At 61.4% G+C, this 55,454-nt stretch carries 47 protein-coding genes and 3 pseudogenes (1 of these 50 running past the window's edge); 15 read left to right on the forward strand and 35 right to left on the reverse strand.

Annotated elements, in window-relative coordinates:
- On the forward strand, nucleotides 1–716 hold the 3' portion of the coding sequence (locus tag ACQKPZ_RS16240) for an MFS transporter (RefSeq protein ID WP_427539893.1). It extends 610 nt beyond the left edge of the window; the window shows 716 of its 1,326 coding nt (coding positions 611–1,326); its start codon lies beyond the left edge, outside the window; it ends in the stop codon at nucleotides 714–716.
- 68 nt (nucleotides 717–784) lie between these two features.
- On the forward strand, nucleotides 785–2,257 hold the full coding sequence (betB, locus tag ACQKPZ_RS16245; RefSeq protein ID WP_427539896.1) for a betaine-aldehyde dehydrogenase: 1,473 nt from the start codon (nucleotides 785–787) through the stop codon (nucleotides 2,255–2,257).
- Nucleotides 2,258–2,346: 89 nt separating this feature from the next.
- Here the strand turns inward: betB and ACQKPZ_RS16250 are convergent, their stop codons facing one another.
- Nucleotides 2,347–3,288, reverse strand: coding sequence for a LysR substrate-binding domain-containing protein (locus tag ACQKPZ_RS16250; protein WP_427539899.1), 942 nt, complete (start codon nucleotides 3,286–3,288; stop codon nucleotides 2,347–2,349).
- Nucleotides 3,289–3,633: 345 nt separating this feature from the next.
- A pseudogene (locus ACQKPZ_RS16255) lies at nucleotides 3,634–3,717 on the reverse strand (hypothetical protein); the annotation flags it as partial.
- On the opposite strand from ACQKPZ_RS16255, the gene ACQKPZ_RS16260 reads away from it, so the two are divergent.
- From ACQKPZ_RS16260 to ACQKPZ_RS16270, 3 genes are all read left to right on the forward strand, one after another.
- The gene (locus ACQKPZ_RS16260) at nucleotides 3,703–4,500 is read left to right on the forward strand and encodes a glycine betaine ABC transporter substrate-binding protein (protein WP_427539902.1); all 798 of its coding nucleotides are present in this window, start codon (nucleotides 3,703–3,705) and stop codon (nucleotides 4,498–4,500) included. The pseudogene ACQKPZ_RS16255 and the gene ACQKPZ_RS16260 sit on opposite strands and share 15 nt — an antisense overlap.
- 136 nt (nucleotides 4,501–4,636) lie before the next feature.
- Nucleotides 4,637–5,965, forward strand: a complete 1,329-nt coding sequence (locus tag ACQKPZ_RS16265; RefSeq protein ID WP_427540020.1) for an MFS transporter — start codon at nucleotides 4,637–4,639, stop codon at nucleotides 5,963–5,965.
- A gap of 220 nt (nucleotides 5,966–6,185) precedes the next feature.
- A complete protein-coding gene (locus ACQKPZ_RS16270; RefSeq protein WP_427539905.1) occupies nucleotides 6,186–7,295 on the forward strand; it encodes a Gfo/Idh/MocA family protein in 1,110 nt (369 codons plus the stop codon).
- Between the two features lie 40 nt (nucleotides 7,296–7,335).
- On the opposite strand, the gene ACQKPZ_RS16275 is transcribed toward ACQKPZ_RS16270, so the two are convergent.
- From ACQKPZ_RS16275 to ACQKPZ_RS16290, 4 genes and pseudogenes are all read right to left on the reverse strand, one after another.
- Nucleotides 7,336–7,800: a hemerythrin domain-containing protein gene (locus ACQKPZ_RS16275; RefSeq protein WP_427539908.1), complete on the reverse strand. Its 465-nt coding sequence runs from the start codon at nucleotides 7,798–7,800 to the stop codon at nucleotides 7,336–7,338.
- 164 nt (nucleotides 7,801–7,964) lie between these two features.
- Nucleotides 7,965–8,210, reverse strand: a pseudogene (locus tag ACQKPZ_RS16280) (SDR family NAD(P)-dependent oxidoreductase); the annotation flags it as partial.
- A gap of 31 nt (nucleotides 8,211–8,241) precedes the next feature.
- Entirely contained in the window at nucleotides 8,242–8,781 is a 540-nt protein-coding gene (locus ACQKPZ_RS16285) for a type 1 glutamine amidotransferase domain-containing protein (RefSeq protein ID WP_427539911.1), read from the reverse strand.
- A 237-nt stretch (nucleotides 8,782–9,018) separates the two neighbouring features.
- Nucleotides 9,019–9,315, reverse strand: a pseudogene (locus tag ACQKPZ_RS16290) (SDR family oxidoreductase); the annotation flags it as partial.
- Between the two features lie 251 nt (nucleotides 9,316–9,566).
- Between ACQKPZ_RS16290 and ACQKPZ_RS16295 the strand changes: the two are divergent.
- Nucleotides 9,567–9,947: an NUDIX domain-containing protein gene (locus ACQKPZ_RS16295; RefSeq protein ID WP_427539914.1), complete on the forward strand. Its 381-nt coding sequence runs from the start codon at nucleotides 9,567–9,569 to the stop codon at nucleotides 9,945–9,947.
- A gap of 284 nt (nucleotides 9,948–10,231) precedes the next feature.
- Here ACQKPZ_RS16295 and ACQKPZ_RS16300 read toward each other — a convergent pair whose 3' ends face one another.
- The 16 genes from ACQKPZ_RS16300 to ACQKPZ_RS16375 all read right to left on the reverse strand — a co-directional run bounded on the left by ACQKPZ_RS16300 (nucleotide 10,232) and on the right by ACQKPZ_RS16375 (nucleotide 28,713).
- Nucleotides 10,232–11,434: a zinc-dependent alcohol dehydrogenase gene (locus ACQKPZ_RS16300; protein ID WP_427539917.1), complete on the reverse strand. Its 1,203-nt coding sequence runs from the start codon at nucleotides 11,432–11,434 to the stop codon at nucleotides 10,232–10,234.
- 77 nt (nucleotides 11,435–11,511) lie between these two features.
- Nucleotides 11,512–12,876, reverse strand: coding sequence for a purine-cytosine permease family protein (locus ACQKPZ_RS16305; RefSeq protein WP_427539920.1), 1,365 nt, complete (start codon nucleotides 12,874–12,876; stop codon nucleotides 11,512–11,514).
- A gap of 50 nt (nucleotides 12,877–12,926) precedes the next feature.
- Nucleotides 12,927–13,874, reverse strand: coding sequence for a choline ABC transporter substrate-binding protein (choX, locus tag ACQKPZ_RS16310; RefSeq protein ID WP_427539923.1), 948 nt, complete (start codon nucleotides 13,872–13,874; stop codon nucleotides 12,927–12,929).
- Nucleotides 13,875–13,972: 98 nt separating this feature from the next.
- Nucleotides 13,973–14,446, reverse strand: a complete 474-nt coding sequence (locus ACQKPZ_RS16315; RefSeq protein ID WP_427539926.1) for a thioesterase family protein — start codon at nucleotides 14,444–14,446, stop codon at nucleotides 13,973–13,975.
- A 32-nt stretch (nucleotides 14,447–14,478) separates the two neighbouring features.
- Nucleotides 14,479–15,432: a PDR/VanB family oxidoreductase gene (locus ACQKPZ_RS16320; RefSeq protein WP_427539928.1), complete on the reverse strand. Its 954-nt coding sequence runs from the start codon at nucleotides 15,430–15,432 to the stop codon at nucleotides 14,479–14,481.
- Nucleotides 15,433–15,490: 58 nt separating this feature from the next.
- Nucleotides 15,491–16,423 (reverse strand): 3-hydroxyacyl-CoA dehydrogenase NAD-binding domain-containing protein, encoded by a 933-nt coding sequence (locus tag ACQKPZ_RS16325; RefSeq protein ID WP_427539931.1) that lies wholly within the window; start codon nucleotides 16,421–16,423, stop codon nucleotides 15,491–15,493.
- Nucleotides 16,424–16,512: 89 nt separating this feature from the next.
- Entirely contained in the window at nucleotides 16,513–17,934 is a 1,422-nt protein-coding gene (locus tag ACQKPZ_RS16330) for an aminobutyraldehyde dehydrogenase (RefSeq protein WP_427539934.1), read from the reverse strand.
- Nucleotides 17,935–17,954: 20 nt separating this feature from the next.
- On the reverse strand, nucleotides 17,955–18,884 hold the full coding sequence (locus tag ACQKPZ_RS16335) for a 3-keto-5-aminohexanoate cleavage protein (RefSeq protein WP_391134196.1): 930 nt from the start codon (nucleotides 18,882–18,884) through the stop codon (nucleotides 17,955–17,957).
- Nucleotides 18,885–18,947: 63 nt separating this feature from the next.
- Nucleotides 18,948–20,090: an aromatic ring-hydroxylating oxygenase subunit alpha gene (locus ACQKPZ_RS16340; protein WP_427539936.1), complete on the reverse strand. Its 1,143-nt coding sequence runs from the start codon at nucleotides 20,088–20,090 to the stop codon at nucleotides 18,948–18,950.
- 159 nt (nucleotides 20,091–20,249) lie between these two features.
- Nucleotides 20,250–21,254 carry a GlxA family transcriptional regulator gene (locus ACQKPZ_RS16345; RefSeq protein WP_427539939.1) on the reverse strand — a complete coding sequence of 335 codons (1,005 nt, stop codon included), beginning with the start codon at nucleotides 21,252–21,254 and terminating at the stop codon, nucleotides 20,250–20,252.
- 104 nt (nucleotides 21,255–21,358) lie between these two features.
- The gene (locus ACQKPZ_RS16350) at nucleotides 21,359–22,084 is read right to left on the reverse strand and encodes a transporter substrate-binding domain-containing protein (protein ID WP_427539942.1); all 726 of its coding nucleotides are present in this window, start codon (nucleotides 22,082–22,084) and stop codon (nucleotides 21,359–21,361) included.
- Between the two features lie 13 nt (nucleotides 22,085–22,097).
- Nucleotides 22,098–23,333, reverse strand: coding sequence for an OprD family porin (locus tag ACQKPZ_RS16355; RefSeq protein WP_427540023.1), 1,236 nt, complete (start codon nucleotides 23,331–23,333; stop codon nucleotides 22,098–22,100).
- A gap of 90 nt (nucleotides 23,334–23,423) precedes the next feature.
- Complete coding sequence (locus tag ACQKPZ_RS16360) at nucleotides 23,424–24,644, reverse strand: lactonase family protein (RefSeq protein WP_427539945.1); 1,221 nt, start codon at nucleotides 24,642–24,644, stop codon at nucleotides 23,424–23,426.
- Nucleotides 24,645–24,715: 71 nt separating this feature from the next.
- Entirely contained in the window at nucleotides 24,716–25,864 is a 1,149-nt protein-coding gene (gene prpF, locus ACQKPZ_RS16365) for a 2-methylaconitate cis-trans isomerase PrpF (RefSeq protein WP_427539948.1), read from the reverse strand.
- On the reverse strand, nucleotides 25,864–28,491 hold the full coding sequence (locus ACQKPZ_RS16370) for an aconitate hydratase (RefSeq protein WP_427539951.1): 2,628 nt from the start codon (nucleotides 28,489–28,491) through the stop codon (nucleotides 25,864–25,866). Before ACQKPZ_RS16370 ends, prpF begins: the two co-directional genes overlap by 1 nt.
- 60 nt (nucleotides 28,492–28,551) lie before the next feature.
- Complete coding sequence (locus ACQKPZ_RS16375) at nucleotides 28,552–28,713, reverse strand: hypothetical protein (RefSeq protein WP_427539954.1); 162 nt, start codon at nucleotides 28,711–28,713, stop codon at nucleotides 28,552–28,554.
- A 73-nt stretch (nucleotides 28,714–28,786) separates the two neighbouring features.
- On the opposite strand from ACQKPZ_RS16375, the gene ACQKPZ_RS16380 reads away from it, so the two are divergent.
- The 3 genes from ACQKPZ_RS16380 (at nucleotide 28,787) to ACQKPZ_RS16390 (ending at nucleotide 32,480) form a co-directional block, all read left to right on the forward strand.
- Nucleotides 28,787–30,106 (forward strand): CitMHS family transporter, encoded by a 1,320-nt coding sequence (locus tag ACQKPZ_RS16380; protein WP_427540026.1) that lies wholly within the window; start codon nucleotides 28,787–28,789, stop codon nucleotides 30,104–30,106.
- Nucleotides 30,107–30,194: 88 nt separating this feature from the next.
- Entirely contained in the window at nucleotides 30,195–31,502 is a 1,308-nt protein-coding gene (locus tag ACQKPZ_RS16385) for an MFS transporter (RefSeq protein ID WP_427539957.1), read from the forward strand.
- 66 nt (nucleotides 31,503–31,568) lie between these two features.
- A complete protein-coding gene (locus tag ACQKPZ_RS16390) occupies nucleotides 31,569–32,480 on the forward strand; it encodes a GntR family transcriptional regulator (RefSeq protein ID WP_391134172.1) in 912 nt (303 codons plus the stop codon).
- Here ACQKPZ_RS16390 and ACQKPZ_RS16395 read toward each other — a convergent pair whose 3' ends face one another.
- The gene (locus ACQKPZ_RS16395; RefSeq protein WP_391134169.1) at nucleotides 32,481–33,338 is read right to left on the reverse strand and encodes a LysR substrate-binding domain-containing protein; all 858 of its coding nucleotides are present in this window, start codon (nucleotides 33,336–33,338) and stop codon (nucleotides 32,481–32,483) included.
- A 360-nt stretch (nucleotides 33,339–33,698) separates the two neighbouring features.
- Between ACQKPZ_RS16395 and ACQKPZ_RS16400 the strand changes: the two genes are divergently transcribed.
- The 6 genes from ACQKPZ_RS16400 to metC all read left to right on the forward strand — a co-directional run bounded on the left by ACQKPZ_RS16400 (nucleotide 33,699) and on the right by metC (nucleotide 40,160).
- The gene (locus ACQKPZ_RS16400; RefSeq protein WP_427539960.1) at nucleotides 33,699–34,538 is read left to right on the forward strand and encodes a transporter substrate-binding domain-containing protein; all 840 of its coding nucleotides are present in this window, start codon (nucleotides 33,699–33,701) and stop codon (nucleotides 34,536–34,538) included.
- Nucleotides 34,538–35,269 (forward strand): amino acid ABC transporter permease, encoded by a 732-nt coding sequence (locus tag ACQKPZ_RS16405; protein ID WP_427539963.1) that lies wholly within the window; start codon nucleotides 34,538–34,540, stop codon nucleotides 35,267–35,269. Before ACQKPZ_RS16400 ends, ACQKPZ_RS16405 begins: the two co-directional genes overlap by 1 nt.
- Nucleotides 35,259–35,939, forward strand: a complete 681-nt coding sequence (locus ACQKPZ_RS16410; RefSeq protein WP_427539966.1) for an amino acid ABC transporter permease — start codon at nucleotides 35,259–35,261, stop codon at nucleotides 35,937–35,939. Before ACQKPZ_RS16405 ends, ACQKPZ_RS16410 begins: the two co-directional genes overlap by 11 nt.
- Nucleotides 35,929–36,747: an amino acid ABC transporter ATP-binding protein gene (locus tag ACQKPZ_RS16415; protein WP_427539969.1), complete on the forward strand. Its 819-nt coding sequence runs from the start codon at nucleotides 35,929–35,931 to the stop codon at nucleotides 36,745–36,747. The genes ACQKPZ_RS16410 and ACQKPZ_RS16415 overlap by 11 nt, the downstream gene beginning before the upstream one ends.
- A gap of 29 nt (nucleotides 36,748–36,776) precedes the next feature.
- Complete coding sequence (locus tag ACQKPZ_RS16420) at nucleotides 36,777–37,367, forward strand: cysteine dioxygenase (RefSeq protein ID WP_427539972.1); 591 nt, start codon at nucleotides 36,777–36,779, stop codon at nucleotides 37,365–37,367.
- A gap of 90 nt (nucleotides 37,368–37,457) precedes the next feature.
- Entirely contained in the window at nucleotides 37,458–40,160 is a 2,703-nt protein-coding gene (gene metC, locus ACQKPZ_RS16425; protein WP_427539975.1) for a cystathionine beta-lyase, read from the forward strand.
- 17 nt (nucleotides 40,161–40,177) lie between these two features.
- On the opposite strand, the gene ACQKPZ_RS16430 is transcribed toward metC, so the two are convergent.
- From ACQKPZ_RS16430 to ACQKPZ_RS16485, 12 genes are all read right to left on the reverse strand, one after another.
- Nucleotides 40,178–41,260, reverse strand: a complete 1,083-nt coding sequence (locus tag ACQKPZ_RS16430) for a methionine ABC transporter ATP-binding protein (RefSeq protein ID WP_427539978.1) — start codon at nucleotides 41,258–41,260, stop codon at nucleotides 40,178–40,180.
- A 46-nt stretch (nucleotides 41,261–41,306) separates the two neighbouring features.
- Nucleotides 41,307–42,119, reverse strand: coding sequence for a MetQ/NlpA family ABC transporter substrate-binding protein (locus ACQKPZ_RS16435; protein WP_427539981.1), 813 nt, complete (start codon nucleotides 42,117–42,119; stop codon nucleotides 41,307–41,309).
- A gap of 18 nt (nucleotides 42,120–42,137) precedes the next feature.
- A complete protein-coding gene (locus tag ACQKPZ_RS16440; RefSeq protein WP_427539984.1) occupies nucleotides 42,138–42,797 on the reverse strand; it encodes a methionine ABC transporter permease in 660 nt (219 codons plus the stop codon).
- Nucleotides 42,798–42,810: 13 nt separating this feature from the next.
- Nucleotides 42,811–44,046, reverse strand: a complete 1,236-nt coding sequence (locus ACQKPZ_RS16445) for an SfnB family sulfur acquisition oxidoreductase (RefSeq protein ID WP_427539987.1) — start codon at nucleotides 44,044–44,046, stop codon at nucleotides 42,811–42,813.
- Between the two features lie 170 nt (nucleotides 44,047–44,216).
- Nucleotides 44,217–45,830, reverse strand: coding sequence for a dipeptide ABC transporter ATP-binding protein (locus ACQKPZ_RS16450; protein WP_427539990.1), 1,614 nt, complete (start codon nucleotides 45,828–45,830; stop codon nucleotides 44,217–44,219).
- Nucleotides 45,827–46,672: an ABC transporter permease gene (locus ACQKPZ_RS16455; protein ID WP_427539993.1), complete on the reverse strand. Its 846-nt coding sequence runs from the start codon at nucleotides 46,670–46,672 to the stop codon at nucleotides 45,827–45,829. Before ACQKPZ_RS16455 ends, ACQKPZ_RS16450 begins: the two co-directional genes overlap by 4 nt.
- Nucleotides 46,669–47,613, reverse strand: coding sequence for an ABC transporter permease (locus ACQKPZ_RS16460; protein ID WP_427539996.1), 945 nt, complete (start codon nucleotides 47,611–47,613; stop codon nucleotides 46,669–46,671). The genes ACQKPZ_RS16455 and ACQKPZ_RS16460 overlap by 4 nt, the downstream gene beginning before the upstream one ends.
- A gap of 2 nt (nucleotides 47,614–47,615) precedes the next feature.
- Complete coding sequence (locus tag ACQKPZ_RS16465) at nucleotides 47,616–49,211, reverse strand: ABC transporter substrate-binding protein (RefSeq protein WP_427539999.1); 1,596 nt, start codon at nucleotides 49,209–49,211, stop codon at nucleotides 47,616–47,618.
- A gap of 9 nt (nucleotides 49,212–49,220) precedes the next feature.
- Nucleotides 49,221–50,540 (reverse strand): LLM class flavin-dependent oxidoreductase, encoded by a 1,320-nt coding sequence (locus tag ACQKPZ_RS16470; protein ID WP_427540002.1) that lies wholly within the window; start codon nucleotides 50,538–50,540, stop codon nucleotides 49,221–49,223.
- A 50-nt stretch (nucleotides 50,541–50,590) separates the two neighbouring features.
- A complete protein-coding gene (locus tag ACQKPZ_RS16475; protein WP_427540005.1) occupies nucleotides 50,591–53,029 on the reverse strand; it encodes a TonB-dependent receptor plug domain-containing protein in 2,439 nt (812 codons plus the stop codon).
- A 161-nt stretch (nucleotides 53,030–53,190) separates the two neighbouring features.
- Nucleotides 53,191–54,177, reverse strand: a complete 987-nt coding sequence (locus tag ACQKPZ_RS16480; RefSeq protein ID WP_427540008.1) for an ABC transporter substrate-binding protein — start codon at nucleotides 54,175–54,177, stop codon at nucleotides 53,191–53,193.
- Between the two features lie 3 nt (nucleotides 54,178–54,180).
- Nucleotides 54,181–54,972, reverse strand: a complete 792-nt coding sequence (locus tag ACQKPZ_RS16485) for a class II aldolase/adducin family protein (protein ID WP_427540011.1) — start codon at nucleotides 54,970–54,972, stop codon at nucleotides 54,181–54,183.
- Nucleotides 54,973–55,454: the final 482 nt, after the last annotated feature.

Below are 55,454 nucleotides of genomic sequence, written 5' to 3' on the forward strand. Positions count from 1 at the left end.
TGAGCAAAGGCCGCACCGCGCAAGCCGATGCGCTCATCAAGCATATCTACGGGCCAGATTTTTCCACTGCCAACCTGCCAAGACAGGGCGAGGGCAAGAGGCTGCCCCTGAGCAGCCTGCTGCGTTCGGGCTATGGCAAGCGGATGTTTTTTGTCGTCATGTTCTGGACCTGCGGGATCATCCCGGTGTTCGCCGTCTACGCATTCGCCCCCAAGGTACTGGCTGCGCTCAATCTTACCGGGGACTACAGCGCCATCGGTTCGATCGCCATCACTCTGTTCTTCGTGGCCGGGTGTTACCTGGCGATGCGTTTAATCAACGTGCTGGGGCGCAGAAGCCTGTTGCTGTTCAGTTTCACGTTATCGGGGCTGTCATTGCTCGGCCTGGGCGCGTTCAGCGCCAGCAGCGGCAACCTGATCCTGATTTTCTTCTCGCTTTATGCCTTGTTCATTGGTGGAGCCCAGGTGCTGACCCTGGTTTACCCCAACGAAATCTTCCCCATTGAAATGCGCTCGGTCGCTGTCGGTATTGGTACTTCGTTCTCCCGGATAGGGGCTGCCGCCGGGACCTACCTGGTACCGATGTCGCTGAACAGCATCGGCGTCGCCAACACCATGTATGCAGCCGCGTTCATCACCTTGATCGGTCTGGTGGTGACGTGGATGTATGCCCCTGAAACCAAGTCGCTGAGCCTGGAACAGGCTGCGGCGCTGTGATCGATTGGCCCTCATGCATCTTCAGGGGCCACGTTGCAGATCGAAATTGAAAACGCCAGGAGAAACTCATGCAAGCACTAGGTGTACATAAACTCTACATTGACGGCGGCTACGTGGACGCCAGCACTGGCGCCACCTTCGAAGCCATCAACCCGGCAACGGGGGAGGTGATTGCCCTGGTTCAACGCGCCGGCGCAGCGGACGTTGAGCGTGCGGTCGAAAGCGCTCAACGTGGGCAGAAAGTCTGGGCCGCGATGACCGCCATGGAGCGTTCCCGGGTGCTGCGCCGCGCTGTTGAAATCCTGCGCGAGCGCAACGACGAGCTGGCCATGCTGGAAACACAGGACACCGGCAAGGCCTATTCCGAGACACGTCATGTCGATATTGTCACCGGTGCTGATGTGCTCGAGTACTACGCGGGCCTGGCCGTGGCCATCGAGGGTGAGCAGATCCCGCTGCGCGACACTTCGTTCGTTTACACCCGCCGCGAGCCGTTGGGCGTCACGGCCGGCATCGGAGCCTGGAACTACCCGATTCAGATCGCCCTGTGGAAGTCCGCCCCGGCGCTGGCAGCTGGCAACGCCATGATCTTCAAGCCAAGCGAGGTGACATCGCTGACCACGCTGAAGCTCGCCGAGATATTCACCGAGGCCGGGTTGCCTGCCGGTGTGTTCAACGTGCTCACCGGCAGTGGGCGGGAAATCGGCACTGCACTCACCGAACACCCGGGCATCGAGAAAATTTCATTCACCGGCGGTACCAGCACCGGCAAGAAAGTCATGGCCAGTGCATCGGCGTCCACCCTCAAGGAAGTGACCATGGAGCTGGGCGGCAAGTCGCCGCTGATCATCTTCAGCGATGCAGACCTCGACAAGGCGGCTGACGTGGCGATGATGGCCAACTTCTACAGTTCGGGTCAGGTCTGCACCAACGGCACGCGGGTCTTTGTGCCCGTGTCGTTGAAGGCCGCATTCGAGGCCAGGATAGCCGAGCGTGTCGCGCGTATCCGTGTCGGCGATCCGGCTGATGAAAACACCAACTTTGGCCCACTGGTGAGCTTCCAGCACATGGAAAGCGTGCTGGGGCATATCGAGCAAGGCAAGGCCGAGGGTGCCCGCTTGCTGTGCGGCGGTAGCCGCCTGGAGGAGGGCGCATTGGCTAAAGGCGCATACGTGGCGCCTACCGTGTTCACCGATTGCCACGACGACATGGCCATTGTGCGCGAGGAAATCTTCGGCCCTGTGATGAGCATTCTGGGTTACGAGACCGAAGAGGAAGTGATCCGTCGTGCCAACGATACCGAGTACGGCCTTGCCGCCGGTGTCGTCACCGAAAACCTGGCAAGGGCGCACCGCGTGATTCACCAGCTCGAAGCCGGTATCTGCTGGATCAATGCATGGGGCGAGTCGCCTGCGCAGATGCCAGTAGGGGGCTATAAACAGTCGGGGGTCGGCCGTGAAAACGGCATCGCTTCGCTAGCCCAGTACACGCGCATCAAGTCCGTACAGGTCGAACTGGGTGACTATAGTTCGGTGTTCTAGCATTTCGGGGGCAGGGTCTGCATACCCTCGTCAGGTTCCGCAGGCCCTTGTCGCCCGGTGAAGTGCACGGCTATCAAGCGCGCTTCATACTACGCCGGTACATGTTTTCTGAGTTCGTCGGCAAAGAACGCTGCTGCGGGATTGCATTCGCCAGGATGCTGGCGCAGTTCGATAGTGACATTCCCCAGTGCTGGCAGCCCATTACTGGGGCCATGCAGAATCTGCCAGGTCGGTTTGGTCAGCGGGGCCGAAGTCGCCGCAATCGCCAAGCCACTGTCCACCGCCAGCTGCACGCCGGCCACCCCTGTGCATTCGAAAGCGATGTCGTAATCCAGCTGGCAGCCACTGAGCGCTGACAGGATTTGCCTTCGATAGCCGCAGCCATGGGGATAGAGTGCCAAGGGAATCGGAGCGTTTCTGTCGACCTTGAAACCCGCTGCGCTGACCCATTGCAGCTGATCGCAGCGCAATATCTCACCATGGCCATCGGCAACACGTTGCGTCACCAGTGCCAGGTCGAGCTCGCCATCTTCAAGGGCAGTGAACAGGTTATGGCTGATGTCATTGCGAATCTTGAGGTTGACCTTTGGATACCGTTGAGTGAACTCCTTGAGTACCGCAGGCAGGAAGGCCCCCGCGTAATCGTCGGGAATGCCAAACCTGATACTGCCGCAGACATCGCCTTTGACGAAGAAATCCAGCGCCTCTTCACTGAGGGCGAGCATTTTACGCGCGTACTGCAACATGCTTTCGCCGTGGCTCGTGAGCACGGCGACCTGATGCCCGCGCTCGATGAGCCGGTGGCCGACCAGGTCCTCAAGCTTTTTCAGCTGGATGCTGACCGCCCCTTGGGTCTTGTTCAGGCGTTGTGAAGCAACCGAAATGTTCTTGCATTCCGCGATGACTTTAAAGCTGTACAGCAACGCAAGGTCTAAATGGCGCACGACATTTTCCTCTTGGCAGGGAGGGTCGAAAATTGACGTCCCGATTGCCCTTGGCCGCATTAGGCGAGCTTGGTTTGATGTTGTCAAATGCCATGCCGTCCTTGGCATGGCGATTCGCGACGTTCGCGGCGGGTTTTAATTTTTTTAATGACGGACTTATTCTTTATTCGATATCCGGCATGACCAGCGTCCGATAAATTGATTTGCCACCCGGCTTGAACGACCACCGCGTCAAGCGGCGACGCCCCCTTTTCTGGAAGCCTTTACCACGTTCAGGAGCGTCAGTGCTTCACCCTGTGCAACGGCTGGGTTGAACTTTACAAAACCAATAAACCAGCCACTGCTTGATCATCAAATCTGCCAGAAACAAGACTATAAGAATGGAGATGTCCGATGAGTACAATAAAACATGGTTTCAGCAAAGCCCGTTTGCTACTGGCCGGCCTCGCGTTGGCCGCAACCACTACCCTCAGCCATGCAGATGAAACAAAACCTGTCGTGGTGGGTTGGGTGAACTGGGCGGACGCCGAAATCACCACGAAACTTGCCAAACTCGCCTTGGAAGACCAGCTGAAACAACCTGTGAAACTGGTTATGGCGGATATTGGTATTCAGTTCCAGGCGCTCTCGGTCGGTAAAGTCGACATGATCCCCATGGCCTGGCTGACCTATAGCCACAAGCCGTTCTGGGAGAAGTACAAAGACCGCCTCGAAGACCTTGGCGTGCTGTACGAAGGACGGCTGGGCCTGGCGGTGCCTACCAGTATTCCCGAGCGTGAGGTCGCCAGTATCGAAGACCTCAAGAAACCGGAGGTCAAGGCCAGGCTGGAGGGTAAAATTCTCACCTCCGAAGTAGGTAATGGCCAATACAAAACCGCCACCCGGGCGATTGAGGCCTACAAACTGGACGGCTACAAACTCGTTGCGTCTTCCGAGACCGGCATGCTTAACGAGTTCGACCGCAACCTCAAGCGTGACAAATGGTCGTTATTGAATGCCTGGAGCCCGCACTGGATGTTTTCCACCTGGTCACTGCGCTATCTGGATGACCCCAAGGAAGTGTTCGGCAAAGCCGAACAGATCCATGCGGTTGGCCGCAAGGGCTTTACCCAGGACTTCCCCAAAGTTGCCAGCTTCTTTGCGCACTACAGCATTCCGGTGAAAGACCTGGAAACCATGATGAAACAGGCGCGGGACACTTCGGCCGATGAAGTGGTCGCGCAGTACTATGCCGCGCACAAAGACACCATCGCTGCCATGTTCAAGGAAGACGCTGCGCGCACTGCCAAGCAACCCTGAACTTAAGCTAGATCCTGCAAGGGCCGTGATTTGCTGAGTGGCCCCTTTCAATTGTCCAACCGGCGGTGCCCAGTGGGCGGACGGTGGTTGTTCGGGCTTGTTTACTGTCGGCCCGATATCGTTTCAGGGAATTCAGATGAAGAGTAATGACACTTCGATTGAAGATGTGGCACTCAGTCGTTTCCATCAGTTATTGACCGTACGTTCTGTCGGAGGATCATTTGTCGATGGCTATGTGCTGAGTATTGTCGGCGTGGTCATGCTGCAAATGTCCTCTACCTTGCAACTCGACAGTTTCTGGGAAGGGATGATCGCCGCATCGGCATTGATCGGTATTTTCTTTGGCGGCTTTATCGGAGGTTGGCTGACCAACATCATTGGCAGAAAGCGGATTTTCTTCGTTGGGCCGGTCATTTTCATTGCCGCGTCTCTCTGCCATTTATGGACCGACTCGATCGTGGCGGTGTTTGTGCTGCGGCTGCTGATCGGTGTGGCCGTGGGGATCGAATACCCGGTTGCCACTTCGCTGCTGGTGGAGTTTCTGCCCAGGAGATACCGGGGGCCCAGGCTCGCGGCACTGGCGTTGCTGTGGTTCGTAGGTGCCGCGTTCGCCTATGTAGTAGGTGAGGTGGTGCTGCGCAGTGGCCGGCCTGATGCCTGGCAGCTGGCGCTGGCCAGTGGTGCCGTACTAGGCATGTTATTGCTGGTTGTCAGGCTCGGCACCCCCGAGTCACCGCGTTGGTTGCTGGGCAAGGGGCGGGGTGGTGAGGCGGACGCGGTGATCAAGCGCATCTACGGTCAACACTTTTCCATCGCCAACCTGCCAGAACAGCCGAGTGATCAGAAGCTGCCGCTAAGCAGCCTGCTGCGCTCGGGCTACGGCAGGCGCATGTTCTTCGTCGTGGTGTTCTGGACTTGTTCGATCATCCCGGTCTTTGCGGTGTATGCCTTCGCCCCGAAAGTGCTGGCGGCGCTGCACCTCACGGGTGACTACGGCTCGATAGGCTCGATTGTCATCACGCTGTTCTTCGTGCTGGGCTGCCTGTTGGCAACCCGCCTGATCAATGTAATCGGTCGGCGCAAGATGCTGATCTACAGCTTCCTGTTGTCAGGCTTGGCGTTGCTGGGGCTGGGTTCCTCTGACGCCGGTCACGGCAATATGATTCTGCTGTTCTTCTCGCTGTATGCCTTGTTTATCGGTGGTGCCCAGGTGCTGACCCTGGTGTACCCGAACGAGATATTCCCGACGCAAATGCGTTCTGTCGCGGTGGGCATCGGCACGTCGTTCTCACGCATCGGAGCTGCTGCGGGCACCTATCTGGTGCCGGTTTCGCTCAGCAGTATCGGAGTGGCCAACACAATGTATGCCGCTGCGATGATTACACTGATCGGCCTTGTGGTGTCCTGGATGTACGCCCCTGAAACCAATTCCATGAGCCTGAATGAGGCTTCGGCGCTCGGCTGAGTGCCCCTCGGACATCGGGGACAGGGCCCGGCGCTGGATGCCGAGCGATGTGGCCGGGCAGTCAGCCCGGCTCCATCGCAGTGTTTTTCCTCCAGCCTGGCAAGCTCACAACGCTTTGCCGACACTTACGGTGGCCAGATTTATGGAACCTCCCGGCAGTAAAACCTGCCCACACTGGTAACTGACATGATCAATCATCGTCACCACAAGGAGGGGTTTCATGCCCAATTCAGCAGGCAAGATCCGCTATGGCGTAGTAGCCGGCGGCTCGATTTCCCAGGGCGCGTTCATGCCTGGTATCGGCCAGACCGACAATTCGGTGATGACCGCGCTGGTCACGGGCGACCCGCAGAAGGCGACGGCACTGGCCGATCGGTACGGGCTCAAGGCCTATGCTTACGAAGATTACGCGAAGCTGCTCGGCTCGGGCGAAGTGGATGCGGTGTACGTTGCCACGCCGAACTTTCGCCACCGCGAGTTCGTGATCCCGGCGCTGGAGGCAGGCATCCATGTGCTAGTGGAAAAACCCATGGCCACCAACGAAACCGACTGCCAAGCGATGATCGAGGCTTCCCGGCGAACAGGCGCCAGGCTGATGATCGCCTACCGCCTGCACTCCGAACCCGGCACTCTGGACATGATCGAGCGGGTGCATGCCGGCAATTTTGGCGAGCCGCGGCTATTCACCTCGACCTTCACCCAGCGGGTCAAGCCCGGCAACCACCGGGCGCAGAATGGCTTCGGCGCAGGGCCGGTGGCAGACATGGGGCCGTACCCGCTGAACATGGTTCGCCAGCTGTTCAATGCCGAGCCTGTCGAGGTAGCGGCAGTGGGCGTGCACTCGCCGGGCAGCAGCATCGACACCTGGGACACGGTCACCGTGAGCCTGCGCTTCCCCGATGAGCGTCTGGCCCAGTTCACCGTCAGCTATACCCTGCCAGATACCGAGCGCTTCCAGCTGCTCGGGAGCAAGGGCGAGATCGAAGCCTCTCCCTGCTTCGGTTACGGGGAAGGTGTGGCGATCAGTTACCGGGCGACCATTGACGGCGAAACCCGCGTGCACGTGAACCCGGTGGTCGATCAGTTCGCCGGAGAAACGGCTTACTTTTCCGATTGCATACTGCGCAACGAGGCACCGGAGCCTGATGGCGAGGAGGGCTGGCGCGATGTACGGGTCATAGTGGCGATCCAGCGCGCGTTGGAAACCGGCCAACCGCAGCGCCTTGAGCCACTGGCGGCAAGGCCTTTCGCCCGGCGCCGCGAGCAGCGCAGGGCATTCCCGCTGGCGGCAGTGCCGCCGATGGTCAACACCGAGTCGCCCACCCGGTAACGCCTGGTCCAGCGCGCCCGAATGGGCGCGCTGGCTCGTATCAGGCGGCGCGCTGCTCGCCCTTGAGCAGTTTCTTCTGGGCTTCCATAGCCCTGCCCATGTCTTCAAGTTCCTGCTTGCCCAGCAGCTTGCGAGCAGTGGGGAACAGCTCGCTTTCTTCTTCCTCGATATGGTGCTCCAGCAACTCCTTCATCACCTTGACCCTACCGGCGAACTCCACGGTGCCGGTCTCGGTATGCAGCAGGTCGGGAATGACCAGCGAGTCCACCGTGCGGTGCTCTTCCTTGGCCTCGTAGTACATCTTCGCTTCTTCCTTGCCGCCAGCCTGCTTGATCGCGGGGTACAGGATTTGTTCTTCCAGCGCCGTATGGATGCTCACCTCCTGCTTGATGCGTTCGAGCAGTTCGGCGCGTTTCTTCACGGCGCGCTCGGTGGTCGACGACAGTTCTTCGAGCAGTTTCTTCACCAGTTGATGGTCCTGGAGCAGCAGTTCGATTGCGTTCATGGGACACCTCTTCAGGGCTGGGAAAATCACGGTTGCTCTGGGTGGAGTAGGCGACAAGCGCAAGGGTTCAATGCAGCTGATGTGTGTTCTGCCGCGATGATGTGGGCGTTGAGAGTAAAGGTGTCCTACCGCTAACCTGAGGCTTGACTGACTGGCATTAGGCTTTTCTGGGCCAGGTCGCCGGGCAGCAGGAGGCATTGTCGGCCTGCAGCTTCGACCCAGCGCGCAGTCTCCTGCGCGTCTTCATGTTCATTGAGGTGGGCGATGGCAACGTCAGCCCCCTCGCGGGCTTAGGCAATGGCGACCGCGCGCCCGATACCACTGTCAGCACCGGTGATCAACGCAATCTTGCCTTCCAGCCGGTTGTGGCCGGTATACGACTGTTCACCACAGTCTGGATAGGGCTCCATCTTGCGTTGTGAACCGGGGCTGAAAAAGGGCTCAACCGGCCAGCGCCTTGATCAATTGCTCGTTGAAGGCCGGAATATCGTCCGGTTTGCGGCTGGTTATCAGGTTGCCATCCACCACCACCTCTTCATCAACCCAGTTACCGCCCGCGTTACGAATATCGTCCTGCAACGTCTTGTAGCTGGTCATCCGCTTGCCCTGGGCCAGACCGGTGGACACCAGCAGCCAGGCACCGTGGCAGATAACCGCCAATGGTTTGCTTGCCGAGTTGTGGCTTTTCACCAGCTTCTGAGCGCCGGGTATCAGCCGGATGGTGTCGGAATTCTGCACGCCGCCTGGCAGCACAATGGCGTCATAAAGATCCAGGTGGGCACTGTCGAACGTCGCATCCACGGCAAATTCGTCGGCGGGCTTGTCGTGGTTCCAGCCGCGTACCGCCCCTTCCTTGTCACTCAGGATGTCGACCACGGCGCCATTTTTCTCCAAAGCTTCACGCGGGCCGGTCAGCTCGATCTGTTCAAAACCATCGGTGACCAGGAAGGCCACACGCTTGCCGCTCAATTGTGCACTCATCGTTGAATCTCCGTTTTCGATAGACATGAAAGGGGAGGCCAGTGTCAGGCGCAAAGTTCAAAAGATGACGCTTCAGTGGCGCCTGCGTTGCGCATGGGTGATTACAAACCCGGCGAGGAACCCGATCACAGCCGCGCTCAGCAAAAGCGGTATCCTGTCTTTACGGGTTAACACGAGGCCGCCCAAGGTCTCGGGATTACGGTTGAATCCTGTAGCCGGTTGATCCTCTGCATTGATGTTGTCGGCCACGGCACTCACTTCCATTCTGTACAGCTTCAATGCCGTGCCATCCACCAAGGTCAGCGTCAGGTCTTCGATGTCGCCTGCCGCGCGACCCGGGAAAATCGGTTCGCCAGTAGCATCAAGGTTGTCGTATATGAAGCGCTTGCCCACCAGCCAGCCAACGGCAGTGAGTAGCTCGGGGCCGAGGAAGTATTTTCCATCAAGGAAGAAGCCTGGAAACTGGTGAGCGCGTTCGACGTTCTGTACCGAGTAACGCTCACCGGCTTTCATGCCTGTTGTGGGATCAATCATGAGCACGACCTCCATTAGCTGGTATAGCGATGGAGGTTGGATAAATCAGACCTGTTCCGAACGCCTGACCAGTGGGCAGCCTTATTCTTTGAGCTCCAGGAAGCCTTCTCGTCTGAGCAGTTCCACATTCGTTGGCTTAACCACTGCCTGAACCCTTCCCGTGCCGCGATGGTCATCTAAGCGACACAGGCACGATTTGGTCTAGGTGGGACCCTGCGGGATCCGGTCCAGACAATAATAAGGGTCAACGCATGAAGGGAATGGATACTGCTACAGCCAGGCGCAAAGGCATCAAGCTGCGCGCCACGGTGATTTATCGCAAGGACGGAGAAGTCCTGTTCGTGCGCAAACGCAACGCCAAATGGAACCTGCCAGGTGGGCGTGTCGAGCGAGACGAGACACCGCTACAGGCGGCGATGCGCGAGATGGTTGAAAAAACCGGGCTGGCGTTCGATGAGCTGCGCTACCTCACGATGTACCGCGAGGATAAGGTCATCCACTATCTATTCGAAGCCCGCAAAACCGATGACAAGCCTCGCCCTCGGAGTGAAATCGCCGCCTGCCGCTGGATCAAGGCCAGAGATGTCCCGAAGCGCCGCGTGCGTCGCCCGATCAAGAGCATCCTGACGTAGAACCGCAGCTATAAGGGGCTGGACTGGGCATCGGTGTCTGGCGTCCAGCGACCACTTTCTGGTCGTGGGCGCCTATCCCCAAGGGCAGGAAGATTACGACATCCAGCGACCAGAAGTTGCCGCTCACCAGCAGGCGTTGGCACGTATCGCCCGAGTGCCACACCCTGATGAGACTCTGGCAGTGATCAGGAACTGATGGACGCGTTCCAGGTTTTCAACGCAAAACCATTCGCTTGGCGTCATGCCTCTCGCTTGATCAATCAGGGTGCAAGCTCCTGTGAGGCTCATGCGTTGTCAGGGCCCATCGCCCCGGATGCCGCCCCTGGAACAAGGATCACCTTGCGGCACTTGTCCTCTTTTTGAGCGAACATCTTGTAACCCATCGCTGCCTCCTCCAACGCAAGGCGGTGGGTCACGATCAGCTCGGGCTGCAGGCGCCCGGCTTCGATATGTTCGAGTAGCTCGGGCAGGTACTTCTGCACATGGGTTTGACCCATCTTGAAGGTCAGGCCTTTGTCGAAGGCATCACCGAACATGAAACCGTGCATGAACCCCGCGTAGACGCCGGGCACGCTGACTACGCCGCCACGTCGCACCGCCGCGATGCTCTGGCGCAGGGCCTTGCCGTTGCTGCCTTCCAGTTTCAAGGCCGTCATCACGGTTTCTGTAGTGCTGCCTTTGGCTTCGAACCCGACCGCATCGATGACCGCGTCTACGCCACGCATACCCGGTGTATGGCGAATGATACTGTCGGCAGGATCATCATCCTTTTCAAAGTTGATCGGGATCACGCCGTAGGCTTGCTGGGCGTAGGCCAGCCGGTAGTCGTTGTCATCGACCATGAAGATGGTGTGAGCGCCCAGCATCCTCGCGCAGGCGGCACTCAGCAGGCCCACTGGCCCCGCGCCGTAGATCGCTACCGATGAACCTTGGCCGATCTGGGCATTGGTGACCGCTTGCCAAGCGGTAGGTAGGATGTCGGAAAGGAACAGCACTTTGTCGTCGGCGAGGGTCGTAGGCACTTTGAACGGCCCGACATTGCCTTTGGGTACCCTCACGTAATCAGCTTGGCCTCCAGGGATGCCGCCATACAGATGGCTGTACCCAAACAAGGCAGCGCCTGGTGGGATGCGCTTTTTGTTCAGGGTCGATCCCCGACCGGTATTGGTCGTTTCGCAGGCAGCGAACAGATCGTGCTGGCAGAAGAAGCAGCTGCCACAAGCAATCACAAACGGGATCACGACGCGGTCGCCAACCTGCAGGTTTGTTACATCTCTGCCGACGTCTTCGACGATGCCCATGAACTCGTGGCCGAAGATGTCGCCGGGTTCTGTTTCCGGGATCTTGCCGCGATACAGATGAAGGTCCGAACCGCAGATGGCGGTCGCAGTGACCCGGAGAATGATGTCGTCTGCGTCTTGGAGAATGGGGTCAGGGACAGTGTCGACCCTGACATCATTGGCGCCGTGGTAGGTCAGTGCTCTCATGGTCTTGCTCCTGCATCACAAAAACGTGGGGGTATGCAAAGGAAGGCTTCTGGGCAGGCAAAGTTTAGACCAGGCGGTCAAGTGGTGGTGTGATGCAGGCTGTGCTGTGGTTTCTTTGCGGCGAAATACAAGAGGCTTGCCAGCACTAGCCCCGCGATCCAGCTGACATCCGCACCCATAAGCCTGGCGAAATAGCCTTCGAAGAATGAGAGCTTCATAAACGGTACGGTGCCAATTATCGATACGCCGTAAACGATCATGGTCCTGCGGTTCCATCTGCCATAGCAGCCTTGTGCATCGTAGAGATCGCCAATGCTGTAGCTACCGCGCTGGATCAGGTAGTAGTCCACCAGATTGATCGCGCTCCAGGGGATCAGCAGGTACAGCTGGCCAATCAGAATGTCGGCAAAGAACGTGTCGAAGTGATACTGCGTGTGCATGGCAATGGCGCAGGCCAGCACGGATATGCCCCCCATCAGCAGCGTCTTGATGCCGTGTCGCACATGCGAAAGCCTGGCGAAGCCGCTGAAAATGGTCGTGGTGGACATGTAGGCGCTGTAGAGGCACAACACGTTGTACTGGATTACGCCCAATGAAACCACGATAAGCGCGGCTTTGGCCCACGGCCCGAACAGGCTTGCAATGGCAGTCCCGGGGTCGACATCCAGCGCCGATGGTACGACCGCGGCCAGTAAAGCCCCCAACGCCATCATGCCCAGTGAGCCGAGCGCGCAGCCGAAATAAGTGCTCCAGAAGGTATGCCGGGTATCGACGTCAGCCGGCAGATAGCGGGAATAATCCGCTACGTAGGGACCGTAACCCAGTGTCCACGACGCGGCCTGGGCGATCACCAGATTGAAAATCGGCATCGAGAAACCGCCTGCATCACTCTGGAACACCCCGGTTGTGCTCGCCCGAGCAAGAATCAGCACCAATGCAGTACCGAACACCACGGATGACAGCAAACTCATCCATGCGCCCATGCGGTGTATCAGCTCGTACCCCACGACACCGATCAGGAACGTCATGATGCCGACCACCAGGATCGCCTGGTCGTCACTGATCGAAAGCAGTGCCTTCAACGGATCGCGCAACAACACGCCACTGGCAGCCATGAACAGCACTGCGGCCGTGACCATTACCAGTAGCGGGATGGCCGCGCCGAACACGCCGAACTGGGCGCGGCTCTGGATCATTTGCGGCACCCCCAGATGGGGGCCCTGGGCGGAGTGGGCGGCCATGAAAATGGTGCCTAGCATGCAGCCCAGTACCAGGCCGGCGAGCGTCCAGACCAGGCTCAGCCCTGACGCGACGCCCAATGTACCTACCATCAATGCGGTAACTTGCAGGTTCGAACTGAACCACACGGAAAACAGCCGCCGGGGCCTGCCGTACCGCTCGCTGTGCGGTACGAACTCGATACTGCGCTTTTCGATCTTCATTTTATTATCCTTTAACCAGGCGACGAGGCCCGCGGCATGTAGGCGCTTTTTCATCGCGCCACCTGCGCCTTCACTGTCTCAAGGCCAGGCTGGCCATCCCATGTCGTCACGCCCGCGAGCCAGCCATCAAGCACCTGAGGGTTCTGCTTCAACCAGGCGCGTGCCGCAGCCTCTGGCTCCATCTTGTCATAGAGGATGGAGCCCATGATGTGGTTCTCCATATCCAGGGTGAAGCTCAAGTTCTTCAGCAGTTGCCCGACGTTCGGGCACTCGTCTGAATAACCTTTGCGGGTACTGGTATAGACGGTGGCATCGCCGAAGTCAGGGCCGAAATACTTGTCACCCCCGGTCAGGAACTTCATCTTGAAGCGCGTGTTCATCGGGTGTGGCTCCCACCCGAGGTACACGATCGCCTGATCACGCCGCTTCGCCCGCTCGACCTGGGCAAGCATGCCCGACTCACTCGACGCGACCACAGAGAACCCGGCATCTCCGAGACCGAAGGCGTTCTCGCTGATCGCCTTGAGCACTGCGTTGTTGCCGCCATCACCAGGCTCAAGGCCGTAAATTTTGCCGCCCAGCTCATCCTTGAACCTGGCGAGGTCGGCGAAGTCTTTCAGCCCTCTGTCCCAGAGCGTCTGTGGTACTGCCAGGGTGTACTTTGCATGTTGCAGGTTGACCCGCACGATATCGATGGTATTGGCATCGCGATGCGGTTTGAGATCTGGCTCCATGGTGGGCAACCACGTACCTAGAAAAACGTCCATGTTCTTGCCATCAGACAAGGCCTTGAATGTGAGGGGGACACCCACGAGCGTCGACTTGGTTTGATAGCCAAGGCTTTTCAACAATGTTGTGGCGATGGCTGTTGTGGTCTGGATGTCAGTCCAGCCCGGATCGGACATTCTCACCAAGCGGCACTGGGAAGGTTCCGCTGCGTACGTGTCAGCACAAAGAACCAGGGCGGAGCAGAGCATGGCGCGCAATGCATGTTTCATGACGCAAATCCTCTCTGTAGCAGCTACGGGAAGCGGCAGTTTTTTGTTATTCAGAGGCAACGCGGTCTTGTTGTTTTAGGGGTAGGGTTACGGATGGCTCAACGACGAATTCCAATCACGCGCCCGCAATAACCGGGACGCGGCAGCGAACGATGAGCTTGGAAAATCGCGCTGATCTTCGCTTCGACAGACGTTGCGAATTTCGCCGCACGCCCAGCCTCACGGGCAATGTTCATGAGCATTTGTTCACTGACAGCCAAAAGCTCCCCGTCCTGGGGGCGATACAGGTGATGGACAATGTGCAGCCGCTTGCTGTCATGGTCGATCACCTGGGTAAAGACCTGGATGTCCTCGCCCAACCGGGTTTCGCTCAGGTAATTGATGTGGGCTTCCAGCGTGTACAACGTATGGCCATGGACTGCCCGGCCCTGCGCGTCGAGACCAATGTGGTCCATCAGTGCATCGGTGGCGTGGCTGAAAAGCAGGAAGTAGAAGGCATCGCGCAGGTGCCCGTTGTAATCGATCCAGTCTTCAACGATGGTGGCCTGGTGAATCAGCAGCAGGTTGTTCACGAATATGTCCTTCCAGAAGTCGTGGGTGGGTTTCAGAGGTCGAGAACGAGGCTTTCTGAAAGGGACCGGGAAACGCAGATCATCATCACGTCGTTGTTCTTGCGTTCGGCTGCTGTCAGCACACTGTCGCGATGGTCGGGGATACCGTCCAGGACGCAAATTTCGCACGAGGCGCATGTCCCCTCCCGGCAAGAGCTTTCAACGCGAAGGCCGTTCGCCTCGAGCACCTGAAGAATGCTTTTGTCCGCTGGCACTTCAAACGCCTTGCCGGTCTTGGCCAGCTGGACAGTGAAAGGTTTATCCACTGCCTGGTTTTTCGGTGCCTTGGGCGTAAACCACTCGAAATGCACCTGCTCATCGGGGAAGTGGCTCGCGGCTGCTTCGACGGCAAGCATCAGCGGGGTAGGGCCGCAGGTATAGAAATGGACATTGGGCGATTGCCGGCTGACGGCTGCCGCAATATCGAACAAGCCACCTGCCTCATCATCGGCATGCAAGGTGACCCGATCGCCAAAGCCACGCAGTTCCTCCATGAAGGCTGCTCGCTGGCGGCTGCGTACCAGGTAGAACAGGTGCCAGGGGCGCTGATTGGCTTCGCACCACTGGATCATCGACCACACCGGTGTAATGCCGATACCACCGGCGAAGAACACGAACCCGGGCGCGTCCTCTTCCAGAGCGAAGTGATTGCGTGGCGGGCTGATTTTCAGCGTGTCACCCACACGCAGTGCCTGGTGTACATGGCGTGACCCGCCACGGCTGGTCGCAGACAAGCCAACACCCACGCAGTAGCGGTGGTTTTCGCGCGCATCGTTGCACAGCGAGTACTGGCGCACCATATCGCCAGGCAAGTGCAGTTCTATATGGGCGCCAGGTTTGAAGGGCGGCAGCGCCTCACCCGAAGGCGAGCGCAGCTCGATGACCATGACACCTTTGGCTTCGGCTATCAGGTCGGTTATTTGTAGGGTCAAAACTTCATCAGGCATGGCACACCTCACGCAACGGCAGACCGGTCCGGGACGGGGAGGCGTCCCGGGCCCACACTCAACGGCGCCGCAGCGGTGCGGTTGCCTTCAACATGTGCGTAATCAATTCATCCCGATTGGTCGCCAGCGATGCCCAGCTGTTGGCACCGGCTTGCTGGTTAACACCCTCCACCAGCAGGCTGGCTGTATCTGCATCGAGGCGCGGATCACCCAGGTCATCCCACCAACCGTTGAAGCTATCGGTGTATTTGTGGCAGAAGGAACTCAGGCCTTCCGACCCGCCGCCCAAGTGGAACAGCATGGTTGGGCCCATCGCCGCCCAGCGCAGGCCCGGGCCTGCCCATACCGCCTTATCGACGTCTTCCACGCTGGCGACGCCGCTCTTGACCAGGTGAATGGCTTCTCGCCACAGCGCGGCCTGAAGGCGGTTGGCGACATGCCCCTTCACTTCACGGTTGACTCGGATGGTCACCTTTCCAACCAGGTCATAGAAACGTTCAGCCTGCTCGACCACACCCGCAGCAGTCTTTTCGTTGCCCATGACCTCTACCAGCGGGATCAAGTGCGGTGGGTTGAAGGGGTGGCCGAGAATGAAGTGCGACGGGTTCTTCCAGCCCGCTTGCATCTCACCCAGGCGCAGGCCCGAGGCGGACGAAGCTACGATGGCGCCTGGCTTGAGGGCCGCTTCCAGCCTGGCGAACAGCTCGTGCTTGATGGCAATGCGTTCCGGCACGCTTTCCTGCACGAAGTCAGCGTGCTGCACGGCGCTCGCCACATCGGCATGGAAGCTCAGCTGGCCCGGCTTGGTGCTTACCAAACCTAACTCGCGCAGCGTCGGCCAGGCATTGTCGATGTAGCTACGGACATCGGCTTCCATGGTCGGCGACGGGTCGAACACCGCAACGTTGCGCCCCGATGCCAGGAACAGCGCAGCCCAGCTGGCACCGATAACACCAGCACCAATTACCGCGACATTTTGGAACTCACTCATTGGAAGAACCTCGGTTGTAAGGGGGAAGCACTGGCCAGGCCGCCATCAACGACAACGCACTGGCCGGTAATGAAACGCGCCGCGTCGGATCAGCCATGTGCCAGCATGACGTGACGCACACTGGTGTAAGCGTCGAGCGCGAACACCGACATGTCGCAACCGTGGCCTGAGCCCTTCATGGCGGCCCAAGGCATTTCTGGCGTGGCAACGCCATGGGTGTTGACCCAGGTGAACCCGTAACGGAGCCGGCTGCTGGCTTCCATGGCTCGACCGCTGTCGCGCGTCCAGATCGACGAGGCCAGGCCGTAGCGCGTGGTGTTGGCAATTGCCACCGGGTCTTGGTCCGGGGTGAATCGCGATACCGAAATCACCGGGCCGAACAGCTCTTGCGCTGCGATTTCAGTGTGGTGGTCTACATCGGCAACGACGGTGGGGCGGTAGAAGAAGCCACCTCCTGGCTCCAGTGTGCCGCCGGTCACGATCTCGGCGTAGGCGCGAGCGCGGTCGACGAACCCCGCCACCCGTTGCCGGTGCACTTCAGTCACCAGCGGGCCCATTTCTGTTTCGCTGGCCCTCGGCGCGCCCACCTTGATCGATGCAGCCGCTTCAGCCAGGGCACTGACTACGCGGTCGTAGAGCTTGCTGGCGACCAGCACCCTGCAAGGCTGCGCGCAATCCTGCCCGGCATTGAAGAAAGCAGTGGCGCGCAGCGTTGCGACCAGTTTTTCAACGTCGGCATCCTCGTAAACGATGACCGGCGCCTTGCCGCCCAGCTCCACATGAACTTGGCGCATCTGCAGGGCAGCTGCGCGCATGGCGGCGCTGCCGGTTGCCGGCGACCCGGTGATACTCACCGCTTCGATGCCGTCAGCATTGATCAGCCGGGCGCCGGTCGAAGTACCAACCCCGTGCACGATGTTGATCACTCCCTTGGGCACTACGCCGGCCAACAGCTCAGCCAGTTTCAGGGTGGACAGCGGTGTGACCTCCGAAGGCTTGAGCACCACGCTGCAACCTGCAGCTAGCGGCGCCGCCAGCTTCCAGGCAGCCATCATCAGCGGATAATTCCACGGGGCAATGGCTGCGACGGGGCCGATCGGGTCGCGACGAATCAGGCTTGTATGCCCGGGTACATATTCACCTGCCGCCACACCCGACAGGGTGCGGGCAGCTCCGGCGAAGAACCGGAAGGTGTCGAGGGTCAACGGCATTTCGTCGTCGAGTGCCGATGGCCATGGTTTGCCGACGTTATGGCTCTCCAGAGAGGCCAGCGCTTCAGCGTTTTGCTCGATAACCCCGGCAATGTCCAGCAGCAGGGCAGCACGCTGCGCGGGGGTAGTCTTTGAATAGGTCTCGAACGCTGCTTGTGCGCTGCGCACAGCGCTGTCCAGCTGCGCATCATCAGCCTGGCCAACGCTGACGATTTCCTCGCCTGTGGCCGGGTCGATGACAGCCAGGGGTACAGCGGCGCCTTCAACCAGCTCGCCGTCGATCAACATTTTGGTCTGCATGGCGTATCCCCCATCACGCATCACAAGGTGATCTTGTCGCGGCCTTTTAGCCCCAGGCGCACCCGCGCTTCTTCAGGAGTCGCCACCTTCAAGCCGAGGTTTTCGACGATCGAGCGAATCTTCAGCACCTGTTCGGCGTTGCTTTTTGCTTTCTCGCCAGCACCGATGAACAGGCTGTCTTCAAGGCCGACCCGCACGTTGCCGCCGAGCATCGCCGCTTGGGTCGCAAACGACATCTGGTGCTTGCCGGCGGCCAGCACCGACCACTCGTAGTCCTTGCCGAACAGCTTCTGCGCCACGGTATGCATGTGCATCAGGTTGTCCAGGTCGGCACCGACGCCACCGAGCACGCCGAAGACGATCTGGATCAGGAACGGGGGTTTGACCCAGCCCTGGTCGATCACCCAGGCCAGGTTGTACAGGTGGCCGAGGTCATAACATTCGAATTCGAAACGGGTGCCGTGCCCTTCGCCCAGCTCTTTGACGATGTATTCGATGTCTGCGAACGTGTTGCGGAAGATGAAGTCGCGGGTGCTGTCGAGGAAGGCCGGCTCCCAGTCATGCTTCCAGTTGCTGTACTTGGCCTTCATCGGGAAGATGCCGAAGTTCATCGAGCCGACGTTCAGCGAGGCCATTTCCGGGCTGACCGCCAGTGCGGCACGCAGGCGTTCCTCACGGGTCATGCCCAGGCCGCCGCCGGTAGACACGTTAAGCACCGCATCGCTTTGGCGGTGGATCTGCCCCATGAAGTCCTGGAACAGTTCCGGGCGTGGGTCCGGCTTGCCGGTTTCGGGGTTACGAGCATGCAGGTGGATGATCGAGGCGCCGGCGTTGGCGGCCTCGATGGAGGAATCGGCGATTTCCTGCGGGGTGATGGGCAGGTATTCCGACATGGTCGGGGTGTGTACGCCACCAGTGGTGGCGCAGGTGATGATCACGGATTTTGGCATGACGAGGCTCACAGTTTCATGTGTTGTACTTGGGCGGTAAGGCCGAGACCGGGCTCCGGCTGCTTATGGCTTGACGCTGCGTGCGTAGGCGTCGAGTACCAGGCCGTGGAAATGGTGCAAAGCATGTTCGGACTTGCCTGAGCCATTAGGGTCGGTGACGATCCGGCCCTGATCGAAGGCTGGGGTCTGCATGCCACGCTGGACGTTCTCCACCAGCGATATGTCTTCGACCTGCAGCACTTCGTCGAGGTAGCGAATGGCTTCTTTTTCCATGTCGTCCGGCTCGGGCGTTTCCAGGAAAAAGTCGTAGGTTTCCAGGGTTCGGTCAGGGCCCACCGGCACGATGTTGAGTACGATCATCGAGCTGCGGCCGGGGTAGCGCATCAGGCAAGTGGTGGGCCACAGCCACCAGACCGCATGGGTGCGCACGCTGGCTTTGGAGGTGTCGTACGCCGAGTTCTGGCCGTTACCGGCTTCGGCCATATGGCTTGAATAAATACCGTGGGTCTTGACCTTGTAGGTGTCCATGTCGACCAGGGTGCAGAAGTCCTTGTGCGCGGTCGGGCAGTGGTAGCACTCCAGGAAGTTGTCGACCACGTTCTTCCAGTTCGACTTGATCTCGTAGGTCAGCCGGTGGCCGAACGTGAGCTTCTCCACATCCGGTGCCCAGTGCAGGATTTCCTTGGCCAGCTCCCCTGACTGTTCGCGCAGCGGTGCGGCGGCCGGGTCGAGGTTGACGTAGACAAAACCGCAAAATTCTTCGACCTGCACCGGGCTCAGGTGGATCTGGTCCTTGTCGAAGTCCTTCAGGCCGCCAACGTGTGGGGCTGCAACCAGGTTGCCGTTGAGCCCGTAGCACCAGGAGTGGTAAGGGCAGGCAATGCGCCGGGTTTTGCCCTCGCCTTGAAGGACCGGATGGGCGCGGTGCTTGCACACGTTGTAGAAGGCGCGCAGCACACCCTCCTGGTCGCGGACCACGGCGATCGGCTGGCCGGCGATGTCCACGGTGGTGTAGCTGCCAGGCTCACGCACCTTCTCTACATGGCACACCCACTGCCAGCTTTTGCCGATGATTGCCTGCTGATCGAGGCGGAACCATTCCGGCTGGACATAGGCGTCAGCGCGCAGCGACTGGGACACCAGCGGGTCGGGATCGTAACCCTGCTTGATCGATTCGAATTGGCGGGGATGCAGCAACTCAGACATATCAACGGCCCTTTTATTATCACGAGCGTGGGGATGTGCTCGTTCTGTGGCGTTGATAGTGGTCTGGTTGAAATACGGAAAATTTTCATATTTCGCCGATTTATGTGTTTATTCCGTCGGCGTCGTTTTTAGATATGTGATGACAATGCACGACAACAATCACCGGTCCGTGGCCACCTGGTGCATCGGCCAAGCCCGGTAATTGAAGGGCACACGGCCATCCTGACGGTCCTGGCGCGGCGTCAGGCCGAAGCGTTCGCGATAGACTTTGCAGAAGTGCGATTGATTCGGAAAACCCGAGGCCACGCCAACCTTGGTCAGGGCCATGCTGGTCTGCGTCACCAATCCACGGGCGCGATCCAGACGGATATCGCGGTAGTACAGCGCTGGTGTTTTATGGGTTATGTCACGAAACAGGCGGTCGAGCTGGCGCTGTGAAATGCCCACCCGTTCACTGATTGCAGGGATGCTGATCACCTCTTCCAGGTGCGTTTCCATCAGCTTGATCGCCTGCATGATCGCCGGGGGTATGGTATGCCCCAACGGCTGGTGGTCTTGCGGATTCTGCTGGGTGCTGCCGGGTCGAAATTGTGGGTGGAACACGTAACGCGCAGCCTCGTTGGCGACCGTCTCGCCATGCATGTTGCGGATCAGTTGCAACGCGGTATCGGTCGCCGCTGCGCCGCCACAACACGTGAAACGATTGTCATCGAAGACGTACAGGTCCTCGACGATGGTCACGTCCGGGTACAGCTCTATCAGCGCATCTATGTGTTCGTAATGGCCGGTTGCGCGCCGCCCGTTCAGCAAGCCTGCTTCTGCCAGCAAGAACGTGCCCGTGTCGATTGCACCCAACATGCAACCTTTGCCTGCCCAGGTCCTCAGCAGGCTCTGCAACCGCGCGTCATGGAATTTTTCGGGCGTCCAGCTGCACGAGAGCACCACAAGGTCCCAGTGCGCGTTGCGGACGTTGGCCAACGACTGGGTGAACAAGTCCATGCCATTCGACGCCCGAATCCCTCCGCCCTCGAGCGAGGCGAACTCCCAGTGATAATGAGCCTCTCCACTGAGGTAATCGGCTGCCCGAAACGGGTCGACAAAGGCAGAGGTGGCGGCCGCATTGAAATAGGGGAACACAATGACTAGGAACCTGAACACGCTCATCTCCAAACGTCTGGTCGTCCTCAATGATAGGGCAGGACGAGCCGGACAGCTTGTCTGAGGGCGGTGACCAGCTGCTCAACTGAGCCACTTCGATTCCATCGCCCTCAGCGCGGTGCGCTGACGTCCGTTTGTCCACTGGCGAGCAACGCGCCCCGGACAAAACCCTCGGCAAGTCGTCGCTCGACGAAATCCCGTATATAGGCTGCCCCCGCATCACGGCCGCGTGGCACTGCGACTGCTTGGCGGATAGCGGTGAAGGCTCCCTGCATTACCCGATAATTCGCATTCCTGGCTGCGACCTGCTCCAGCGGTTGCCTAACGCCGGCGGCAGCATCCAGGTGTTGATCAATGAAGAGGTCGACAGCGCCTGCAGACGTGTCAGCCCTGTGCAGCTCGGCATGTTGCAATGTGCGCGACAGGTACAGGTCGTAAGCAGCGCCGTTGCCTACTGCAAGTCGAAGTCCAGGTTGATCCAGATCTTCAACTTCAGAGTAGGGGGCATCGGCTTTGACCAGGTAGGTCCCCTCGATCAGAACGTAGGGTTCGCTGAAGCTGATCTGGGCAGCGCGGACGGGCTCGATAGCCAGGAAGGCCAGCGTCCACGCATTCTCTTCAAGTGCAGCGAAGACTTTTCCGGCTGCATCGTACGTGCGCAGTTCGAGCCCCACGCCCAGCTCATCGGCCAGCGACTTGGCCAAAGCTACTGAAACGCCATGCGGCTCTCCGTCAGCGCCTGGTTGAGCCAGCACCGGGTTACCGAAGTTGATCGCGGCACGCAGAGTGCCATTGGGCGCCAGGTCGCTTAGAACCTGCTGGGCAATAGGGTTCATCTCTTCTCCAGTTTCAGAAAATTGGCAATGTGTAGGACACGATCAGGCGGTTTTCATCCGCGCCACGTGCAAAGCTTGATCGATAGCTCGCGTTACGCCAACGGACCGATACATTCTTCAGGGCGCCGGATTGCACCACATATTGCAGTTCGGTGTTTCGCTCCCATTCATGGCCCTCGCCAGTGGTGGTCGCTGCGTCAGCTTGGTCGCCTCTCACATAGCGGGTCATGAAGGTCAGGCCTGGAATGCCAAGCGCCGCGAAGTTGTAGTCGTAGCGCAGCTGCCAAGAGCGTTCGCCGGGTTCGGCGAAGTCGTTGAGCTGGACAAAGTTGACCAGGTAAGGATCGGTTCCGTCCAGATACGGCATGGAGGTGGAACCGTTCATCTTTTGCAGGCCGAGGCCAAGCGCATGTCCTCCCAGGCTGTAGGTGAAGATGCCAGAAATTGCTCTGCTATCGATACGTCCGCCCAAAGCTCGACCGTCATCGTCGCTATCCATGTAACGAAGATCAGCTTTGATCTTCCCGGGGCCCACTGGAATCGAATAGTTCGCCCCCATGAAGTGCTGGTGGTAGACCTGTTCCAGCTCTGCGTACTGATAGGTCAGCAGCAGGTCTTTTGTGAGCTGGTAATCCAACCCGCCCAGCCAGAAGGCGTCACCTTCGGCATTGCCTGTGAAACGACGGTTTTTGTTGTTTAGTGTGATCGGTACTCGGTCTGTCGAGTCGCGATCGGCCTGGCGCTCGAAGCGGGCACCGATGAAGGACAACGAATCAAATTCTTCGCTGGTGAGCAGGCCACCCTCAAAGGTCTGGGGGAGGAGGCGGCCAGTGTTGGCTTGAACAGTGGGCAGCTTGGGGATCAGCGTGCCGTATTTAAGCTCTGTCTCGGACAGGCGCATCTTGCCAGTCAGGCCCAAGCGGCTGAACTCGTCAGCTGCGCGACCATCATCATGAGTCGGCAGCAGGCCGGTGCCGGTCCGACTGGGACTTGAGTTCAGCTTCAGGCCGAGCATGCCCAGAGCATCGAAGCCAAAACCGACTGGGCCAGGTGTGTATCCGGACTTCGCATCGAGAATGAAACCGTGGGCCCATTCTTCGCGCTTTGACTGGCCGGCGCCGTCACGGAAATCGCGGTTGATGTAGACGTTCGTCGTTTGCAAGGTGACCTTGCTGTCGTCGATAAAGCCATCCCCATAGGCCGTAGCTGCGGCCAGGCAAGGAGTTACGGCAAGAAGCTTGCAACCCATTTTGTTTTTGTTATGCATTTGCTGCTCCATCAATTGGAACGTGGGGTGTAGGCGTGCCTCCCGGCACGCCAGGATCAGGATAAAAGACGTTCAGACGGTGCGGAAAATCATGCAGACCGGGCTGCCAGTCTCGATCTGATGTTCCAGCAATGCCAATTCGCCTTTCGGGCTGATGGAGAAGGTCTTGATGTTGTCGCTGTCTTCGTTGGCGACGAACAGGAAGCGCCCGTTGGGGGAGGTCGTCATGAAGCGGGGCTTCTTGCCTTGACCAGGTACGTTGCCGATCGGGTTGATCTTGCCGGTAGGCTGATCCACCGAATAAATGGTCACGCTGTCATGCCCTCGATTGGAGGAGAACAGATGTACTCCATCCGGTGCCATGACCAGTGCAGCTGCACGGCTGTCTCCTACAAAGTCCTGAGGGAGGGCTGGAACCATCTGGAATGGAACCAGGGAGCCGTCGTTCTGGTTGTAGCGGTAGCTGGTGATCGTGCTGTCCAGTTCGTTCACAACGTAAGCAAATGACCCGGTCGGAGAGAACACCACATGTCGAGGTCCGGCCCCCTCGCGTGTCTTGATTTCATGAGCCAGTTCAGGCTCCAGTGCGGTCCCGTTCTGCTTCAAATCGAACACAAAGACTTTATCCAGTCCTTTGTCCGGGACCACCAGGAAGCGGCCCGATGGATCGCGTGGGATCATGTGCGGGTGGGAGCTCGCCTGCTCGATCTTGTGCGGGCCAGGGTTGCCCGGAAGGTCGTATTTGCTGATGACGGGTTGCAGGTGGCCGGTCTTATCGAATGGCAGAATGACAATGCTGCCGGTGGCGTAGTTGGCCACAGCGAGGAATTTGTTGCTCTTGTCCACGGTGAGGTGAACGGGGTTGTTCCCTTCGCAACTAACCGAGCTCATCTTGGTGAGCGTTCCGCTGCCTGGCTCAATTTGAAATGAGCTGACAGTAGACTGGTCGCCATGCACGCAGAACAGCAGGCTCTGGGTTTGGTCAAGGCACAGGAAGGATGGATTGGTCAAATCGCCGACGGTTTGAACCTGTTCGGAGCGACCTGTCTGCGGGTCATGTCGATAAACCGTGATGCCGGCGCCGCGGGCGTTTCGCTCGCGAGTGGTTCTGGAGCCCACATAGACCATTTGGGTTTTGTTCGAGTTGGCAGGCTGCATAGCGTTCTTCTCAGGTCCTGATTTGGCATCTGCCGCTCCCGCACCGAGGCCCAGAATGGTTGCCGCAGCGACGATGGAAGTAGAAGAGAGCAGCGTGCGCCGGGTAATGGCGGGTGGAAACGGTGATGGGCACATAGCAAAATCTCATCGTTGTTTTTGTTGTGATGAGTACCGCCGACCTTCAGAGGTCGGCGGCAGCTGAGCAATCAGTACTTCGAAGGTACGAGCACCCAGCCTTCCATCAGGCGACGTGCGCTTCGACTCATGACGGCCTTGTCCACAACCCAGTTGCCATCGGCTTGGGTGGTCTGCGCGCCAACGGCAACGGTGCCGGCGGTGTGGCCCATGTTGACTTGGCGTTCACCGATATCGCCGACGATACGGTTGACCAGGGTGCCTTCCAGGGCGGCTGCCACGGCAACGGCTACGGCGCCAGTGCCAGTAATGGCGTGGTGCAATTTGCCCATGGAGAGGATGCGAGCGATCACATCGATCTCGGCCACCTCGACCGTCTTGCCACCGGCAGCGCTGTAGGTTTGCGGCGCAGCTATCAGGCAGAGCTTCGGCGTGTGAGGGCGAAGGCGCGTTGCTTCCTCAGCGGTGGCCGCCAGGCCCATGGCTACGGTGCAGTGTGCGCGGATGGTTTCCAGCGACTGCAGCAGTTCGGCGTTGCCGTTGACCTGGTCCTGGGTCTCGGTGCCGGTCAGGCCAACGCGCATGGCGTCGACGAAGATCGTCGGGTTGCCTGCGTTGAGCAGCGTTGCCGGCAAGCCTGGAAAGCCAGGGATATCCAGTTCATCCACAACATTGCCGGTTGGCAGAATGCTGCCGCCCGAACCGCCAGGCTGAAGGAATTCCACGACGATTTCGGCAGCAGGGAAGGCGACGCCATCCAGCACGAAATCACCTTCTTCAACGACCTCGCCATCTTTCATCGGGACATGGGCGATGATGCGTTTCTGAATATTGGCCTGCCAGATGCGGATGGTGGCGATGCCGTCACGAGGCGCATCGACGAGCCCCTGGCGAATGGCGAATGGGCCAACGGCTGCGCTCAGGTTGCCGCAGTTACCGGACCAGTCGACTACCGGGTTTTCGATTGCCGGGGCGCCGAACAGGTAGTCAACATCGCAATCGGTACGAGCCGATTTACCGATGATGACAACCTTGCTGGAGCTGGAGGTGGCAGCACCCATGCCGTCGATCTGCTTGCCATACGGATCCGGGCTGCCAATAACCCGCAGCATCAGCGCGTCGCGCTCAGGGCCGGCAGCAGGGACGTCCTGCTCAAGGAAAAACACGCCTTTACTGGTGCCACCGCGCATGAATACGGCAGGGATTCGAACTTGGGTCATTACACTGCTCCTTCCAGTTGCTTTGCTTTTCCAGCCTTGTCCATGCTCTCTACCAGCAACTGCGGCAGCAGGCCGCCGCGGCGGAAGTAGCGCACGTCTTCGTGCGTATCCAGGCGGCTGGTTACGGTCACGTTTTCGGTGCTGCCGTTTTCTCGCTCGATGACAAGTTGCAGCTTGTCGCCAGGTGCGAAGGTGTCGTTGATGCCTTCCACCGAGAATTTCTCGTGGCCAGTCAGGCCGAGGGTTTTGCGGGTCACGCCTTCCGGGAATTGCAGCGGCAGAATGCCCAGGCCAGCCAGGTTGGTGCGGTGGATGCGCTCGAAGCTCTCGGCAACGACGACGCGTACGCCCAGCAGGCGAGGGCCTTTGGCCGCCCAGTCACGCGACGAACCGCTGCCGTACTCTTTACCTGCCACGACGATCAGCGGCTGCTTACGGTCGGCATAGGCTTGCGCGGCTTCGAATACGGTGCTCACGCGATTCTCTGGCAGCAGCAGCGTCCAAGGCCCTTCGCGGCCGTCGGTCATCAGCTCGTTTTTCAGGCGTGGGCTCGCGAAGGTGGCGCGTTGGGCGGCTTCGTGGTTGCCGCGGCGGGTGCCGTAGGAGTTGAAGTCATCAACAGCGATACCGTGGCCCTTCAGGTACGTACCGGCGTCACTGTCGGACAAGATGGCGCCCGACGGCGAAATGTGGTCGGTAGTGATGTTGTCCGACAGCATCACCAGAACGCGCATGTCCTTGAGGTCGCGTTGAGGGTCGGTAGCTGTCAGTTCATCACTCCAGTACGGCGGTTTGCGGATGTAAGTGCTGGTCTGGTCCCAGGCGTACTGATCGGTAACGCCGGCGCGCAGGTCCGAGGCGATGACGCCCGCCTCGCGGGGTACCGAGCTGTAGGCTTTGTCGAACAGGTCGGCCGACAGGGCTTGTTTCTCGATCTCGTCCAGCTCTTGATCCGAAGGCCACAGCTCGCTGAGGTAAACCGGCTTGCCTTCGGCGTCGGTGCCGAGCGCATCTACCTGTGGGTCGATGCGGTAGGTGCCAGCGATCGCGTACGCCACGATCAGGGGAGGGGACATGATGAAGACTTCGCGAGCCAGCGGGTGCACGCGGCCTTCGAAGTTGCGGTTGCCTGAGGTGGCGGCAACAGTCTCCAGCTTGCGGGCGCGGATTTCGTCTTCGATCTCTTTGCTCAGCAGGGGGCCGGACATGCCGTTGCAGGTGGTGCAGCCGTAGCCGACAACGTTGAAGCCCATGTTGTCGAGGTCCACGTTCAGGCCTGCACGGTCCAGGTAGTCGGCGACCACCTTGGAGCCGGGAGCAAAGGAAGTCTTGACCCATGGCGCACGACGCAGCCCGCGCTTGAGTGCATTGCGGGCGACCAGGGCCGCAGCGATCACGCCACGAGGGTTCGAGGTGTTGGTGCAACTGGTGATAGCGGCAATCACGACCGAGCCGTTATCCAGGCCGGTAGGGATGTCTTTTGCTGCTTCGCCTTTACCCAGCAAGATGCGCTGGTGAGGTTGTTTCGGGCCGGCAATCGCACGGCCAACGCTGCTCAGGTCGAGGGTGACGACACGGTCGTACTCGACCGATTCCAGGCTGTCATGCCACAGACCTTGATGTTTGGCATAAGCCTCGGTCAGCTCGGCAATCTCACCGCCGCGACCGCTGAGTCGCAGGTAGTGCAGGGTGCGATCGTCGATCGCGAACATTGCTGCGGTAGCGCCGAACTCAGGAGCCATGTTGGACAGGGTGCCACGGTCTGCCAAGGACAGCGCGGCAACGCCTGGGCCATGGAATTCCAGCACGCTGCCGATTACGCCGGCTTTGCGCAGGCTTTCGGTCAGGGCAAGCGCGATGTCGGTAGCAACGTAGCCCGATGGTGGGGCGCCTTCCAGTCGAACACCGACGATCTCTGGAACCCGCATCATCAGGGCTTTGCCCAGCATGGCAGCTTCAGCTTCGATACCACCAACACCCCAGCCCAGCACACCGATGCCATTGATCATGGTGGTGTGGCTGTCAGTGCCGACCAGCGTATCCGGGAAGGCCCACAGCTCACCTGCGACTTCGCGTGTACCGATGACGGTGGTCAGGCGCTCCAGGTTGATCTGGTGAAGGATGCCGTTACCGGAAGGCACGATCGACAGGTTGTTGAAGGCCTTGTTGCACCAGTCCAGGAATGCAAAGCGTTCGGCATTGCGCTCGCGCTCGATGGCTTCGTTATCGGCCAGGGCGCTGGCGTCGCCCCATCGCTCTACGTTCAGCGAGTGGTCCACCACGAGGTGCGTCGGGGTGACCGGGTTTACCTGGCGTGGATCGCCGCCTGCTTTTGCTACTGCGTCACGCAGGCCGGCCAGGTCGACCAGGGCAGGGGTGCCGAGCAGGTCCTGAAGAACCACGCGAGCGGGGCGGAATGGGATGTCGCAGTTTTTAGAGCGAGTGCAAATTACCTTCAGCGCCTCGTTCGGCTCTGCCTCGGTACGCAGGACGTTCTCAGCGAGGATCCGGAGGCTCATTGGCAGGCGCGCGAAGTCGCCGCCTATCGCTTTTAAAGCTTCCGATACGTTGCAGACGCGGTACTCGCGACCGTTTACGGCCAGGGTTTGGCCAATGTGCTTGCTCATGCCGGGGACCTCACAGGCGTGTTTTTTGTGAGGCGATATTGCACTTTGTCCAAACTTGAGTCAATTTATCTCCAGCAGAAAAACTTCGGTCGAGCGCCGAATGGTCACCTTGAAGCCTGAAGACCGGCCATTTATCTGCCTGCCAGCCTTTCCCGCACAAAGACAAAAACGAGGAAATTCAAGATGAAATGCAATCAGACCTACCGTAAATCCGTCCGGCATCAGTCCGCTCCTTCCGCTTCGTACCGCTAAAAGCCTGGCTTCGCGGCACTAAAAAAATAAGGAGAGAGCCATGCTGCTGACCGTGCTCGGTTTTTCGATGGTCACCTGTTTCATGTACCTGATCATGACCAAGCGGCTGACCGCTCTGGTCGCCCTGATTGTGGTGCCGATCGTGTTTGCCCTGATTGGCGGCTTCTATGCCGGCCTGGGCACGATGATGCTGGACGGCATCAAGACTTTGGCGCCGACTGGCGTCATGCTGACCTTCTCGATTCTTTACTTCGGCATCATGATCGACGCGGGGCTGTTCGATTCATTGGTGCGTTGCATTCTGAGAATCGTGAAGGGCGACCCGCTGAAGGTGCTGTTCGGGACCACGATCCTGACGATGCTGGTATCGTTGGATGGCGACAGCTCCACCACCTACATGATCGTGATTGCCGCCTTCCTGCCGCTGTACCAGCGCCTGGGAATGAGCGTTCTGGGCTTGACCTGTGTGGTCAACATCGCCAACGGCATCATGAACATTTCCCCGTGGGGTGGCCCGACCGCCCGCGCCGCAGCTGCGCTGCATGTGGATGCGATGGACATCTTCCTGCCGATGGTGCCGTCGATGCTGCTGGGCTGCGCCTGCCTGCTCTTCATTGCGACCTTGCTCGGCCGGCGTGAGCGTGCACGCCTGGGCGTGATTGCCGTGGATGATTTCCACAACGGTTATATCGCGCTGGGTAATGGTTCGCACGAAGACTGCGACCGTAATCGTCGCCCGCACATGTTCTGGCCCAACCTGCTGCTCACCGCAACGATGATCGGCGTGTTGATGGCGGGTATCGTGCCGATCCAGGTGCTGTTCATGGTCTGCTTCGCCATTGCGGTGATGATCAATTACCCGCACCTGGAGCAGCAGAAAGAGCGTATTTCAGCTCACGCGGGCAATGTGCTCGCGGTGACCTCTGTCATCTTCGCCGCGGGCATCTTCACCGGGATTCTCTCGGGTACCGGTATGGTCGATGCGATGGCGAAGGGGCTGTTGGCAGTCATTCCTGATGCGTTTGGCCCATACCTGGCGGTATTCACTGCGCTGGTCAGCATTCCGTTCACCTTCTTCATGTCTAACGATGCCTTCTATTTCGGCATCTTGCCTGTGATCGCCCAGACGGCCGCCACTTACGGCATTTCGCATCTGGAGATCGCCCGGGCCTCGGTGGTGGGGCAGCCCGTCCACCTGCTCAGTCCGCTGGTGCCTTCGCTCTACCTGTTGGTGGCCCTGGCAAAAGTCGACTTGGGTGACCACCAGCGCTTTGCGTTGAAGTGGGCCCTCCTGGTGAGCATGGCCATGTTGGTAGGTGGCGTGATGTTTGGAGCATTCCCGCTGTATCACTCAGCTTCGTGAGTCGGTGGCTAGTCGTCGGCTCTGCCGACGGCTGGCTGCCGGTGCTTGTAGCCGGCGCACCCGCGCCTACAAAAATAAAGGTGTAACCATGCCGTACCGTAGAGCCTGGATTGCTGTATTTCTGTTCTCTCTGGCGATGATCAATTACATGGACCGTATTGCCCTGTCCATCGCTGCCAAACCAATCGCCGAGGAATTCAATCTCAGTGCAGTCGGCATGGGATACCTCTTTTCCTCATTTATCTGGAGTTACGCGCTCTTCCTGATTCCTGTTGGGCTGTTGATCGATCGCTATGGTGCAAAGCGCATCGGTGGTTTCGGTATTCTCGTGTGGTCGGCTGCTACGGCGCTGACCGGGGCAGCGATGAACTTTGCTTCGCTGCTGGCTGCGCGGCTTGTAATGGGTGCTGGTGAATCGGTCAGCAACCCAGTCGGGGCTAAGGTGATTCGTGAGTGGATCCCGAGCCAGGAACGCGGCACCATCACCGCTGTTTTCAACAGCGGATCATATGCTGGCCCGGCGATCTGCTCGATCGTTCTTGCGATGCTTGTCGCCAGTGTCGGCTGGCGCTGGTCCTTCGTGATTGCCGGCGGTATCGGCTTCGTTTGGCTGTTGGCTTGGTACCTGTTCTACGGCAAACCTGAAGATGTGAAGTGGCTGAGCAACCAAGAGCGTAAAACCATCCTGGGCTCGCGATCCGGTGGCGGCAAACCGGGTGGTGCCGCAGTCGCTCCCTACGGTCTTAAACGCCTGTTGAAGACTCCAACCCTCTGGGGCCTTGCTCTGACTCAAGGCTGCAACGTGTACACCCAGTATCTGTTCCTGACCTGGTTGCCGAGCTACCTTCAGCAAGAGCGTCATTTGACGTTGGAAAAAAGCGGTCTGGTGACTGCTATCCCTTATGCTGCGGCTGTTGTGCTCTGCATCGGCCTGGGCAAACTCAGTGACTGGTACCTGACTCGTGGCGGGGGTGTGAGCTCGGGTAAGCGCCGCAACGTAATTGCGATCTCGATGCTGATTGCGAGCTGCATCCTTTTGGTGCCATTCGCTGACTCTACTGCATCGCTGGTCCTGATTTCGTCGCTGACCTTGGCAGGTATTGCCTCGACCACTTCGCTGAATTTCTCCCTGCTCAATGATCTGCTGCCAAGTGCCGGGGACGTTGGGCGTGCGGTCGCGTTCATTGTTGTTGGCGGCAATCTCTTCGGTGTGGCGGCTCCGATCGTCACTGGTTACGTTGTTCAGGCCACGAACTCGTACAACTGGGCCTTCATGATTGCGGGTATTCTGCTGGTGGCGGGTGCAGTTATTGCTCTGACTATGACTCGCAAGCCAATGGTCCCGCCTACAGTCGAGGTCGAGCCCCATTTGGAAATGAGCCCGCAAAAGGCATAATGCAGGTGCGTGGGGCTCGTCTGTTGGTAAGCGCCCCGCAATCCCATGCCCCAACACGGAAAAGACATGAATCTGACGCCTCTTCAAGCCCGCGTAGCTCGCGATATCGTTGCCTATATCCGCCAAGAGCAACTGGCCGCAGGGCAGCACGTCTCGGAGCTAGGGCTGGCCAAGGCTTTGAAGACGTCACGCACGCCTATCAAGATTGCTCTGAACTACCTCGCTGAGCGAGGAATGCTCAGCCAGGACCGCAACCGCGGCTTTTTCCTGGCCAAGCCCTACGATGATCTGGCCGAAATTGCCCAGGATTTATCGGTCTCCATCGACGATCCGATCTATCAGCAGATCGCGGTGATGCGCCTGAACGGGCAGATTCCTGAGCAGTTTGCAGAAACGGACTTGATGCGTTTATTCAACATTTCACGCTATATGCTGCGTGGCGTGTTGAGCCGCATTCAACAGGAGGGCTGGATCGAGCAGCGTGCCGGCCAGGGCTGGCAGTTCTTGCCGATGATCGACTCGGTCGAAGCCTATGAAGAGAGCTATTCCTTCCGGGCGATCATCGAACCGGCAGGGCTGCTTGCCCCAACGTTCATGATCGATACCGAAGCCATGGCTCGCTGCAAGAAACAGCAGCAATTCATTGCAGATGGCGGCTACCTGACCATGACCCCTCAGGAACTGTTCGAATCGAATGCTCAGTTCCACGAGACGCTTGCCAGTTTTTCCGGCAACAGATTTCACGTTCAGACGGTTCGTCGCCTGGACCAGCTTCGCCGTCTGGTGGAGTACCGCCAGGCTAGCAAGCGTGCACCCAGGCGGGAGCAGGCGGTCGAGCATCTCGCGATCCTTGCATGCCTTGAAAAAGGTGATCGGCTGGCAGCCGCTGACCATATGCGAAAGCACCTGGAGCAAGCTCGCCGGCATAAAGTTGCAGCTGAGTTGTTTGAGGCAGTTGAGCTGCCTGTTGAGGCTTGATCACAACCCTGCACTGGTACGCACCATCGCATAGGCCTGGCGCACCAGCGGGTTGACCGAGTTGGCTCGCACCCACAGGTGGTAGGTGACGTCCGGTAGCGGCGGCAGGCCGTCACTCTGCCCCAGCACACGCATGTCGGGGCCGACCATCTCCTGGCTGCGTGCGGTAATGCCCAGGCCCGCCCGCACCGCGGCCTTGACCCCAATCAGGTTTGACGCAAGGTAAGCCTGGCGCCAGGCGATGCCGGCCTGCTCTAGCGCCTCCACGGCCAGTTTGCGGTACAGGCTGGGGTCGTCCACCAGCACCAATGGCAGCGGTTCTTCCGGAACATGCTGATATTGCGCGGCGCAGATCCACCACACTGGCGAGGTGCGCAGCGCGAAGCCTTCCAGGCCGGGTGCCGAACGGGTGGAAATGACCATGTCGATCTTGCCGCGCTGTAGGTCTTCCATCAGGAACGGGCTACGGCCGACGTCGATCTCCAGGCGCAGATTGGGGGCCGAGCGGGCGATGTGGCTAAGCAATGGCGGCAGAATGGTATCGGCGATGTCGTGGGGTGAGCCGATGCGCAGCACACCGCTCAGTCCGTCGTGACGCAGGCCCGCGAGCGCTTCGTCGTTGAGCGCGAGCATCTGCCGGGCGTGGCGCAGCAGTTGGCGGCCGGTGTCGGTCAGTGACTTGTGCCGGCCCTGCTTGCGCAGCAGCGCCACGCCCACTTGCTGCTCCAGGCGTTGCATGTGCTGGGTCACCGATGCCTGGGTGCGGGCCAGGTGACGGCCGGCCTTGGCGAAGCTTGCGTGGTCAGCGATGGCGACGAAGGTGCGCAGCAGGTCGAGGTCCAGGTTCGGAGTGGTCATGGGGCAGGCCTGTGAGTGAGGGGCGGTAATGGGGGGCGGACTGGCCCGCAATGGCATTCGATCAGTCTGTATGACCAACCCTGGTGGCCTCATCGCGGGGCAACCTCGCTGCCACGAATATCGCATTCTTACATCAATGACCGGTAGAAAAGCATAATGATCCGTTATGTTTTATGCCTCTCACGCAAACTCGAGCCAGAAAAAAGCTCAACGATTGCTGGCATATGCCTTTCTGAGGGCGCAGGAGCACAAACATAGTTATAACGATAGTCAATATTTGAATTTCCCCTCGATCTGGCAACTTCCTAGCATGCGCCCTCATTGGCCGGGTGTTCCGGCTGCCGGGATGAGGAGCCCACCATGTCGCTGTCCACCGTTACCCGCCGCGGGCTGTTTGCATCGTTGCTGGTCACCGCAACCTTCACCGCCAGTAGCCTGGCCCACGCCGACGCCACCCTGGACAAGATTCAGCAGCGCCACAAGCTGGCGGTGGGGGTGGTGCTGTCGGGCGGCCCATTCGGCGCCATCGACCCCAGCATCCGCCAACCCGTCGGTTTCAGCGTTGACCTGGCCCGTGACCTGGCTCGCCAGTTAGGCGTCGAGGTGGACCTGGTCGCAGTACAGCCAGCCAACCGTGTGCAGTTCTTGCAGCAGGGCAAGGTCGACCTTCTGATCGCCAACATGGAGTGGACCGCCGAGCGCGACAAGCTGCTTGGCCACGTACCCACACCGTTCTACCGCGTCGGTGGCAGCGCTGCGGTGGCCAAGGACAGCCCGCTCAAGACATGGGCCGACCTCAAGGGGCAGGCGGTGTGCACCAGCCAGGGCAGCAGTTATACCCAGGCGCTGGTAGGCCTGGGCGCGGACATCAAAGCCTTCAAGACCTCCGCCGAGTCGCTGCTGGCCCTGCGCGGCAACAACTGCGTGGCCGCCGTGCACGACGCCACGCTGATCAACCCGCTGCTGGCCAAGGGCGGCGAGTGGAGCGGCTACCGCGCCATTACCCCCGAGCTGAACCCGGCGCCGTCGGTAATCTGGACCCGCCTGGGCGAAACCGACACCCAGCAGCGCCTGGACCCTTTCGTCAAGCAATGGCACCGCAGTGGCTGGCTGATCGAGCGTGAGCAGGCCAACCACATCACCCCGGCTTCACCGGCGCTGGTAGAACTGCGCGCCAAACTGCAGGGCGAAGGCGCCTGATGAGTGATGCTCTGCACTGGCTGGTAGGGCAGCTTGCCCGACTTGGCCTGGACTACGGCTTTCTGTTCGATGGCTACGCCAGCGGCAAGCTGGTGGAGGGCGCGCTGACCACGTTATGGCTGTGCCTGTGCGGAATCATCGGGAGCCTGATGGTGGGTGTGTTGCTGGCCGCAGCGGTGACCTCCGGGCGCTGGGTGGCTTGGCCCGCGCGGGCCTTCATCGAGGTCACCCGCAACACGCCGACCCTGGTGCAGCTTTACTGTGCCTTCCTGGTGCTGAACATGCTGATCAACCAGAGCCTGGGCAGCGCCAACCCCATGACACCCTTCGCCTGGGTGGTGTTGGTGATCTCGCTACACAAAGGCGCCTTTCATGCCGAGGCCCTGCGCGCCGGCATCGAGGCGGTACCGGCGGTTACCCTGGAGGCGGCCCGCTCGCTGGCCTTCAGTCGTCGCCAGCAGTTGCTGCAGGTGCAGTTGCCGCTGGCTTTACGCTTCGCCTTGCCGGCGCTGGTCAACAACCTCATCGACCTGGTGAAGATGACCGCCGTGGCCTCGGCCATCGCCGTCAACGACATCACCTACGCCTCGATCATGATCTGGACCCAGGGCGACAACGTCGTTGAGCTGATGATTTTGATCCTGGCTTTTTTCGGGCTGCTGAGCTTTGCAGTCAATTGTGCCGGCCGCGCCGTGGAAGCGCGCCTGAGGATGCCTGGTTATGGCCACTGAAAACCTCGCTACCCTGTGGCACTGGTCACCAACCCTGGGCGCGGGTCTGTTGCAGAACATCCAGATTAGCGTCGGCGCCATTGGCCTTGGCACATTGCTGGGCTTGCTGGTGGGGGCGCTGCTGCTGTCGCCGCTGGCGTCCTTGCGCGTTATTGCGCGGCTGTGGGTGCAGGTGTTTCGCAATGCGCCCTGGCTGGTGTTGATCTACTTCACCTCGTACGTGTTTCCCTTCGATGTGCAGGTGGGCGGTACTTGGGTCGCGTTCCCCGACTGGCTCAAGGTCACTGTGGGGTTGGCCTTGCCGGCCAGTGCCAACGTGGCCGAAATCTTGCGCGGCGCTGTCGCCTCGATTCCGGCCACCCAGTGGGAGGCCGCGCGCTCGCTGGCCTTCAGCCGCGGGCAGATTCTGCGCTCGATCATTCTGCCGCAGTGCCTGCGGCGCATGTTGCCACCGTGGATGAACCTGTACGCAGTGGTAACCATGGGTACCGCGCTGGCTTCGCTGGTCGGTGTGCATGACCTGATCGACAGCGCTCAGGTCGCTGCAAACACCGTCAACCGCAGCGGCTTCACCGTGTTGGTGTACTTCAGCGTGCTGGCGTTGTTCTTCGCCTATTGCTACCCGATTGCCCGTCTGACTCAACGCCTGGAGCGCCGCTATGCCTTCTGAACCCCTGATCCAGCTGCGTGACGTGCACCTGGCCTTTGCCGACAACCCGGTGCTGCGCGGCATCGACCTGGACGTGCAGGCCGGCCAGGCGGTGTCGATCATCGGCCCGTCCGGGTCGGGCAAGTCGACCATCCTGCGCTGCATGACCGGCCTGCTGCGGCCCCAGCGCGGCAGCATTCGTATCGGTGACACTCAGGTCGAACAGCTGCGCGGCGAGGCCGGGCTGATCGCCTTGCGCAAGCAAGTGGGCTTCGTCTTCCAGCAATACAACCTGTTCCCTCACCTGAGCGTGCTCGACAACCTGCTGATTGCCCCTACCAAGGTGCTGGGGCGCAGCCGTGGCGAGGCCCGGGATCAGGCCCTGGCGTTGCTCGAAAAGGTGCGCCTTGGGCATAAGGCTGCGGCCTTTCCGGGTGAGCTGTCGGGTGGCCAGCAGCAGCGGGTGGCCATTGCCCGTGCCCTGGCCATGCGCCCCAAGCTGATCCTGTTTGACGAAGTCACCTCGGCGCTGGACCCGGAAATGGTGGGCGAAGTGCTGGCAGTGATCCGCGAGCTGACCGAGGAGGGCATGACTTGCGTGCTGGTCACCCATGAAATGCGCTTTGCCGAGGAAATCAGTGATCAGGTGTATTTCACCGAACACGGTCGCATTGTCGAGCACGGCAGCGCCGGGCAGGTGTTCCGTGCCCCCAGCCACGAGCGTACCCGCGCGTTTCTCCAGCATGCGTTGGGCGAGGGCGGGCACCGCCCCAGCCGCCCGGCCCCCGATGTACTGAGTAACCTGGGGCGCTACAGCCTCAGCGTATGACTACCGTTTCCCCACAAGAGAGACTGACCATGTCCCAGGATTCCGTGATCCAGCCGTTCCTCGCGCAAGTGCGCGCCATCCATGAACGTGGCGTGGACCGCGCCGCCCTGCAGCAGATTGTCGTGCTGCTCGAAGGCCTGGCCGAGCGTCGCGAGCTGTTCAATTTCGAGCGGTTCCCGGCGCCGGATGCGGCCACCGGCGAAACCCAGTACCGCTACCGCCTGAACGACGACGGCGAGTCGCCGACGCTCTACGTCAACTCGCTGCTGCCAGGCAAGGCGACCTTGCCGCACAACCACGAAACCTGGGCGATCATCGTTGCCGTCGAGGGCCAGGAGCTCAACCGCGTGTACCGCCGCGAGGACGACCGTAGCGATCCGGCCCGCGCCAGCCTGGCGCTGGAGCGTGAGGTGTTGGTGCAGCCGGGCACTTCGGTGGCGTTCCTTGGCGATGACTTGCACGGCATTCGCGTCGAGGGCAGCAGCCCGACCTTGCACTTTCACCTCTATGGCCGGCCGCTGGAGTCGCTGGACAACCGCTACGGGGTCAAGGATGACGGCAGCGTGGTGAACTACAACAAGTCGCAGATGGCACCTTCGATCGCCGCTTACGGCCATTGATGCGCTTGGGCCTTATCGCGGGATCGCCACGCGATGAGGCCAGTGCCCGCAATACACCCCCATTCCAGAAACGACCACGGACTGCGTCCCATGACCCCCAGCATTACCCCTGCGCAGCTGCACAGCTGGCTGTTCGACGGCCAGGAAATCGCCCTGTTTGACCTGCGCGAGCATGGCCAGTATGGCGAAGCCCACCTGTTTTACGCTGTCAACCTGCCATACAGCCGCCTGGAAATCGAAGCACCGCGCCTGGCGCCTAACCCGGCAGTACGGGTGGTGGTGTACGACGAAACCGGCGACGAACTTGTCCAGCGTGGCGCCCGACGGTTACAGGCTTTGGGCTACACAGACGTGCACTGGCTACAGGGTGGCAGTCTGGGTTGGAAGGCCGCAGGCTTCGAGCTGTTCGCCGGGGTGCACCTGCCGTCCAAGGCGTTTGGCGAGTTGGTCGAACACGCCTGCCACACCCCGCGCATTACTGCGCTGCAGCTGGCCGACTGGCAGCGCCAGGGCAAACCGCTGGTGCTGCTCGACGGTCGGCCGCTCGAGGAGTTCGCCAAGATGAACATCCCCGGTGCCACCTGCTGCCCCAATGGCGAGCTGGGCTATCGTCTGGAAGACCTGGTGAGCGACCCGCACATACCGGTCGTGATCAACTGCGCCGGGCGCACCCGCAGCATCATCGGTGCCCAGACCTTGATCAACCTGGGCATCGGCAACCCGGTCTTCGCGTTGGAAAATGGCACCCAGGGCTGGCACCTGGTGGACTTGCCCCTGGAGCACGGCGGCCAGCGTGGTTATCCGGCGCACAGCAACAAGGCGCTGCAACAGCAGCGGGATCGGGCCACGGCGCTGGCACGAAGGGCTGCGGTACAGTGGGCCTCGGCCAAGGAGGTACAGCTCTGGCAGCAGGATGCCCAGCGTTCGCTGTTCCTGTGCGATGTACGCACGCCGGAGGAGTTCGCCGCCGGCAGCTTGCCCGGCGCTCAGCATTGCCCCGGGGGACAGCTGATCCAGGGTACAGACCTGTACATCGGGGTACGCAAGGCGCGGGTGGTGCTGTTCGATGACGACGGTGTGCGCGCTCCGGTGGTCGCCAGTTGGCTGCGGCAGATGGGGCACGAGGCGTACGTGCTCGAGGGTGGTCTGGTCAGTGGCCTTGCCTTGGCTGTCCGGCCTGTGCCGGCACCAGGCCTGGCCGAAGCCAGCGCGGCCGAGCTGGAGGACGCCTTGCTGCTGGACGTGCGTGCGAGCAGCGCCTACCGCAGGCGCCACCTGCGTGGTGCGCAGTGGGCGATCCGTCCGCGGCTGGCCGCACAGGTGGCTGCTGAAACCCGACGCCTGGTGTTCATCGCTGATGACCCGCAGGTCGCGCAGCTGGCCGTGAACGAACTGCCCGAGGCTCAGCGCCATGCGGCGCGGCTGTTCCCAGTGGGGCTACTGGGGGAATGGCCGCAGGTCGAGAATGACACTTCGCTGCCAGATGCCCAGTGCATCGACTTCCTGTTCTTTGTGCACGATCGTCACGCCGGCAACAAAGCCGCGGCGCGCCAGTACCTGGCCTGGGAGACCGGCCTGATTGCGCAGATGAATCCTCAGGAAACTGCAAGCTTCACGCCGCTGATCCAGTTCGACCCAGTGGCAACACGCCTGGTGCACGCTGGCCGTGGCAGTGTCGGGCAGGGCGCCCAGGCCGTCAACCTGCCGGTCAGTCGCCTGAGCACGGTGCTGTTTGACAGTGTCGCCGACCTGCAGGAAGCCCGTAGCAAGCGCGATCAGGAACGGGTACTGAGCTACGGTGCCCGCGGCAATCCCACGGCCTTTGCCCTGGAGGATCTGGTCAGCGAACTGGAGGGTGGCTACCGCACCAAGCTGTTCGCCACCGGTCTGCAGGCCATTACCCAGACCTTCCTGGCTTACCTGCGCCCGGGTGACCACCTGCTGATCAGCGATGGCGTCTACGGCCCGGTACGGCGCCTGGCCCGTGAGCTGCTGCAACCGTTTGGCGTGCAGGTGGAGTATTTCGCGGCCGATGGCCGAGGGCTTGAAGCGGCCTTGCGGCCCAACACCCGCATGGTCTACAGCGAAAGCCCAAGCTCGTTGTTGTACGAGCTCAACGACCTGCCGGCCATGGCCGCCCTGTGCAAGCCGCGGGGGATCCTGCTGGCGGTGGACAACACCTGGGGCTCGGGCTACCTGTACCAACCGCTGGCCTTGGGGGCGGACATTTCTGTCATGGCCCTGACCAAATACCTGGGCGGGCACAGTGATGTGATGATGGGCAGCGTGTGCACCACCCGTGAAGCCTTCGCCGCGCTGTCGCGCAGCAGCGATACCTGCGGCTGCACCGTGGGTGCGGATGATGCCTGGCTGGTGCTGCGTGGTGCGCGCAGCTTGGCCAGCCGGATGGCAGTGCACGAACGCCAGGCGCTTGAGATTGCTAACTGGTTGCAGGGGCACGAGGCGGTGGCGCGTGTGTACCACCCGGCGTTGCCGCAGCACCCGGGCCATGCGTTGTGGCAGCGAGACTTCAAGGGCAGCAATGGTCTGCTCAGTTTCGAGCTTGCCAATGCGGCCCACGGCCAGGCCGAAGCCTTCGCGGACGGCTTGCGGCTATTCGGCATCGGTGCTTCCTGGGGCGGATACGAGAGCCTGGTGATGCTGTCGGAGGTGGCTGGCCGGCAGTTCGCAACTGCCGCTCGTGGAGTGATTGTGCGCTTGCATGTGGGGCTGGAGGATGTTGCGTCTCTCCAGCGGGACCTGGATCAGGCATTGCGACAGAGCGCTTCATAACCGCGAAAGGGAGGGTTCTAAATGACGGCTCGTATGGGATGCTGGTCGATCGCGATTTGAGGGCGCTTGGTGTCCAGCACGTCGACGCGATCCGCCAGGCGCCTGGCGCGATCAAGCAGAGCATCCTCACCCAGGTGCCATTGGACCGCCAGGCGCAAGCGGCCGATGGCGTAGCCTTGGATACGGTCGAGGCTGGCGTGGAGCAAGCGTGTAGGTGCGCCAAGACCGCGGCCGATGGCGGCCAGGTCGGGTTCCAGGCCGTTGCGGCCGCTGTAGTGCAGGTCGATGAGGTGCTCGCCGGTGTTGCCGCTCAGGTCGTCATGGGTATGTTCGAGGGTGCCGAGCAACGTGCGGGTGACCGCGCTGCGTGGCTCGCCGAAGACTTGCCAGACCTCGCCCTGTTCGGCGATCTTGCCTTGTTCGAGCACCACCACACGGTCGCAGATTTCGCGGATCACGCCCATCTCGTGAGTGATCAGGACGATGGTCAGGCCGAGGCGTCGGTTGATGTCGCGTAACAGTTGCAGGATCGCCTGGGTGCTTTCTGGGTCAAGGGCGGAGGTTGCTTCGTCGCACAGCAAGATCTGCGGTTGCAGCACCAAGGCGCGGGCGATGCCGACACGTTGCTTTTGCCCGCCGGAGAGCTGCGCCGGATAAGCGTCACGGCGTGCTTCCAGGCCAACGAGTTGCAGCAGTTCATCGACCCGGCGTGTCTGTTCTTCGCGCGATACGCCGGCCATGCGCAGCGGCAGGGCGATGTTCTGCGCCACGGTGCGAGTGGCCATCAGATTGAAATGCTGAAAGATCATCGACACCCGCCGGCGCAGGCTGCGCAGGGCCGGGCCTTCGAGGTTGCCGATGTCATCGGTGTCGATGAATACCTTGCCGCTGTTGGGGTTCTCCAGGGCATTGAGCATGCGCAGCAGCGAGGATTTACCCGCGCCACTGCGGCCGATGATGCCGAACACCTCGCCACGGCGAATGTGCAAGTCTATACCCCGCAGCGCCTCGACGCCGTTGGGATAGTGCTTGCAGACTTGTTCAAGGCGGATGTGGGGTTGCGGTGCAGCTTGGGTGCTCATGGTGTCGTCTTGCTCCATAAAGATCACTCCCTCGCCTGGCGCGGGAGTGATCGGCACTGTTCAATCAGAACGCCGGATAGATTGCGCCCTTGTAGCGCGCCTTGATGAATTCACGGGTCGCATCGCTGTTCAGCGCTTCGGCGACGATCTTGATCGCCTTGTCATCCTTGTTTTCCGGGCGAGTCACCAGGTACTCGGCCCAGATGTTCTTGCCATCCTGGCCTTTCTCGATGTACAGCGATTTGTCCAGCGGCAGTTTGGCTTCCAGCACGTAGTTACCATTCAGCGCTGCCAGCTCAACCTGGCTCAGGGCGCGGGGCAGGATCGCCGATTCCAGCTCGACGATTTTCAGATGCCTGGGGTTTTCCACGATGTCTTTCTGCGTTGGCAGCGGGTCTTCCGGGCTGTCCAGTTCGGCCTTGCCCTTGAGCTTGATCAGGCCAAGCTTCTGCAACAGCAACAGGCCACGCCCGCCATTCACCGGGTCGTTGGGGATCGCCACTTTGGCGCCGTCTTCCAGTTGAGTGACGTTGGTAATCTTCTGCGAGTAAGCGACGAAGGGCTCGATGTGCACCGGCACGATAGACACCAGATTCGTGCCGCGCTCACGGTTGTAGTCGTTGAGGAAAGGCCGGTACTGGTAGTAGTTGGCGCTGAGCTGCTTGGACACCAGTTGCGCGTTGGGCTGGATGTAGTCCGAGAAGATGCGGATATCCAGATCGACGTCCTGTTTGGCGACGATGGGTTTGATGAATTCGAGGATTTCGCCGTGTGGCACCGGGCTGGCGCCTATCACGAGTTTTTCCCCGGCCTGGGCGGCGCCCAGCAACAGGCCGCTGACGGCCAGGCTGGAAACGATGAGCTTGATGAACGACATGGTGTGTTTCCTTGGCGGTTATTTGCGGGTGAAGTGGATTACCAGGCGGTTGCCGGAGGCTTGCAGCAGCTGGACGAGAACGATGAGCAGACCGACGGTGACGATCATCACTTCGGTCTGGAAGCGCTGATAGCCATAGCGGATGGCCAGGTCGCCGACGCCGCCACCGCCGATGGCGCCAGACATGGCGGTATAGTCGACCAGCACGATGGCAGTGACGGTGATTGCCGAAATGATGCCCAGGCGCGCTTCGGGTAGCAGGGTGTACCAGATCACCTGCCAGGTGCTGGCGCCCATCGACTGGCTGGCCTCTACCAGGCCGCGATCGACTTCACGCAGGGCGGTCTCCACCAGGCGTGCGAAGAACGCGGTTGTGCCGATCACCAGTGGCGGGATGACGCCGCGCACACCGAGGGAGGTGCCAGTGACCAGGGTGGTGAGAGGGATCAGTACAATCAGCAGAATGATGAACGGCACGGAACGCACGATGTTCAGCACGAAAGACACCAGCCCATACAGTGCTGGCTGTTCCAGTAGTTGCTTGCGCCCGGTCAGAAACAGCAGCACGCCCAACGGCAGGCCAAGCAGCACGGTGAACAGCAGCGCGCCGCCAAGCATGGCCAAGGTGTCGAGGGTGGCGTCGGTGATCTGGGTCCAGTCGATCTGGTCAAAATTCATCAACAGGCTCCCCTCAGATCCACGAATGCTGTGGGGGATTTACGCCGTTGAGGTAGTACTGGCCGACCGCATAAGGCTTCCAGCGCACCGGGTCATGCAGGGTGTGGGTGCGGGCATCGCGCCACAGGCGGTCCAGGCCGTTCTGTTGCAAGGTCGAGCGAGTGCCGCCCAGTTCGAACAACTTGTTGGCGGCGAGCAGGGCGATGTCGGTTGTCAGCACCTTCGCTTCGGCCACGGCGATCTTGGCCTTGGCGATGCTGTCGAGCGTCGGTTCGGCAATGGTCGCGTCCAGTTGCAGGCCGGCCCGCTCCAGTAGCGCTTCGGCTGCGTGCAACCGGATGAACAGATCGCCAACCGCAGCGACCGTGAACGGGTCATCGCTGGCGTGCTCTTTGCCGCTGTCAATCCAGGGCCGGGCTTTGCTACGGACAAACTCAACCGTGGCCTGCAGCGCGCCACGGGCGATACCGGCATCGATGGCAGCATGGATCAGCTGGCTCTGAGGGCCAACGGCGCTGGGGTTCTCGTAGACGATGTGCGCCGGAAGTACACGCTCGTTGGGCACCACTACGTTTTCCAGCAGCACCGTGCCGCTGGCGGTGGTGCGCTGGCCGAAGGCTGACCAGTCGTCTATCACGCTCAAGCCTGGTGTATCACGGTCGGCGATGGCAACGATGACGTGGTCGTGGTCATCAAGTGCGACGATGGGCACCAAGTGGGCGAACAGCGCACCGGTGGAGTAGAACTTGCGACCGTTGAGCACCTTGTGATGCTCATCGTGAGCGCTGATGCGGGTCTGGAAATCCTCGACGTTTTTGCCGCCGAACTCCGAGAAGGCGTTGCCAAGACGCAGCCCGGATAGCACTGCGGCGAATAGCGCCTGTTTCTGTTGCTCACTGGCCGACAAGCGAATCACGTCGATGATTTCGAAGCTGTTCTGGGCGATCTGCGCAGCCGATGCATCGGCGGCGGCGAGGATGGCGAAGACCTTGGCCAGGGTCACTTGAGAGACGGCTGCACCGCCGTATTGTTTGGGGATGGTGATGCCCCACAGGCCGCTTTGTGAGTAAGCCTCCACTTCGGCAAAGGGCAGGGCGCGCTGACGGTCACGTTCCAGGGCGCCCTCGGCAAACAATTTGGCCAAGGCATGGGCTGTTTCTATCGCCTGGGCATCGCTGGTGATACGTGTAGCGGGTTGGGCCGGTCGGCTGGGGCGCCAGGTGGCAGGGTCAACAGGGTAGTAAGGCATGGCGCGGGTCTCGTTTCGACAGGGTCCGATAACTGTCCTCTCGCAAAACCTGTGCCACCGAATAAAACGAATAAAATCATATAGATGTTGGCATTTAACTGCTTGGATCACTGTACGGTAACTGTAGCAATCTGTTGCTTCACTGTTGCCGGGTAAACAGCGCTCGATGTTCAGAGATTGGCGGCCCTGGTTTGCACTTCAGCCTCCGGCATCAACTGTCCCGGCATATCCTCAAGCAAACGCCGCGTATAGTCGCTCCCCGGTCGCCCGAACACCTCTTCGGTGGGGCCCTGGTCCACCAGTCTGCCCTGGCTCATCACCAGCACCTGGTCACTGATGCCGCGTACCGTTGCCAGGTCGTGGGAGATGAACAGGTAAGTCAAGCCAAGTTCTTCCTGCAAACCTTGCAGCAGGTCCAGCACCTGCGCTTGCACCGGTGCATCCAGCGCCGATAGCGGTTCGTCCAGCACCAGCAGCTCCGGTTCCGCCGCCAGCGCCCGGGCTATCGCCACGCGCTGGCGTTGCCCGCCGGAGAGTTGGGCAGGGCGGCGATGCAGCAGCTCGCCCGGCAAGCCGACCCGCTCCAGCAGTGCCAGTACCCGCGCGCGGTGGTCCCGACGCTGGCCTATTCCGAACGCGCGCAGCGGCTCGCTGATGATGGCAAGCAGATCCTGGCGTGGGTCCAGTGCTGCATAGGGGTTCTGGTAGACCAGTTGCACCCGCCGGCGGTAACCGTGCAATTGGCGGCGACCGGCCCCGAGCACCTCCAGGCTGTCGAAGCGCACGCTGCCCGAGCTGGCCTGCTCCAGGGCCAGGATAATCCGCGCCGTGGTGGACTTGCCCGAACCGGACTCGCCCACCAGGCTGGTGGTGGTACCCCGTTGCAGGCTGAAGCTGACGCCATCCACAGCCGCCGCACCGTGTTTGTCGAAGCGCCGATGCAGCTGGGTAACCTGTAGCAGCGGAGGTTCCCGACTCACCCTTGGCGCCACGCGGCGCTGTTGCAAACGCGCCAGCGGCGAGGCCTGCAGCAACTGGCGGGTGTAAGGGTGCTCCGGGGCATGCCACAGTTGCGCCGGTGTACCGCTCTCCAGCAAGCGACCGTGGCGCATCACCAGAATGCGGTCGGCGCGATCCAACGCCACCGCCAGGTCATGGGTGATCAGCAGCAGGCTGCTGCCGCGCTCGCGGACCAACTGCTGCAAACGGTCGAGGATTTGCCGTTGTACGCTCACATCCAGGGCGCTGGTAGGCTCGTCGGCGATCAGCAGCGGCGGGTCGTTGGCCAGGGCAATGGCGATAAGCACCCGCTGGCACATGCCACCGGACAGTTGATGGGGGTAGCGGGCGAGCAGGGTGTCCGGCGCCTTCAGCCCGACTTCCCGCAGCAGCTCCAGGGCACGCGGACGGGCCTGGGCCAGGGGCACACCGTGCACCGTCATGGTTTCTATCACCTGGGCTCCGATAGTCTTCACCGGGTCCAGCGAAGTACCCGGGTCCTGCGGCACAAAGCCGACCAGGCGACCGCGACGCTGGCGCCAGGCGTGCTCGTCGAGGCTGGCCAGTGCGTGCCCCTGAAGCCACAGTTGCCCGTGCTGGCGCGCCGACTCCGGCAACAAGCCGGCCAGCGCCGCGGCTGTGGTGGATTTGCCGGAGCCAGATTCGCCGACCAGGCAAACGATCTCGCCTGCCGCTATGTCCAGGTCCAGCTCCTGCACGGCGGCCTGCGCCGCCCCCGGATACTCGACCCCGAACTGACGGACACGCACCAACGGTACACTCATGTGTGTTCTCCCTGAAGACGTTGCAAGCCCCGGCCAAGTTGCTGGGTGGCGAGCACTACGCTGGCCACCACCAGCCCCGGCAGGGTGGTGTACCACCAGGCGGCGACCATGTAGTTGCGCCCCTCGGCAATCAACAGGCCCCATTCCGGTTGCGGCGGCGGGGCACCGAAGCCCAGGAAGCTGAGGGCGGAGACCGCCAGTACCGCACCGGCAAACTCCAGTGCCGCCAGGGCGAGCAAAGGGCTGGCCGCATGGGGCAGGACGTGCCGGCACAGATTGGTCCAGGCGCCAACGCCGGCCACTTGTGCGGCTTCGACGAATACCCGGCTGCGCCAGCGCAGGACTTCGCCCCGGGCCAGCCGGGCGAACACCGCGACCGACGACAGCCCGACCGCGATAGCAATCTCCAGCGTGCCGAAGCCAAGGGCGGTGACGATGGCCATGGCCAGCAACAGGGCCGGAATCGCCATTAGCACCTCCACCAGCACCGCCAGAACCCGGTCGGCAGTACCACCGAACCAGCCGGCGATGCCGCCGAGCAGGGTCCCGGCGAGCAGGGCGATCAGCACCGCGATGGCGGTGGCCTGCAATGACAGCGCCGCCCCATACACGCAGCGGGCGTAAAGGTCGCGGCCCAGATGGTCGGTGCCGAACCAATGCTGCGCCGAGGGCGCGCGCAGCGTACGGGTGGGGTCGGCGAGCAGCGGGTCGAGGCCGGTGAACAGCCCGGGGAAGAACGCCCAGCCCAGCAGGAGCAGGAACAGCACCAGGCTCAGCGCCACCGGCAAGCCAGGCCGGTGGCGCCACGATGGCGACGAGGAAATGGCGGGTTGCAGGATCATGGTCGCCTCCCTTGGCGAATGCGCGGGTCCAGCAGTGGGTAGAGCAAGTCGGTCAGCAGGTTGGTCAGCACAAACACGGTCGCCGCGAGCAGCACCACGCCCTGCACCACGGCGATGTCCTGGCTGGCCACTGCAGCCTGGGCCAGGCGGCCCACGCCGTCGCGGGAGAACACCGTTTCGGTGACTACTGCGCCGGCCAGCAGGTTGCCGAGCAAGGTGCCGGTCAGGCTGAGCAGGGGGATCGAGGCGTTATGCAAAATATGCCGCCACAGCAACGACCAGCGCCCGACCCCCTTGCTGCGCAGGGCCTGGACAAAGGGCTGGCGGCTGACGCCGGCGATGGAGCGGCCGAGTACCTGGGCGATCATTGCGGCGCAGGGCAGGGCCAGGGTGAGTGCCGGCAGCACCAGGCTGGCGAGGCCGTGATCGCCCATGGCCGGCAGCCAGTGCAGGCGGAAGGAGAACAGTTGCAGCAACAGCAGGCCGACCCAGAAGGTTGGCAGCGATACCACCAGTGCCGGCGCGTTGTGCAGCGCCGCCTGTAGCGGGCGCCGCCGTACCTGGTGGGCCGCCAATGCCACGCCGATTCCCAGCGGCACGGCGATCAGCAGCGCGGCAAAGGCCAGGGCCAGGGTCGCCGGGAGTGCCGCGGCCAGGGCCGCCGTGACCGGCTTGCCAGTCTGCAGCGATACGCCAAGGTCCAGGTGTAACAGCCGCCATAGGGCGCCGCCGTATTGCTGCCAGAGGCTGCCGTCCAGGTGATAGCGGGCACGCAGTTCGGCGACCTGTGCCGGATCCGCCGTGCCCGGCTCGCCGCCTTGGGCGAGCAGGATCCCGATCGGATCGCCCGGCAGGGCATACAGAATGGCGAACGACAGGCTGAAGGCCGCCCACAGCACCAGCAAGGCCTGGGCCAGACGCCAGAGTGCAGAGGTGTGCATGCTCATTGGCCTCCTGGTTGTGCCAGCCACGTGTCGTAGAATTGCAGGCGCGTCGAAGCCTCGTAGTGCAGGCCGCGAACGACATCACGGAAAGCGGTGACGGTGGCCATTTCCACCAGCGGAATCACATGGCCCAGGTCCAGCAACTCGGCGCTGGCCTGCTGGATCAGTGCGCCACGTTTCTGCCCGTCGAGGCTGGCCGCCGAGTCGAGCAGCAGCCGGTCGAGTGGCAGCGGTGCGCGAACGTTGACGTTGCGTCCCGGCGACAGGAATACCGTGCGCAGTACGTCCGGATCGGCCCGGGTGAGGTTGAAGAACCACAGGCTGTAGTCGAGAGAGGTCTGTTGCAGGCTGACCTGGCCGATGGTGGATTTGTTCAGGCGCAACTCGACGCCGATCGTGCGCAGCTGTTGCTGCACCAGCTCCAGCACCGGGGTGGTGGCCTGCCAGTAGTCGAGGGCGAAGCCTAGCCGCTTGCCGTCGCGCTGGCGCCAGCCATCGGCACCCTTGCGCCAGCCGGCGTCATCCAGCAGCTTTTGCGCACCCGCCGGATCGTAGGCCAGGTGACTGCTCTGATCCTGGTAAAACGGCGTGCTGCTCGCCAGCACCGACGTAGCCGGCTTTTGGTAACGGGAAATCACCCCCTGGAACTGGCTGCGGTCGATGGCCTTGTTCAGCGCCTGGCGCACCGCCAGCTCATCCAGCGGCGCCCGTGAGACATTCGGCGTCAGGCTGAAGACGATGCCCGGGTTGAGGCGATTGATCGAGGGTACGCCCTGGGCTTGCAGCACCGCTTCGTCCTGCACCGGCACGCTGGTGTTCACGTCGATCTGCCCGGACAGCAGGCTGCCCAGGCGTACGCCGGACTCGGGGAGGACATGGAATTCGATGGCGTCCAGCCAGGCGCGGCCTTGGTGCGCGGCAATCGAAGACGGCCAGTGGTAATCGGGGCGGGCCTCGATGCGTACCAGCCTGTTGTGAGCGAAGCTGTTCACCGTGAACGGCCCGGAACCCACCAGGGCACCCTGGCAGCGCTCCTCGGCAGTGCGTTTCAAGGTGTCGAGGGAAAACAGCCCGAGGCTCATGGTTGAACTGGCCTGGAGAAACTGGGCGTTGGGCTGCCTGAACGTGACGCGCACGCTCAACGGGCCGGTGACGTCCACCGATTCAAGGCCCGCCAGATAGGTCCCGGCCAGTTGCGCACGCGCCCCAAGCGCGACGATCGCCTCGAAGTTGGCCTTCACCGCTGCCGCATCCAGCGGGCTGCCATCGGCAAAGGTCACCCCTTCGCGCAGGTGGAAATCGAACTGCCGCGAATCCTCGCTGACTTCCCAGCGCTCGGCCAGCCAGGGCAGGATCTCGGCGCTTTGCGGGTCCTGGTCGGTAAGCGAGTCGACCAGTTGCCGCCCCACGTTGAGTGCAGTGTTGTTGCCGGCCTGCTGCGGGTCGATGCAGTTCGGGTCGCCGTCGAAGGCTACGCTCAGTACACCGCCAGTCTGCGGCTGCGCCGGGGTGCCGGTGGCGGCCGATTGCTCCGGCTTACTGTCGCAGCCGGCCAGGGCCACGGCGATGGCCAGGATTGCCAGGGGTCGAATCATGGACGTTCCTCAGAAGAACCGGTTGGCGCGGTAGGGTAGGCCGAGGTTTTCCCGCAGCGTGGTACCGGCGTATTCGCGCTGGAACAACCCACGGCGTTGCAGCTCGGGGACCACACCGTCGACGAAATCGTCGATGGCCGAATGCAGGCCGCTGAACATGATGTTGAAGCCGTCGGCGGCATCCGCTTCGTACCAGGCATGCAGGTCATCGGCGATGCTTTCGGGCGTACCGATCAGTATCCGATGGCCGCCGGAGGTGAGCTGGTTGAACAGCTGGCGCACGGTCGGGCGCTCGCGGCGTATCAGGTCGAACACGAGCTTCTGCCGGCTCTGGTGGGTGTTGGTGGTGAACTGCTCGGGGGGCAATGGCACTACTTCGTCGAAGGGCAGTTCGGACAGGTCGTAGCCGAGGCTGACGAACTTCGAAATCGAACTGAGGAAGGCTTTCGGCTCCAGCAGTTCCTGCTGGCGGTCATATTTGGCCTGGGCTTCGGCGAGGGTTTTGCCGACCACGGGGGAGACGCCCGGCAGGATCTTCAGTTCATTCGCGCCCCGCCCGAACCCGGCGGCCGCGGCCTTGGTTTCCTGATAGAAGGCGCGACCCTGTTCGATGGTGTGTTGGGCGGTGAAGATCAGTTCACCCACCCGCGCCGCCAGACGCTTGCCCGCCACCGAAGCACCAGCCTGGGCCACCACCGGATGGCCCTGGGGCGAGCGCGAGACATTGAGCGGGCCGCGGACCTGGAAGTGCTCGCCCTGGTGACCCAGTACATGCAACTTGTCGATGTCCAGCCAGATGCCGCTGGCCTTGTCCTGGATGAAGGCGTCGTCGGCCCAGCTGTCCCACAGGCCGCTGACCACGTCGTAGAACTCCTCGGCGCGGGCGTAGCGGTCGTCATGTTCGACATGCTCCTGGCGATTGAAGTTTTCGCCACCGCCCAGGGAGGTGACCAGGTTCCAGCCGGCCCGGCCACCGCTCAGATGGTCCAGCGCGGCGTACTTGCGCGCCACGTTGTAGGGCTCGTTATAGGTGGTGCTGGCAGTGGCGATCAGGCCGATATGGCGGGTGCTGGCGGCCAACGCCGGCGCCAGGATCAGAGGGTCCCAGCGCACGCTGTTGGGCCCGCGCTGCAGGGCCAGGTCGAGTTTGACGTCGAGGGTGTCGTTGAAGAACAGCGAATGGAACCGCCCGGCTTCCAGCTTGCGGGCGATGTACTGGTAGTGCTCGAGGCTGCGGAAGGTATCCAGCGGCGCCTCCGGCAGGCGCCAGGCGCTGCCGCTGAGGGTGCCGGGGATGAAGGCGCCGAGTACGAACTGGCCTTGGCTCATGAACATTCTCCTGGCGCCCGCCGAACGAGGCGGGCGCTCGATCGTTGGGGTCAGAAGTTGTAGGCGATGCGGGTGTACCAGAAACCGCCATACGGATCGAACGGCGAGATCGAACCGAATTTCGGGAAGCCGTTGACGTCGCCGGCTGGGAAGGCGTTGTTATCGGCACGTACATCGAACAGGTTGTTGGCGCCCACGGCGATATCGAAGTTGTCGGTCAGCGCATAGGCCACTTCCAGGTCGGTGAGCCACTTGGCGCCGTAGGTCACGTCGTAGTCGGGGTTGGCGTCGCGAGCGATGACCTTGTCATAGCGGGTCACGGCGGCGTTGATGGTAAAGCGCTCGATCTGCCAGTTGGCGCTGAGGATCAGCTTGGTCTTGGGGTTGGCCACGGTGAGGTAACCCTGGGCCACACGGTCGAACAGTTCCAGATTGTTGCCAGCGGCCCTGAGAGTGGCTGGGGTCTGCTTGATGTCGTCTATCTCGGTCTTGTTGTAGTTGGCGCCGATGCCGTACTTGACCTGGCCGAACCGGCCATAGTCGACCCGGTAGTCGGCCACCAGGTCGATGCCGCGGGTGGTGGTGTCGGCGGCATTGGTGAAGTACTTGATGCGGTAGCCGGGCTTGTAGCCGTTGGCCACGAGGACCTGATCGACGCCGTTGCCATAAAGGAAGCCGGTCAGGGCGATGCGGTCGCGGATCTCGATCTGGTAGGCATCGAGGGTCACGCTGGCTTGTGGCAATGGCTGCCAGGTCAGGCCGAGGCTGATGTTGCGCGACTTCTCCGGGCTCAGGTCCTCGGCACCGAGGGCCTTGGCCAGCGCCGAATCGACCCGGGCGGTCTTGGCTTCGACGAACTGAGAGACGCCATTGACCGTGGTGTACTGGTTGGCGGTCTGTGCGTAGGTCGACTGCGACAGCGACGGCGCACGGAAGCCGTTGCTCAGCGTGCCGCGTATGGCAAAGGTCGGGGTGAAATCATAGCGCGCGGTCAGCTTGCCGCTGCGGGTATTGCCGCTGCTGTCGTCGTATTTTTCGAAGCGCGCGGCGGCCCCCAGGTAAAGCTTCTCGGTCGGGTTGAAACCGACGTCGAGGTAGCTGGCGTAACTGTTGCGGCTGGCCTGGCCTTCGTCCTCGGGTGTGAGGGTAATCGCACCTTGCGCACCGACCGAACCAGGTTGCCCGGCCAGTGGGCCGCTGGGGTAGATATAACCGCCGTTGATCCATGACAGCGGGTCGTCCGACTCGGTCTTGTAGCGCTCGTGCCGGTGCTCCAGGCCCCAGGATACTTGCAATGGCTTGCTCAGGCCGACCTCGAAGGCTCGGGTCAGGTCGAGGTTGTTGGTCCATTGGTCGAAGGTGTTGGTGTAGGTGTCGAAATGGGTCGGGCTGCCCGGGCCGAGCGAGGCGTTGAGGGTCTCGTCGGCGCCGGCCTGGCTTTTCGCCCGGCCGAAGGTGGAGCTGAGGTCCCAGTGCCAGGCGGCGATCTCGCCCTTGCCGCCAGCCGCGGCCTGGTAGTCGGTTTCCTTGAGGGTATAGAAGGGAGCAGTACCGTCCGGGTAGATCTCTGGAATGATGTTGGTCGAGTTCGGCCGTCGATAGTTTTGTCCGCCCTTGGCGTCGCGCTGGCTCAGGGTAGAGAAGGAGTACAGGGTCAGAGCGTCGCTCACCGGCAGTTCGGCGTTGTACGACAGGTTGATGGCCTTGATCTTCGGCAGGCCATTCTTCTGCACTTCACGGTCGGCTGTGGCATTGCGCGGGTCACCAGGGAAGTACAAGTTGCCGGTGGCCTCGCGGGAGCGGGTGGCGGTCTGCACCGACTTGGCATCCAGGGTGTAGTTGAAGAAGCCGCCGCTATCGCCCAGGGCCAGGCCCTGGTTGAGGGTCTGGCGCAGGTTGCCGCCGTCGCCGTCCTCGTAGTACTGGCCATACTGGGTACTGACCGAGCCGCCGTTGTCGTGCTGCTTGAGGATGATGTTGATGACCCCGGCGATGGCGTCGGAGCCGTACTGTGCCGAGGCACCGTCGCGCAGCACTTCGATATGGTCGATGGCACTGACCGGGATCATGTCCAGGTCCACCGGGTTGGTGCCGTAGGCGGCAGTGGAGTCGAGGTTGATCACCGAGCTGTTGTGGCGGCGCTTGCCGTTGACCAGCACCAGCACGTTGGAACCGTTCAGGCCGCGCAGGCTGTAGGGGCGGGCGACGCTGTCGTTGGAGGTGCCGGAAGGGCGCTGGGAGAATGACGGCAGGGTTTTCTGCAGGGCTTCACGCAGGCTGCTGGAGCCGGTCTGTTCGAGCTGTTTGCTGTCGATCACATCGATCGGTGCCGGGCTGCTGGTAACGGTGCGCACCTCGCTTCCGCGCGAACCGGTGACGATCACCGTGCCAAGCGCGGTGTCGCTGTCGGCGGCCAGCGCCAGTGGGTTGAACAGGTAGCCGGCGAGCAGCGCCGGGGCCATGGACAAGGGAGTGAATACGGACTTCATGACGGTTCCTAGGAATACGGTTGGCAGTCAGGCCCTGGATGTGCGATCGAGCGGGCTCTCATAGGTTGTTTCAGGTTTTCCAGGCATGGCCGGGCCCGCGGAAGGTCCATCGCTCCCGTGGTTCGGCGTGCCTGTGTCTCGTCCGGCGCGCGCCGGTACGCTTATGCCGCTGCGGGTTCCTGGCCGCTGAGCAAGGAACTGAAGCGTCGATCCCAGAAGTCGCGGACCGTTACCGGTTGGCGCAGCAGGCCGCTGTCATGGAAAAGATCGGCGATGCGCTGCTGGGCGGCGATGTCCTGGTCGCTGACCGGGAGCAGGCGACATGGCCGCTGGCGCTGGTCGAACTGTTGCAGGTAGAGGGTGCGGGAAATGCCGGTCAGGGCTTCGTTGCGCGCGGCCCAGGCCTGCGGATTGCGCTCCACCCAGTCCCATGTGGCACGCTCGCGTTCGAGGAAATCGGCGATCTGCGCCTGCTTGCCCGGTTGCGCCAGCACCTTCGCGGTGGTTGCGATCAGGTAATTGCTGCACGGGTAGCGGCCGGCGTCAGCCAGCAGTTCGCCGTCCATTTGCGTCAGTGCCTGGAGCGCCCCGATGCCGCCGGCGATGATGGCGTCCAGATGGCCGTTCTGGAACGCGACCAGCGCATCCCGCGCTGGCATTGGGCGCGCCTGGACATCGTCAAGGGCGAGGCCGTTGTCGCGTAGCAGGTTGAGCATCAGGTAGTGGGTGTCGGTGGCGCGCACGAAACTGATGCGTTTGCCCTTCAGGTCGGCGATCGAGTGGATGCCGCTGCCGCGCTTGGCGATCAGGCCGCTGCGGTTCTGCTCGCCCTGGTAGCTGGCGATCAGCACCAGCGGATTGCCGGCGGCACTGGCGAACAACGGCAGCACCGGGCTCATGAAGGCGTAGTCGAGGCTACCACTGGCGAAGGCTTCGAGGACCATGGCCCCGCCGGGAATGTCCACCCATTCCACGGGATAGGGCGTGGCGGCCTGACCGGCATCGCCAAGGAAGCTTGCGGCCTGGCCCTTGTAGCGCCAGACCCGCAGTGCCTTTGGGGTGTTCGCCAGCGCCGGAACCATGCCAGCGGCGAGTCCGAGCAGGGCGCTGCGCTGGATGAACCGGCGGCGGTGGAGGTCGATATTCATGGCTCAGTCCAGCAGATCGGGTTGTTGCTGGACGATACGGTCCCACAGCGGCAGGAAGTTCAACCACCCGAACAACTCCCGCTGGGCCGGATCGAAGCTGTCCTCGCCGGCTTGCGGAATGCGTGGCTGGCCGGCGGAATACGCCAGCAGATGAGCGTGGGCGGTGTCATCGGCAAGGATAAAGCGCCATGCCGCGCTCTCCACGGTCTGGCCGGTGGTCCATAAGCCATGGTTCTGCCAGACCAGCAGGTTGTTGCCGGCGAAGGTCTCGACGAAGGCGTGGGCCACCAGGTCGCGATCGGCGGTGCCCAGGGCATGGCGGTCGAACAGTACCTGCTCGCCGACAAAGGCCGAGGACTCGGCGGTGATCGGCTGGAACAGCTGGCCGAGGGACGACCAGACCCGGCCGTGGAAGCCGTGCAGATGAGCAATGCCGACTACCTCCGGGCGGGCCTTCTGCAACTCGTAGTGCAGTTCCAGGGCACTGGTGTTCAGCAGCCCGTCACCCTCCACGACCTGACCCTGACCGTTGACCCTCAGCAGATGGCTGGTGCGGATCTGCGAGAACGGCACGCCCAGCGGGTTGATCCAGTAGTGGTCTGTCTCGATCGGATCGCGGGCGGTGAAATGCCCAGCCAGGCCAACCTCGAAGCCCAGCTCGGCGAACAGCCTGTACGATGCAGCAAGGCGTTGCTTGCGGTGCAGGCGTTCGGCGTGGGGATCGGCGTGGGTAGTCGGGGCGCTGATTTGCAGGCGGTGGTTGTGGTTCGGCAGGCGGGCGATGCTATGGCTCATGGGGCGTACTCGCAGGTGGATGAATCGGGCGCCTCCACCGTGCGAGGGGTCGGGTCTGAAAGGACTGTAGCAAGCGGGGGCGAGGGGCAGAAATACTGTTTTGATCTATTTTTATTATTATTTTTCAGAATAAAAAATCAGATGGATATCCAACTATCGCATTTTAGTTCTGGGCCCATAGTCGGCAGAGAACTCTGTAAGAGCGGGCTTGACCCGCGAACACCGGCGCAGCCGGTGCCATGCACCGCGCTGGATTCTTCGCGGCTAAAGCCGCTCCCACAGGGTATGCGGGCCGCTTGCGAACTCAGTTCTCTGCGCTGTCGCGCAGAGAACTGATGCTGGCAGGCGCTCCGCGTACCCTGTGGGAGCGGGCGCGCCCGCGAAGAATCCAACACGGTGCATGGCACCGGCTGCGCCGGTGTTCGCGGGCACGCCCGCTCCCACAGGGTCCCTGCTAAATCAGTTAGTTACCTGAAGTTCTA

Source organism: Pseudomonas sp. NPDC089547 (assembly GCF_050280665.1).
Lineage (GTDB): Bacteria > Pseudomonadota > Gammaproteobacteria > Pseudomonadales > Pseudomonadaceae > Aquipseudomonas.

What these genes read in the sequence shown, in the direction of transcription:
- ACQKPZ_RS16370 (WP_427539951.1), bottom strand. Translation starts at nt 28,491, where the DNA reads ATGAGCAAGCACATTGGCCAAACCCTGGCCGTAAACGGTCGCGAGTAC.
- ACQKPZ_RS16270 (WP_427539905.1), top strand. Translation starts at nt 6,186, where the DNA reads ATGCCCAATTCAGCAGGCAAGATCCGCTATGGCGTAGTAGCCGGCGGC.
- ACQKPZ_RS16390 (WP_391134172.1), top strand. Translation starts at nt 31,569, where the DNA reads ATGAATCTGACGCCTCTTCAAGCCCGCGTAGCTCGCGATATCGTTGCC.
- ACQKPZ_RS16385 (WP_427539957.1), top strand. Translation starts at nt 30,195, where the DNA reads ATGCCGTACCGTAGAGCCTGGATTGCTGTATTTCTGTTCTCTCTGGCG.
- ACQKPZ_RS16465 (WP_427539999.1), bottom strand. Translation starts at nt 49,211, where the DNA reads ATGATTCGACCCCTGGCAATCCTGGCCATCGCCGTGGCCCTGGCCGGC.
- ACQKPZ_RS16300 (WP_427539917.1), bottom strand. Translation starts at nt 11,434, where the DNA reads ATGAGAGCACTGACCTACCACGGCGCCAATGATGTCAGGGTCGACACT.
- ACQKPZ_RS16440 (WP_427539984.1), bottom strand. Translation starts at nt 42,797, where the DNA reads ATGAATTTTGACCAGATCGACTGGACCCAGATCACCGACGCCACCCTC.
- ACQKPZ_RS16470 (WP_427540002.1), bottom strand. Translation starts at nt 50,540, where the DNA reads ATGAGCCAAGGCCAGTTCGTACTCGGCGCCTTCATCCCCGGCACCCTC.
- ACQKPZ_RS16445 (WP_427539987.1), bottom strand. Translation starts at nt 44,046, where the DNA reads ATGCCTTACTACCCTGTTGACCCTGCCACCTGGCGCCCCAGCCGACCG.
- ACQKPZ_RS16405 (WP_427539963.1), top strand. Translation starts at nt 34,538, where the DNA reads ATGAGTGATGCTCTGCACTGGCTGGTAGGGCAGCTTGCCCGACTTGGC.
- metC (WP_427539975.1), top strand. Translation starts at nt 37,458, where the DNA reads ATGACCCCCAGCATTACCCCTGCGCAGCTGCACAGCTGGCTGTTCGAC.
- ACQKPZ_RS16420 (WP_427539972.1), top strand. Translation starts at nt 36,777, where the DNA reads ATGTCCCAGGATTCCGTGATCCAGCCGTTCCTCGCGCAAGTGCGCGCC.
- ACQKPZ_RS16350 (WP_427539942.1), bottom strand. Translation starts at nt 22,084, where the DNA reads ATGAACCCTATTGCCCAGCAGGTTCTAAGCGACCTGGCGCCCAATGGC.
- ACQKPZ_RS16475 (WP_427540005.1), bottom strand. Translation starts at nt 53,029, where the DNA reads ATGAAGTCCGTATTCACTCCCTTGTCCATGGCCCCGGCGCTGCTCGCC.
- ACQKPZ_RS16345 (WP_427539939.1), bottom strand. Translation starts at nt 21,254, where the DNA reads ATGAGCGTGTTCAGGTTCCTAGTCATTGTGTTCCCCTATTTCAATGCG.
- ACQKPZ_RS16480 (WP_427540008.1), bottom strand. Translation starts at nt 54,177, where the DNA reads ATGAATATCGACCTCCACCGCCGCCGGTTCATCCAGCGCAGCGCCCTG.
- ACQKPZ_RS16360 (WP_427539945.1), bottom strand. Translation starts at nt 24,644, where the DNA reads ATGTGCCCATCACCGTTTCCACCCGCCATTACCCGGCGCACGCTGCTC.
- ACQKPZ_RS16305 (WP_427539920.1), bottom strand. Translation starts at nt 12,876, where the DNA reads ATGAAGATCGAAAAGCGCAGTATCGAGTTCGTACCGCACAGCGAGCGG.
- ACQKPZ_RS16430 (WP_427539978.1), bottom strand. Translation starts at nt 41,260, where the DNA reads ATGGAGCAAGACGACACCATGAGCACCCAAGCTGCACCGCAACCCCAC.
- ACQKPZ_RS16340 (WP_427539936.1), bottom strand. Translation starts at nt 20,090, where the DNA reads ATGTCTGAGTTGCTGCATCCCCGCCAATTCGAATCGATCAAGCAGGGT.
- ACQKPZ_RS16450 (WP_427539990.1), bottom strand. Translation starts at nt 45,830, where the DNA reads ATGAGTGTACCGTTGGTGCGTGTCCGTCAGTTCGGGGTCGAGTATCCG.
- ACQKPZ_RS16325 (WP_427539931.1), bottom strand. Translation starts at nt 16,423, where the DNA reads ATGAGTGAGTTCCAAAATGTCGCGGTAATTGGTGCTGGTGTTATCGGT.
- ACQKPZ_RS16485 (WP_427540011.1), bottom strand. Translation starts at nt 54,972, where the DNA reads ATGAGCCATAGCATCGCCCGCCTGCCGAACCACAACCACCGCCTGCAA.
- ACQKPZ_RS16460 (WP_427539996.1), bottom strand. Translation starts at nt 47,613, where the DNA reads ATGCACACCTCTGCACTCTGGCGTCTGGCCCAGGCCTTGCTGGTGCTG.
- ACQKPZ_RS16395 (WP_391134169.1), bottom strand. Translation starts at nt 33,338, where the DNA reads ATGACCACTCCGAACCTGGACCTCGACCTGCTGCGCACCTTCGTCGCC.
- ACQKPZ_RS16410 (WP_427539966.1), top strand. Translation starts at nt 35,259, where the DNA reads ATGGCCACTGAAAACCTCGCTACCCTGTGGCACTGGTCACCAACCCTG.
- ACQKPZ_RS16415 (WP_427539969.1), top strand. Translation starts at nt 35,929, where the DNA reads ATGCCTTCTGAACCCCTGATCCAGCTGCGTGACGTGCACCTGGCCTTT.
- ACQKPZ_RS16265 (WP_427540020.1), top strand. Translation starts at nt 4,637, where the DNA reads ATGAAGAGTAATGACACTTCGATTGAAGATGTGGCACTCAGTCGTTTC.
- ACQKPZ_RS16295 (WP_427539914.1), top strand. Translation starts at nt 9,567, where the DNA reads ATGAAGGGAATGGATACTGCTACAGCCAGGCGCAAAGGCATCAAGCTG.
- ACQKPZ_RS16330 (WP_427539934.1), bottom strand. Translation starts at nt 17,934, where the DNA reads ATGCAGACCAAAATGTTGATCGACGGCGAGCTGGTTGAAGGCGCCGCT.
- betB (WP_427539896.1), top strand. Translation starts at nt 785, where the DNA reads ATGCAAGCACTAGGTGTACATAAACTCTACATTGACGGCGGCTACGTG.
- ACQKPZ_RS16275 (WP_427539908.1), bottom strand. Translation starts at nt 7,800, where the DNA reads ATGAACGCAATCGAACTGCTGCTCCAGGACCATCAACTGGTGAAGAAA.
- choX (WP_427539923.1), bottom strand. Translation starts at nt 13,874, where the DNA reads ATGAAACATGCATTGCGCGCCATGCTCTGCTCCGCCCTGGTTCTTTGT.
- ACQKPZ_RS16455 (WP_427539993.1), bottom strand. Translation starts at nt 46,672, where the DNA reads ATGATCCTGCAACCCGCCATTTCCTCGTCGCCATCGTGGCGCCACCGG.
- ACQKPZ_RS16355 (WP_427540023.1), bottom strand. Translation starts at nt 23,333, where the DNA reads ATGGGTTGCAAGCTTCTTGCCGTAACTCCTTGCCTGGCCGCAGCTACG.
- ACQKPZ_RS16285 (WP_427539911.1), bottom strand. Translation starts at nt 8,781, where the DNA reads ATGAGTGCACAATTGAGCGGCAAGCGTGTGGCCTTCCTGGTCACCGAT.
- ACQKPZ_RS16400 (WP_427539960.1), top strand. Translation starts at nt 33,699, where the DNA reads ATGTCGCTGTCCACCGTTACCCGCCGCGGGCTGTTTGCATCGTTGCTG.
- prpF (WP_427539948.1), bottom strand. Translation starts at nt 25,864, where the DNA reads ATGACCCAAGTTCGAATCCCTGCCGTATTCATGCGCGGTGGCACCAGT.
- ACQKPZ_RS16375 (WP_427539954.1), bottom strand. Translation starts at nt 28,713, where the DNA reads ATGCCGGACGGATTTACGGTAGGTCTGATTGCATTTCATCTTGAATTT.
- ACQKPZ_RS16435 (WP_427539981.1), bottom strand. Translation starts at nt 42,119, where the DNA reads ATGTCGTTCATCAAGCTCATCGTTTCCAGCCTGGCCGTCAGCGGCCTG.
- ACQKPZ_RS16320 (WP_427539928.1), bottom strand. Translation starts at nt 15,432, where the DNA reads ATGCCTGATGAAGTTTTGACCCTACAAATAACCGACCTGATAGCCGAA.
- ACQKPZ_RS16335 (WP_391134196.1), bottom strand. Translation starts at nt 18,884, where the DNA reads ATGCCAAAATCCGTGATCATCACCTGCGCCACCACTGGTGGCGTACAC.